Annotated in this window: 68 protein-coding genes, 2 tRNA genes, 1 other RNA gene and 1 other annotated feature; of the genes, 18 read left to right on the top strand and 53 right to left on the bottom strand. The window is 47.1% G+C overall.

The annotated features are described in order from the left end of the window. Nucleotides 1-127 precede the first annotated feature (127 nt). From PMI05_RS08375 to metG, 3 genes are all read right to left on the bottom strand, one after another. Nucleotides 128-1,225 carry a 3D domain-containing protein gene (locus tag PMI05_RS08375; protein ID WP_007719920.1) on the bottom strand — a complete coding sequence of 366 codons (1,098 nt, stop codon included), beginning with the start codon at nt 1,223-1,225 and terminating at the stop codon, nt 128-130. Nucleotides 1,226-1,584: 359 nt separating this feature from the next. Continuing rightward, a complete protein-coding gene (locus PMI05_RS08370) occupies nt 1,585-2,355 on the bottom strand; it encodes a TatD family hydrolase (protein ID WP_007719918.1) in 771 nt (256 codons plus the stop codon). 27 nt (nt 2,356-2,382) lie between these two features. Further along, nucleotides 2,383-4,410, bottom strand: coding sequence for a methionine--tRNA ligase (gene metG / locus PMI05_RS08365; RefSeq protein ID WP_007719916.1), 2,028 nt, complete (start codon nt 4,408-4,410; stop codon nt 2,383-2,385). A gap of 58 nt (nt 4,411-4,468) precedes the next feature. Further along, nucleotides 4,469-4,722: a binding site (T-box leader), on the bottom strand. 444 nt (nt 4,723-5,166) lie between these two features. Here metG and PMI05_RS08355 point away from each other — a divergent pair. After that, on the top strand, nt 5,167-5,415 hold the full coding sequence (locus PMI05_RS08355; RefSeq protein ID WP_007719913.1) for an AbrB/MazE/SpoVT family DNA-binding domain-containing protein: 249 nt from the start codon (nt 5,167-5,169) through the stop codon (nt 5,413-5,415). A 60-nt stretch (nt 5,416-5,475) separates the two neighbouring features. Here the strand turns inward: PMI05_RS08355 and PMI05_RS08350 are convergent, their stop codons facing one another. From PMI05_RS08350 to PMI05_RS08290, 13 genes are all read right to left on the bottom strand, one after another. Then, on the bottom strand, nt 5,476-5,664 hold the full coding sequence (locus PMI05_RS08350; RefSeq protein WP_238543267.1) for a hypothetical protein: 189 nt from the start codon (nt 5,662-5,664) through the stop codon (nt 5,476-5,478). Between the two features lie 128 nt (nt 5,665-5,792). Further along, on the bottom strand, nt 5,793-6,665 hold the full coding sequence (rsmI, locus tag PMI05_RS08345; protein WP_007719909.1) for a 16S rRNA (cytidine(1402)-2'-O)-methyltransferase: 873 nt from the start codon (nt 6,663-6,665) through the stop codon (nt 5,793-5,795). Beyond that, nucleotides 6,662-6,937, bottom strand: coding sequence for a GIY-YIG nuclease family protein (locus PMI05_RS08340; RefSeq protein ID WP_007719905.1), 276 nt, complete (start codon nt 6,935-6,937; stop codon nt 6,662-6,664). Before PMI05_RS08340 ends, rsmI begins: the two co-directional genes overlap by 4 nt. Continuing rightward, nucleotides 6,912-7,679: a tRNA1(Val) (adenine(37)-N6)-methyltransferase gene (locus tag PMI05_RS08335; RefSeq protein ID WP_007719904.1), complete on the bottom strand. Its 768-nt coding sequence runs from the start codon at nt 7,677-7,679 to the stop codon at nt 6,912-6,914. The genes PMI05_RS08340 and PMI05_RS08335 overlap by 26 nt, the downstream gene beginning before the upstream one ends. A 108-nt stretch (nt 7,680-7,787) precedes the next feature. Beyond that, nucleotides 7,788-8,159 (bottom strand): DNA replication initiation control protein YabA, encoded by a 372-nt coding sequence (yabA, locus tag PMI05_RS08330; RefSeq protein WP_007719903.1) that lies wholly within the window; start codon nt 8,157-8,159, stop codon nt 7,788-7,790. A 28-nt stretch (nt 8,160-8,187) separates the two neighbouring features. Continuing rightward, complete coding sequence (locus PMI05_RS08325; RefSeq protein WP_007719901.1) at nt 8,188-9,003, bottom strand: stage 0 sporulation family protein; 816 nt, start codon at nt 9,001-9,003, stop codon at nt 8,188-8,190. A 3-nt stretch (nt 9,004-9,006) separates the two neighbouring features. After that, complete coding sequence (gene holB / locus PMI05_RS08320; protein ID WP_007719900.1) at nt 9,007-9,987, bottom strand: DNA polymerase III subunit delta'; 981 nt, start codon at nt 9,985-9,987, stop codon at nt 9,007-9,009. Nucleotides 9,988-10,003: 16 nt separating this feature from the next. Further along, complete coding sequence (locus tag PMI05_RS08315; protein WP_007719898.1) at nt 10,004-10,450, bottom strand: YaaR family protein; 447 nt, start codon at nt 10,448-10,450, stop codon at nt 10,004-10,006. 92 nt (nt 10,451-10,542) lie between these two features. Further along, nucleotides 10,543-10,872, bottom strand: coding sequence for a cyclic-di-AMP receptor (locus PMI05_RS08310; RefSeq protein ID WP_007719896.1), 330 nt, complete (start codon nt 10,870-10,872; stop codon nt 10,543-10,545). A 138-nt stretch (nt 10,873-11,010) separates the two neighbouring features. Beyond that, entirely contained in the window at nt 11,011-11,652 is a 642-nt protein-coding gene (tmk, locus tag PMI05_RS08305) for a dTMP kinase (RefSeq protein ID WP_007719895.1), read from the bottom strand. 39 nt (nt 11,653-11,691) lie between these two features. Beyond that, entirely contained in the window at nt 11,692-13,164 is a 1,473-nt protein-coding gene (locus PMI05_RS08300) for an aminotransferase class I/II-fold pyridoxal phosphate-dependent enzyme (protein WP_007719894.1), read from the bottom strand. Nucleotides 13,165-13,268: 104 nt separating this feature from the next. Beyond that, nucleotides 13,269-13,451 (bottom strand): sigma factor G inhibitor Gin, encoded by a 183-nt coding sequence (locus PMI05_RS08295; RefSeq protein WP_007719893.1) that lies wholly within the window; start codon nt 13,449-13,451, stop codon nt 13,269-13,271. 60 nt (nt 13,452-13,511) lie between these two features. Further along, nucleotides 13,512-14,501 (bottom strand): hypothetical protein, encoded by a 990-nt coding sequence (locus tag PMI05_RS08290; protein WP_007719890.1) that lies wholly within the window; start codon nt 14,499-14,501, stop codon nt 13,512-13,514. Between the two features lie 207 nt (nt 14,502-14,708). Here PMI05_RS08290 and PMI05_RS08285 point away from each other — a divergent pair, with 207 nt between their 5' ends. Further along, on the top strand, nt 14,709-15,236 hold the full coding sequence (locus PMI05_RS08285; RefSeq protein ID WP_007719889.1) for a hypothetical protein: 528 nt from the start codon (nt 14,709-14,711) through the stop codon (nt 15,234-15,236). A gap of 16 nt (nt 15,237-15,252) precedes the next feature. Here PMI05_RS08285 and PMI05_RS08280 read toward each other — a convergent pair whose 3' ends face one another. The 10 genes from PMI05_RS08280 to PMI05_RS08240 form a co-directional block, all read right to left on the bottom strand. Then, nucleotides 15,253-15,519: a pro-sigmaK processing inhibitor BofA family protein gene (locus PMI05_RS08280; protein WP_007719887.1), complete on the bottom strand. Its 267-nt coding sequence runs from the start codon at nt 15,517-15,519 to the stop codon at nt 15,253-15,255. 12 nt (nt 15,520-15,531) lie between these two features. Next, nucleotides 15,532-15,762, bottom strand: a complete 231-nt coding sequence (locus PMI05_RS08275; RefSeq protein WP_007719879.1) for a DUF2508 family protein — start codon at nt 15,760-15,762, stop codon at nt 15,532-15,534. 15 nt (nt 15,763-15,777) lie between these two features. After that, entirely contained in the window at nt 15,778-16,755 is a 978-nt protein-coding gene (locus PMI05_RS08270) for a CPBP family intramembrane glutamic endopeptidase (protein WP_007719877.1), read from the bottom strand. A 59-nt stretch (nt 16,756-16,814) separates the two neighbouring features. Next, nucleotides 16,815-17,288, bottom strand: coding sequence for an SRPBCC family protein (locus tag PMI05_RS08265; protein ID WP_007719875.1), 474 nt, complete (start codon nt 17,286-17,288; stop codon nt 16,815-16,817). A gap of 152 nt (nt 17,289-17,440) precedes the next feature. Beyond that, on the bottom strand, nt 17,441-18,037 hold the full coding sequence (gene recR, locus PMI05_RS08260; RefSeq protein WP_007719874.1) for a recombination mediator RecR: 597 nt from the start codon (nt 18,035-18,037) through the stop codon (nt 17,441-17,443). 28 nt (nt 18,038-18,065) lie between these two features. Then, nucleotides 18,066-18,377: a YbaB/EbfC family nucleoid-associated protein gene (locus PMI05_RS08255; RefSeq protein ID WP_039960469.1), complete on the bottom strand. Its 312-nt coding sequence runs from the start codon at nt 18,375-18,377 to the stop codon at nt 18,066-18,068. Between the two features lie 45 nt (nt 18,378-18,422). Beyond that, nucleotides 18,423-20,120, bottom strand: a complete 1,698-nt coding sequence (dnaX, locus tag PMI05_RS08250) for a DNA polymerase III subunit gamma/tau (protein ID WP_007719872.1) — start codon at nt 20,118-20,120, stop codon at nt 18,423-18,425. 141 nt (nt 20,121-20,261) lie between these two features. Further along, nucleotides 20,262-21,692 (bottom strand): ATP-binding protein, encoded by a 1,431-nt coding sequence (locus PMI05_RS08245; protein ID WP_007719871.1) that lies wholly within the window; start codon nt 21,690-21,692, stop codon nt 20,262-20,264. Between the two features lie 230 nt (nt 21,693-21,922). After that, an RNA gene (ffs, locus tag PMI05_RS29870) (signal recognition particle sRNA large type) lies at nt 21,923-22,187 on the bottom strand. 55 nt (nt 22,188-22,242) lie between these two features. Beyond that, entirely contained in the window at nt 22,243-24,003 is a 1,761-nt protein-coding gene (locus PMI05_RS08240; protein ID WP_007719870.1) for an HD domain-containing phosphohydrolase, read from the bottom strand. 214 nt (nt 24,004-24,217) lie between these two features. Between PMI05_RS08240 and PMI05_RS08235 the strand changes: the two genes are divergently transcribed. Continuing rightward, on the top strand, nt 24,218-25,108 hold the full coding sequence (locus tag PMI05_RS08235) for a DMT family transporter (RefSeq protein WP_007719869.1): 891 nt from the start codon (nt 24,218-24,220) through the stop codon (nt 25,106-25,108). 123 nt (nt 25,109-25,231) lie between these two features. Here the strand turns inward: PMI05_RS08235 and PMI05_RS08230 are convergent, their stop codons facing one another. Both PMI05_RS08230 and PMI05_RS08225 read right to left on the bottom strand, forming a co-directional pair. Continuing rightward, nucleotides 25,232-25,891 (bottom strand): DedA family protein, encoded by a 660-nt coding sequence (locus PMI05_RS08230; RefSeq protein ID WP_007719867.1) that lies wholly within the window; start codon nt 25,889-25,891, stop codon nt 25,232-25,234. Between the two features lie 12 nt (nt 25,892-25,903). Then, a complete protein-coding gene (locus tag PMI05_RS08225) occupies nt 25,904-26,503 on the bottom strand; it encodes a class I SAM-dependent methyltransferase (protein WP_007719866.1) in 600 nt (199 codons plus the stop codon). Nucleotides 26,504-26,740: 237 nt separating this feature from the next. Between PMI05_RS08225 and PMI05_RS08220 the strand changes: the two genes are divergently transcribed. Continuing rightward, nucleotides 26,741-27,049, top strand: coding sequence for a DUF4870 domain-containing protein (locus PMI05_RS08220; RefSeq protein ID WP_007719864.1), 309 nt, complete (start codon nt 26,741-26,743; stop codon nt 27,047-27,049). A 78-nt stretch (nt 27,050-27,127) separates the two neighbouring features. Here the strand turns inward: PMI05_RS08220 and PMI05_RS08215 are convergent, their stop codons facing one another. The 8 genes from PMI05_RS08215 to PMI05_RS08180 form a co-directional block, all read right to left on the bottom strand. Then, complete coding sequence (locus tag PMI05_RS08215; protein WP_007719863.1) at nt 27,128-27,760, bottom strand: NAD(P)-dependent oxidoreductase; 633 nt, start codon at nt 27,758-27,760, stop codon at nt 27,128-27,130. A 188-nt stretch (nt 27,761-27,948) separates the two neighbouring features. Next, the gene (locus PMI05_RS08210) at nt 27,949-28,338 is read right to left on the bottom strand and encodes a rhodanese-like domain-containing protein (protein WP_007719861.1); all 390 of its coding nucleotides are present in this window, start codon (nt 28,336-28,338) and stop codon (nt 27,949-27,951) included. A gap of 24 nt (nt 28,339-28,362) precedes the next feature. Then, a complete protein-coding gene (locus PMI05_RS08205; protein WP_007719859.1) occupies nt 28,363-28,629 on the bottom strand; it encodes a metal-sensitive transcriptional regulator in 267 nt (88 codons plus the stop codon). Nucleotides 28,630-28,744: 115 nt separating this feature from the next. Next, nucleotides 28,745-29,227 carry a DsrE/DsrF/DrsH-like family protein gene (locus PMI05_RS08200; RefSeq protein ID WP_007719857.1) on the bottom strand — a complete coding sequence of 161 codons (483 nt, stop codon included), beginning with the start codon at nt 29,225-29,227 and terminating at the stop codon, nt 28,745-28,747. Nucleotides 29,228-29,311: 84 nt separating this feature from the next. Then, on the bottom strand, nt 29,312-30,100 hold the full coding sequence (locus PMI05_RS08195) for a sulfite exporter TauE/SafE family protein (protein ID WP_007719855.1): 789 nt from the start codon (nt 30,098-30,100) through the stop codon (nt 29,312-29,314). 340 nt (nt 30,101-30,440) lie between these two features. After that, nucleotides 30,441-30,665, bottom strand: a complete 225-nt coding sequence (locus PMI05_RS08190) for a sulfurtransferase TusA family protein (protein ID WP_007719853.1) — start codon at nt 30,663-30,665, stop codon at nt 30,441-30,443. A 63-nt stretch (nt 30,666-30,728) separates the two neighbouring features. After that, complete coding sequence (locus PMI05_RS08185) at nt 30,729-31,880, bottom strand: MBL fold metallo-hydrolase (protein ID WP_007719851.1); 1,152 nt, start codon at nt 31,878-31,880, stop codon at nt 30,729-30,731. A gap of 13 nt (nt 31,881-31,893) precedes the next feature. Then, entirely contained in the window at nt 31,894-32,475 is a 582-nt protein-coding gene (locus PMI05_RS08180; RefSeq protein WP_007719849.1) for a sulfurtransferase TusA family protein, read from the bottom strand. 175 nt (nt 32,476-32,650) lie between these two features. Here PMI05_RS08180 and PMI05_RS08175 point away from each other — a divergent pair, with 175 nt between their 5' ends. Then, a complete protein-coding gene (locus PMI05_RS08175) occupies nt 32,651-33,079 on the top strand; it encodes a DUF4275 family protein (protein ID WP_007719847.1) in 429 nt (142 codons plus the stop codon). A gap of 81 nt (nt 33,080-33,160) precedes the next feature. Here the strand turns inward: PMI05_RS08175 and PMI05_RS08170 are convergent, their stop codons facing one another. The 3 genes from PMI05_RS08170 to PMI05_RS08160 all read right to left on the bottom strand — a co-directional run bounded on the left by PMI05_RS08170 (nt 33,161) and on the right by PMI05_RS08160 (nt 35,214). Further along, nucleotides 33,161-34,468 (bottom strand): penicillin-binding transpeptidase domain-containing protein, encoded by a 1,308-nt coding sequence (locus tag PMI05_RS08170; RefSeq protein ID WP_007719846.1) that lies wholly within the window; start codon nt 34,466-34,468, stop codon nt 33,161-33,163. Next, nucleotides 34,452-34,982: an RNA polymerase sigma factor gene (locus PMI05_RS08165; protein WP_007719830.1), complete on the bottom strand. Its 531-nt coding sequence runs from the start codon at nt 34,980-34,982 to the stop codon at nt 34,452-34,454. The genes PMI05_RS08170 and PMI05_RS08165 overlap by 17 nt, the downstream gene beginning before the upstream one ends. A 143-nt stretch (nt 34,983-35,125) precedes the next feature. Further along, nucleotides 35,126-35,214, bottom strand: a tRNA-Ser gene (locus PMI05_RS08160). 159 nt (nt 35,215-35,373) lie between these two features. Here PMI05_RS08160 and PMI05_RS08155 point away from each other — a divergent pair. Then, nucleotides 35,374-36,093, top strand: a complete 720-nt coding sequence (locus PMI05_RS08155; RefSeq protein WP_007719828.1) for a pseudouridine synthase — start codon at nt 35,374-35,376, stop codon at nt 36,091-36,093. A gap of 39 nt (nt 36,094-36,132) precedes the next feature. Here PMI05_RS08155 and tadA read toward each other — a convergent pair whose 3' ends face one another. Then, complete coding sequence (tadA, locus tag PMI05_RS08150) at nt 36,133-36,615, bottom strand: tRNA adenosine(34) deaminase TadA (protein WP_007719826.1); 483 nt, start codon at nt 36,613-36,615, stop codon at nt 36,133-36,135. Nucleotides 36,616-36,799: 184 nt separating this feature from the next. On the opposite strand from tadA, the gene PMI05_RS08145 reads away from it, so the two are divergent. The 6 genes from PMI05_RS08145 to nagE all read left to right on the top strand — a co-directional run bounded on the left by PMI05_RS08145 (nt 36,800) and on the right by nagE (nt 42,777). Then, nucleotides 36,800-37,297, top strand: coding sequence for a ribonuclease H-like YkuK family protein (locus PMI05_RS08145; protein WP_007719824.1), 498 nt, complete (start codon nt 36,800-36,802; stop codon nt 37,295-37,297). A 367-nt stretch (nt 37,298-37,664) separates the two neighbouring features. Further along, nucleotides 37,665-38,522: a glucose PTS transporter transcription antiterminator GlcT gene (glcT, locus tag PMI05_RS08140; protein WP_007719820.1), complete on the top strand. Its 858-nt coding sequence runs from the start codon at nt 37,665-37,667 to the stop codon at nt 38,520-38,522. A gap of 129 nt (nt 38,523-38,651) precedes the next feature. Then, nucleotides 38,652-39,149 carry a PTS glucose transporter subunit IIA gene (locus PMI05_RS08135; RefSeq protein ID WP_007719817.1) on the top strand — a complete coding sequence of 166 codons (498 nt, stop codon included), beginning with the start codon at nt 38,652-38,654 and terminating at the stop codon, nt 39,147-39,149. Nucleotides 39,150-39,179: 30 nt separating this feature from the next. After that, the gene (locus tag PMI05_RS08130) at nt 39,180-39,437 is read left to right on the top strand and encodes an HPr family phosphocarrier protein (protein WP_007719815.1); all 258 of its coding nucleotides are present in this window, start codon (nt 39,180-39,182) and stop codon (nt 39,435-39,437) included. Nucleotides 39,438-39,472: 35 nt separating this feature from the next. Then, the gene (gene ptsP / locus PMI05_RS08125; RefSeq protein ID WP_007719813.1) at nt 39,473-41,185 is read left to right on the top strand and encodes a phosphoenolpyruvate--protein phosphotransferase; all 1,713 of its coding nucleotides are present in this window, start codon (nt 39,473-39,475) and stop codon (nt 41,183-41,185) included. Nucleotides 41,186-41,337: 152 nt separating this feature from the next. Next, nucleotides 41,338-42,777: an N-acetylglucosamine-specific PTS transporter subunit IIBC gene (nagE, locus tag PMI05_RS08120; RefSeq protein WP_007719806.1), complete on the top strand. Its 1,440-nt coding sequence runs from the start codon at nt 41,338-41,340 to the stop codon at nt 42,775-42,777. An 18-nt stretch (nt 42,778-42,795) separates the two neighbouring features. Here the strand turns inward: nagE and PMI05_RS08115 are convergent, their stop codons facing one another. Continuing rightward, entirely contained in the window at nt 42,796-43,056 is a 261-nt protein-coding gene (locus tag PMI05_RS08115) for a hypothetical protein (RefSeq protein WP_238543268.1), read from the bottom strand. Between the two features lie 13 nt (nt 43,057-43,069). Next, complete coding sequence (locus tag PMI05_RS08110; protein WP_007719804.1) at nt 43,070-43,282, bottom strand: helix-turn-helix domain-containing protein; 213 nt, start codon at nt 43,280-43,282, stop codon at nt 43,070-43,072. 166 nt (nt 43,283-43,448) lie between these two features. Here PMI05_RS08110 and PMI05_RS08105 point away from each other — a divergent pair, with 166 nt between their 5' ends. Continuing rightward, entirely contained in the window at nt 43,449-43,805 is a 357-nt protein-coding gene (locus PMI05_RS08105) for a helix-turn-helix domain-containing protein (RefSeq protein WP_007719802.1), read from the top strand. 103 nt (nt 43,806-43,908) lie between these two features. Here the strand turns inward: PMI05_RS08105 and PMI05_RS08100 are convergent, their stop codons facing one another. Then, nucleotides 43,909-44,256, bottom strand: coding sequence for a helix-turn-helix domain-containing protein (locus PMI05_RS08100; protein WP_039960453.1), 348 nt, complete (start codon nt 44,254-44,256; stop codon nt 43,909-43,911). A gap of 196 nt (nt 44,257-44,452) precedes the next feature. Here PMI05_RS08100 and PMI05_RS08095 point away from each other — a divergent pair, with 196 nt between their 5' ends. After that, nucleotides 44,453-44,863, top strand: coding sequence for a DoxX family protein (locus PMI05_RS08095; protein WP_007719798.1), 411 nt, complete (start codon nt 44,453-44,455; stop codon nt 44,861-44,863). 67 nt (nt 44,864-44,930) lie between these two features. On the opposite strand, the gene PMI05_RS08090 is transcribed toward PMI05_RS08095, so the two are convergent. Further along, the gene (locus PMI05_RS08090; protein ID WP_007719795.1) at nt 44,931-45,539 is read right to left on the bottom strand and encodes a hypothetical protein; all 609 of its coding nucleotides are present in this window, start codon (nt 45,537-45,539) and stop codon (nt 44,931-44,933) included. 85 nt (nt 45,540-45,624) lie between these two features. Between PMI05_RS08090 and PMI05_RS31025 the strand changes: the two genes are divergently transcribed. Continuing rightward, on the top strand, nt 45,625-45,801 hold the full coding sequence (locus tag PMI05_RS31025; RefSeq protein ID WP_007719793.1) for a hypothetical protein: 177 nt from the start codon (nt 45,625-45,627) through the stop codon (nt 45,799-45,801). A gap of 70 nt (nt 45,802-45,871) precedes the next feature. On the opposite strand, the gene PMI05_RS08085 is transcribed toward PMI05_RS31025, so the two are convergent. Then, entirely contained in the window at nt 45,872-47,053 is a 1,182-nt protein-coding gene (locus PMI05_RS08085) for a NupC/NupG family nucleoside CNT transporter (RefSeq protein WP_039960467.1), read from the bottom strand. Between the two features lie 139 nt (nt 47,054-47,192). Continuing rightward, a complete protein-coding gene (locus tag PMI05_RS08080) occupies nt 47,193-47,600 on the bottom strand; it encodes a RidA family protein (RefSeq protein ID WP_007719787.1) in 408 nt (135 codons plus the stop codon). 102 nt (nt 47,601-47,702) lie between these two features. Between PMI05_RS08080 and PMI05_RS08075 the strand changes: the two genes are divergently transcribed. Next, nucleotides 47,703-48,281, top strand: a complete 579-nt coding sequence (locus PMI05_RS08075) for a hypothetical protein (RefSeq protein ID WP_007719785.1) — start codon at nt 47,703-47,705, stop codon at nt 48,279-48,281. A 52-nt stretch (nt 48,282-48,333) separates the two neighbouring features. On the opposite strand, the gene PMI05_RS08070 is transcribed toward PMI05_RS08075, so the two are convergent. Continuing rightward, nucleotides 48,334-49,551, bottom strand: a complete 1,218-nt coding sequence (locus PMI05_RS08070; RefSeq protein ID WP_007719783.1) for a hypothetical protein — start codon at nt 49,549-49,551, stop codon at nt 48,334-48,336. A gap of 109 nt (nt 49,552-49,660) precedes the next feature. On the opposite strand from PMI05_RS08070, the gene PMI05_RS30875 reads away from it, so the two are divergent. Together PMI05_RS30875 and PMI05_RS08060 are read left to right on the top strand one after the other, a co-directional pair. Beyond that, a complete protein-coding gene (locus PMI05_RS30875; protein WP_007719780.1) occupies nt 49,661-49,969 on the top strand; it encodes a hypothetical protein in 309 nt (102 codons plus the stop codon). 202 nt (nt 49,970-50,171) lie between these two features. After that, a complete protein-coding gene (locus PMI05_RS08060) occupies nt 50,172-50,597 on the top strand; it encodes a hypothetical protein (protein ID WP_007719777.1) in 426 nt (141 codons plus the stop codon). A gap of 40 nt (nt 50,598-50,637) precedes the next feature. Here the strand turns inward: PMI05_RS08060 and PMI05_RS08055 are convergent, their stop codons facing one another. The 6 genes from PMI05_RS08055 to PMI05_RS08030 form a co-directional block, all read right to left on the bottom strand. Continuing rightward, nucleotides 50,638-51,177 (bottom strand): hypothetical protein, encoded by a 540-nt coding sequence (locus tag PMI05_RS08055; protein ID WP_007719775.1) that lies wholly within the window; start codon nt 51,175-51,177, stop codon nt 50,638-50,640. 134 nt (nt 51,178-51,311) lie between these two features. Beyond that, a tRNA-Arg gene (locus tag PMI05_RS08050) sits at nt 51,312-51,388 on the bottom strand. Between the two features lie 73 nt (nt 51,389-51,461). Then, a complete protein-coding gene (locus PMI05_RS08045) occupies nt 51,462-52,490 on the bottom strand; it encodes a histidinol phosphate phosphatase domain-containing protein (protein WP_007719773.1) in 1,029 nt (342 codons plus the stop codon). After that, the gene (locus PMI05_RS08040) at nt 52,484-53,284 is read right to left on the bottom strand and encodes a DeoR/GlpR family DNA-binding transcription regulator (protein ID WP_007719770.1); all 801 of its coding nucleotides are present in this window, start codon (nt 53,282-53,284) and stop codon (nt 52,484-52,486) included. Before PMI05_RS08040 ends, PMI05_RS08045 begins: the two co-directional genes overlap by 7 nt. Beyond that, complete coding sequence (locus tag PMI05_RS08035; protein WP_007719768.1) at nt 53,268-54,287, bottom strand: ABC transporter ATP-binding protein; 1,020 nt, start codon at nt 54,285-54,287, stop codon at nt 53,268-53,270. The genes PMI05_RS08040 and PMI05_RS08035 overlap by 17 nt, the downstream gene beginning before the upstream one ends. After that, nucleotides 54,287-54,578, bottom strand: a 292-nt coding sequence (locus PMI05_RS08030; protein ID WP_007719766.1) for an ABC transporter permease, incomplete at its 5' end; no start/stop codon positions are given. The genes PMI05_RS08035 and PMI05_RS08030, both read right to left, overlap by 1 nt.

Here is a 54,578-nt window from a genome sequence, read left to right as displayed (position 1 = left end):
TCCAAAAAAACCGTACCTCAAGCCAAAAATACATGAAACATTTGGTAAAAAAGGATCGTCTAACTAACAAACAGCTTATCACAATAACCTTGGAGGAAACAGAAGAACAGGAGCAATCGCTCCTGTCCTAAGGCTTCTGTGGTCCAATGATATATACAGTTTTGTTTCGCTTGCGACCGAATTTCCTCGCCTCGGACTCCGTGCCTACGAATACGTCGATTTTGCCACCTTTCATGGCACCACCCGTATCTTCAGCTCGACGATACCCAATACCTTCAATGTACACCCACCATCCATACGGAATGACTTTAGGATCTACAGCGATGGTGTGACCTGTCTTGGCTTTTACCCCTGTCGATGTGCGTCCATATCCCGGAGAGCTTGGGTGTTTGCCACCTCCCGAAGGAGTATAAGCAGTCAGGGTAACCCCGTTCAGTACTTTTTTCGGCCTAAACACTTTTCCACCACGCGAGACCGGACCCGCTGCAGAAGCAACCAGGACCCGATCTGGTTGACCCTTTTTCTGCAACATTGGGATTGCGGTACCCATGGCTACGATATTATCTTTCTTCGGTACAAGTACATCTCTTTTGACCAGATCACGGGAGACTTCTTTTCCATCTTCCATGACTAGCTTATAGTGTGCAATTGCCTTACCTTCTTGCCCGCTCTGTAATACGCGGGTCTTACCTTTTTCCAGCGCTGGATCATTTTTGCGTATTTCTTGAAAGGTGACTCGCTCATCGACTTTTACCATTTTCTCAACAACCCGCTTTACGCTGATCGAGGAGTCCTTGGTAAGTGTAGCGGTCAATGCCGGTTCTACCCGGTCCTTCTCACCTAGCACGATGCCGCCGTCCTTCAACGCACCAGCAACATCACGACTAAGTGTCTCTATCGTTTTTTTCTGCCCGTCAACCTGGATTGGTATGGACCAGGTCGTATATAAAGTAATGAGTGCTCCGTCTGATAGCTTCGTCTCAGGTGTCGGTTGAAGGGAATCCTTTTCCGTTACCGTAATGTTTCGCTCGGTTAAGAACTGCTCAACGGTCTTGGCTTTTGTAGCGACCGTCTTGCTTTCTCCGTCCAACGAAAAAGTGACCTGTTTTGGCTGAGTAGCCTGGGCAGAGAAATAGCCAATCATGGGAACGAGCACAAGAGCAAGGCAGCCAAACATGACTAGCCCACGATTCTTATACCTTTCCCATATCGCGCGTAACTCCATTTCCCACACTCCTTTTCCTAGAAAAGCACAAGGCTCTTCTTGTCTAGCCAGGTAAGGGTCGATGTAATTGCACTAATATTCTGGAAGTGGCCGGTACTTCACAAGGTCGGCTTTGATTGTATTTCACTTTCCCGGCTTTGTCAAATTTACCCTCCCTTTTGGCTGAAGCGATAATGGTACCAGACTAGCAAAATAGGCATGGCGAATGGTAGCAGAAACCTGTCGAGAAGCCATGTCGGATGGACAATAATCGTTCGACACATTGTTCATCGTATGCGTCGACAAAATGGAGTAGAACCCGGTTACCTGACACAAAAAAAACGGGAAATCACGTGATCAATCGTGATTTCCCGTTTTTATTAACCGTTCATGCGAAAAAGACGTCTGGCGTTGTCTGCGGTAATTTGTGCCATTTCCTCATAAGACAAACCATGAATGTTCGCCATTTCCTCACAGACGTAACGCACATATCCACTCTCATTTCGCTTTCCGCGGAAAGGATGCGGAGTGAGATATGGGCAATCTGTCTCTATCAACAACTTGTCAAGAGGTACCTTCGCTGCTACTTCTTTTGGCTGCTTGGCATTTTTGAATGTTAGCGGACCACCGAACGAAATATAAAAATTCATATCGAGTGCCTGCTTCGCTGTTTCCCAGCTGCCAGAGAAGCAGTGCATGATACCGCCAACATCTGCTGCCTTCTCTTCCTTCAGGATCGTCAAAACGTCTTGGTGCGCATCGCGATTGTGGATGATGATCGGCATGTCGAGCTTGCGAGCCAGACGAATCTGCTTGCGGAATACCTCTGCCTGCACATCACGTGGCGACGTATCCCAGTAGTAGTCCAAGCCCATTTCGCCCAAACCCACTACTTTCGGATCACGACTGAGTTCCTCGATCCATTCTAGGTGTTCGTCTGTCATGTCCTTGGCGTCTTGTGGATGCCAGCCGATGACGGCGTAAATAAAGTCATACGCATGAGCCAAATCCATGCAGGTTGGAATTGTTTCAGCGTTGAATCCGATGTTCACAATCGTACTGACGCCATTTTCTTGCGCACGAGAAATGACCTCTGCACGATCCTCATCGAATTCCTTCGCATTTAGATGAGCATGGGTTTCAAATAACAAGATGGGTCCTTCCTTTCCTTGCCCTCGTTACTTCACGATTGCTCCGTTTGGCATACTTGGGTCAACAGTCGCAAGTGTCAACTGATCTCCTGCCGATGCTGCCAAGATCATCCCTTGAGACAGCTCACCGCGAAGCTTCACTGGCTTCAGGTTGGCTACGAGGATCACTTTTTTGCCGACCATATCTTCTGGGGAGTAGTATTTCGCGATACCAGAAACAACCTGGCGCTTCTCGTAGCCGAGATCCAATTGCAGAACCAACAGTTTGTCAGCATTTGGATGCTTGGCACATTCCACTACCTGTGCGACACGCAGCTCTACTTTTCCAAAATCGTCGATGCTGATTTCTTCTTTTGCATCAGCTGGTTTGTCCGTTGCTGCTTCTGTTTGGTTGGTGTTTGTTTCACTCACAGGTGCTTCCCCTTTCAAAGCTGCTTGCTTTTTCTTGTTTTCCTCCGCTTGGCGACGTGCCTCTGCTGTCGATTCGTCGATGAAAGCCAGTTCCGCTTGAACATCCAGACGAGGGAAGAGCAGTTCCTTGCGGCTAACGGTACTTCCAGCAGGCAATCCACCCCATACACTTGCAGATTCCCAGTTGGTTGCTTCTTCATTGCCCAAAATACCCAGTTGGTCCCAAATTTTCGCTGGTGCTTTCGTCATGAACGGTTGGATCAGCACGGAGCTAATGCGGATGCTTTCCACCAAATTGTACATAACGGTTGCCAGACGACCTTTGGTTTCTTCGGATTTTGCCAAATTCCAAGGCATGGTCTCGTCGATGTATTTGTTTGTACGTCCCACCAGTTCCCAGATGTGAGCCAGTGCATTGGAGAAGCGCATTTCTTCAATGTGCTCTTCCACCAGCGCCTTCGTTTTCATCGCGAGGCCGATCAAGCTATCATCCGGCTCTCCTGCATCCTGTGGAGCTGGAACGATACCATCGAAATATTTCTCAATCATCGTAGCGGTACGGCTCAGCAAGTTTCCGATGTCATTAGCCAAGTCATAGTTCAGGCGTTGTACGAACGATTCTGGCGTGAAGATGCCATCCTGACCGAAGTTGATTTCACGAAGCAGGAAGTAGCGAACGCCGTCAGAACCGTAACGGTCGATCAAAACCTTCGGGTCAATGACATTGCCCTTGGATTTTGACATTTTTCCATCCGGCATCAGAAGCCAGCCATGACCAAAAATTTGTTTTGGCAACGGGATATCCAGTGCCATCAACAGGATTGGCCAGTAGATCGTATGGAAGCGCAAAATGTCTTTTCCAACCATATGAACATTGGCAGGCCAGAAGTTACGGTATTTGCTGTCGTCCTCGGACAAATAGCCGAGAGCAGAAATATAGTTCGTCAATGCATCAATCCATACGTAAATAACATGCTCTGGATCGGTTGGCACCTTGATTCCCCAGTCAAATGTACTGCGGGATACGGACAAGTCCTGGAGGCCTGGTTTCAGAAAGTTATTGATCATTTCGTTGCGGCGGCTCTCCGGTTGAATAAATTCAGGGTTTGCTTCAATGTGTGCAAGCAGTCTGTCCTGATACTTGGACATGCGGAAGAAGTAGTTTTTCTCCTTCACTTTTTTCACTTCGCGTCCACAGTCTGGGCAAATATATCCATTATCGGTTTTACATTGAGTCTCTGTCCAAAATGCCTCGTCAGGTACACAGTAGAAGCCCTCGTACTCACCCAAATAAATATCACCTTGGTCAAGCAGGCGCTGGAACACTTTTTGTACAACTTCTTTATGACGAGGCTCTGTGGTACGGATGAAATCGTCATAAGAGATGTCTAGCTTTTCCCACAAGTCCTTTACCCAATCGACAATCGGGTCGATGAATTCGAGCGGTTGTTTGCCATCTTCGGCTGCACGCTCTTGGAGCTTTTGACCATGTTCATCTGTCCCTGTCAGGTAATACACATCATAGCCGCGCAAACGCTTATAACGTGCCATAGCATCACACGCGATTGTGGTGTAGGCGTTACCGATGTGGAGTTTGTTACTTGGATAGTAGATCGGTGTTGTAATGTAATAAGTAGGTTTCATTGCAACTATTCCCCTCCTGTTTACGTTAATGAAAATAAGGAAAAGCCCACCCCAAAAAAATTGGGGCGAGCTCTATCTCGCGGTACCACCCAAACACTCCGCCCCCTCACGGAAAACGGACTTGGTGAGTCAAACATGACTCTACCCGTAACGTGGGCATACGTCACAAACTACTAGGTACGGTCTATGCCGTCACTGTTCATCTGCAAGACTCAGGGTCCATGTTCAGCTTGCTCACTTATACCGGTTCTCAGCTACCCCGGCTCTCTGAAATAAGGAGGATCGGCTTACTCTTCCCATCATGGTCGTTTGCTATCATTTGCTGTATTTATCCTCTATTGTACACGACCAACCTGTTTTGTAAACATCCTCGGCAAGCCCATTTTCCTGAGGAGTTTTATCGCTCGCTTCACACCAACTTTACAAAATACAAGAAGAAAAGAGAAAACTTGGAGTTTTTGTCGAATCGCCATGTTCGGTTTCGACATTCGTCGACTTATTCGACACCCAATTCTTCCAGTAAATTTTATCCATAAAAATTTCCATATCGCTTCCAACACTTTGAGAAACACCGATTTAACAGCATTTTCGATTTGAAAAAACATTTTGCTTTTCAAGGAATTGTCAAAATCATGTTGACACCTTTGGGAATGGCTGGTATGATTATCCCAACAGAAAATGTCGAATATTGACGATAAATGATGAGTGTATAACAATAGCATCGACATATACAGATTTTGAGAGGAGATTTTAACTATGATGAAGTCAACCGGTATCGTTCGCAAAGTAGATGAATTGGGTCGTGTTGTTATTCCAATCGAATTGCGCCGCACTCTGGGTATCGCTGAGAAAGATGCTTTGGAAATCTACGTTGACGGAGAGCGCATCATCCTGAAAAAGTATGAGCCTGCATGTATCTTCTGTGGAAACGCTGACAAAGTATCTCACTTTAAAGGTAAAATTGTGTGCCAAGATTGCCTGACAGAAATGCCTGTTAAACGCTAATATCATTTAATTACATAAAAAAGCCTTTGTGGGACGAGCCTCACAAAGGCTTTTTGTTTGCTATTTTTTCTTCAACAGCGCCCGGAAGAAGAACAGCCTGGGCGCATACAAATCAGAATAGACCACATCTGCCGGCATTTCAAAAGATACATCGCCAGAAAACTGTAGCCCAACCTCCGCCAAAACTTGCTGTAGTCGCGCTAAATTGATCACTGTATTCACAATAAGACGAGAATCACGAATACTCACTGCTGATCCCCCTTCCTTTCCTTCCAAAAACACCGGACGCTCCCCTTACCATCGTATTCACGTACCCGTCGAGATGACGAAAAGAAAAAAGCCGACCGTATCGGCCAGCTTCGCTCACTCATTACCGTCTATTCCCGATGATATTCGTTGTAAACATCTCGTTTGGATACATTTCGATCATCGGCTGCTTGCTTGATGGCTTCCTTTTTCCCCATGCCTTGTGCACAGTAATGATCCACGTGCTCCCCGATACTCAGCGATTGCCACCAGGTATCATCGACTTCCGCTTCCAACGGCCCGGTGTTACCTTCGACAATGACACAAAACTCACCGCGTACCTCGCCGCTTCTGAGCCATTCCAGCAGCTCGTCCAACGTCCCGCGCACAAATTCCTCGTAGCGCTTTGTCAGTTCTCTTGCCAGGACAGCTCGCCGATTCCCCCACGCTTCCCGCATGGCAACAAGCGTCTTTTCCACTCGATGGGGAGCTTCATAAAATATCAGCGTTTCTGGATATCGCTTCAGTCGTTCCAGCTCTTCGCGTCTTTCTTTGTTTTCGCGTCCCATAAATCCGCAAAATATGAAGCGATCAGTAGGAAGACCGGAAGCAATCAAAGCTGTCAATGCCGCATTGGCACCTGGAACGGGGATGACAGAAAATCCCGCCGCGGTCGCATCTCGTACCAGCTCAGCACCCGGGTCGGAAATTGCTGGCAAGCCAGCGTCGCTTACCAAGGCAATTTTCTTGCCCTCGGCAAGCCACTGCAACAGCCCATTTCCACTTGCTTCCTTATTATGCTCGTGATAGCTGACCGTACGTTTTTCGATTTGAAAATGATTCAGTAGCTTTCTCGTCTGGCGCGTATCTTCACACGCGATGACATCGACTTCACGCAACGTATTTAGACACCGCACCGTGATATCATCAAGATTGCCAATCGGTGTAGCCACCAAATAAAGGACTCCTGCTTCTTCTGACGCAAAACTGCGTTGCACATTCATTCGGAGGCCCCTCCAATCAATTCTTCTTTTTTCTTGCGCGTTAATCGTTTGATGCTCTCTTCACGCTTGAGACCCCAGGAACGGTCTGCTCCTTCTTCCCAATAGAGCAACTCCACTGGCCCGCGGCCTCTCGTATACTTGGCACCTTTTCCTTCATTATGAGCAGCCAAGCGACGGATCAGCTCTGTCGTATATCCGGTGTAGAGTGTCCCATCCGCACAGGAGAGGATGTAGACATAGTGACTCTTACTCGAGGGAATCTCGTCTGCCATAATAGATTTCCTGTAGTTCTTCACAGTATTGCTCTCCATTTTCATACACAATCAGCGGTGGCTGAATTCTCAGCTCCGGCTTTCCACCCCTTATTCCCTCGATCAGAACCATATTCGGCTCTGCTTCCCTACGCGGATAAACCAGACGCATCCGTTTCGGCTCGATGCCATATTGGCGCATAAGCGAAACGATGTCAATCAAACGTGTGGATCGATGCACGAGCGCCAGCTTTCCGCCGTTTTTTAGCAACTGGCTCCCCACGCGAATGACATCCTCCAAGGACAACATAATCTCATGACGGGCGATCGCAAAGTGCTCGCTGATGTTTTTCTCCCCACTGGTCGCAGGCATATACGGCGGATTGCACGTGATCAAATCGAAATTCCCGTGCCCAAACAACGACACCGCATCCTTCACATCGCCATGATGCATCGTAATTCGTTCATTCAAACCATTCAATGTCACATTGCGGCTTGCCATGCTGAACAAACGCTCTTGAATTTCGATTCCATCAAAACTGGCTTCTGGCGTACGCGTGGTCATAATGAGCGGTATAGCTCCATTGCCCGTGCACATATCCAATACTTTTCCGCGCTTTGGCACCGATGCGAAACGTGCCAAAAGAACCGCGTCCATTGAGAAGCAAAAAACTTCGTGGCTTTGGATTATTTTCATTTCATGTGTCAATAAATCATCGATGCGCTCTGTTTCGTAAAGCGGCACGTTGGTGACAGGTTCCATCTACGGCTCGTACTCCCTTTTGGTCTTTTCTTATTATTCCTATCCGGAAAAAAGCGACCTGACACGTAGCCCAGGTCGCTTTTTCATGTGGTGCTGGTTACTCACCGCTTATTTTTGAGGGCCGCCGCTCAGGAATGAGAGACAGAACAGGCAATCCCCTTCTTTTCGCAGGCTGCCGAAATGCACATTGCAGATATGAAATCCTTCCGCGTACAAACGGGCGAGATTGTCATATCCTTCTCCAACCACTGCCTTTTTGGCTTTTTCCTTCGCGACAGGGCTTGTTCCCTTTTGTTTTGCTTGGGAGCCGGTCTTTTTCCTGTCTAGTCGGGTGCGAAGGTGCTGGTTTTCAACGAGTAATTGGGCGTTTTCCTCCATCAAAACAACGATGACGTCTTTCAGTTCACCAATTTCTTTATAAAGGTCACCAATACGTTCTTCAATACTCGCCATCTTGACGAAGATTTCCCGTTTGTCCACTAGCTCACCTCTCCCCTACCCCCACGCTTTATTCAAAGGTGGGGAGACCTATCGCAATCTCATCCAATCCGAATTCGGTGACACGTTTGTCGATTGAAAGCTCTACTTGGATAGATTGGTCAAGTACGTTTACGGAAACGACTCGTCCATTCCCCATCGGGGTGGTGACCATTTTGCCAACGTCCGGCATTTCATCCTTCGAGCTCTCATAGTTGTCGTTCTCGTATTTTAAACAGCACATCAACCGGCCACACAGACCAGAGATTTTAGCTGGATTCAACGAAAGATTTTGGTCCTTGGCCATTTTGATCGAGACAGGCTCGAAATCGCCGAGGAACGTCGAACAGCAAAGCAACCTGCCACAAGGCCCTATCCCGCCGAGCATTTTGGCTTCGTCACGCACACCAATCTGGCGAAGCTCAATCCGGGTACGGAATACGGAGGCGAGGTCTTTTACCAGCTCACGGAAATCAACCCTACCGTCAGCGGTAAAATAAAAGATAATCTTGTTGCGGTCAAACGTGTATTCCACATCGACCAGCTTCATATCGAGCTTGTGCTCTTTGATCTTCGTCTGACATACAGCAAAAGCATTCTTGGCGGCTTGCTTGTTTTCATCCACCTGTTTAGCATCTCGCTCGTCTGCCATCCGAATGACCTTTTTCAGCGGCAATACGACATCAGACTCAGCCACTTCTTTTTTGCCAATGACGACCTTGCCAAATTCGACCCCTCGCGCCGTTTCAACGATGACGGTGCAGTCTTGCTCAATCGGCAGTCGGTCAGGGTCGAAGTAATATATTTTGCCCGCTTTCTTAAAGCGGACCCCAACAACCTCGTACAAGGGTTATCCCTCCTGGAATTGAAGAACCAACCGCTCAAGAGCCAACTGTGCGTTGGCATTTCGCTCTATCCGATTTTTCGTCTCCATGACCAAATCTATCCCACGCAAGAGCTCAGCTTTTGTCCATACCAGTGCTTGTCCTTGCAGCACATCCTGTTGGTCGCTGTTAATGAGATGGGCATGCCTGCCTACTTGCAAATACAGGATATCGCGCAGCCAAAGGATGAGCAAATCTAAAAAGAGGGGTAGTTCCTCTTTACTTTTGTCGCTCTTTTGCAACATATCATGGATCGTTAAGAGTGCAGAGGAATTGCGCTGTTTGCACTCCTGCACCAATTGTATCACTAGATTTCTTAGCTGTGCAAACGATTCTGATTGGCTGAGTGTCATGGCTTCTTCCACATTTGTCGTAATGTGGGAAGCAACCTGCGCCATTCCCGCCAAAACGCCCTCTGCACGCAACTTTTCCGCAATCGATTCTGCAGAAAGTGGTGAAAATTGAACGATTTGGCATCGAGATAAAATCGTAGGAAGAATCGCATGGCTATGCTCTGTTAAAAGCAGGGCCAGTACACCAGCGGGCGGTTCCTCCAGAAACTTGAGCAGACTGTTGGCAGCCTGTGTCGTCATTTTATCGACGTGCTCAATGATATATACCTTGTGTGATGACTCGACGGCGCGCATCGCCATTTCTTTTTGCAGCGAACGGATCTGGTCGATTTTAATCGAAGCCCCATCAGGCGTAATAAACAACACATCCGGGTGATTGCCACCCTCTATGCGCCTGCATGTAACACAGGCCCCGCAGGCGTCTGCCTCCCTTTCCGAACAAAAAAGGGACTTCGCCAGATGCAGGGCCATCTGCTTTTTACCTGAACCTTTGGGACCCGCCAGCAAGTAGGCGTGTGCCAGTCGTTCGTTGCGCAAACTATGATACAGCAGTTCTTGTGCTCGTGGCTGCTGAGAAAAACGGGTCCATGTCATGATGGTTTCACACCCACTAAAAATACAAATTGATCAACATGCCGCGGATTTCGCCAATCCTAGCTAACAAATCAATCGTTGGTGCCTGCTCGCTCAAGAGCTCATCTGTCAGTTTGAGCAGCTCTGCATCCACCTCTTTGACGATTTTGTACAGCCTGCTGCGACCACGTCGATTCATTCCTCGTCTATCGTCTAAGGCAATACCGAACTTCACTGCCTCTTCCATGAACTGCTTGACGAGATTTTTATAAGCATAGAAGTCACGAACGGCGCGGGAACGAGCCAGAATCTGTCCCTGCCTGTCTATGTCTGTCAGTAGCCGGGTAAGCTTCTCCTGAGACATACGTTCGTCTTCTCCTTGAATCATCGTGCCAAAATTCAGCTTTTCCAGTTGAGGATTCTTGCGTGAATCCGTCGTTTTAATCAAGTCCAGTTTAGGCCGTAACCCATCACTGATTTTCATATCGCCACCTCCGTCGCCCGATACAATACAGGGTTTATCCCCGTGAGATCAAGTATATACGAAAGTTACGAAAAAAGAGAGAAGGAACCACGTTAAAATGAGTGGAACTCTCCGACATCCAATACGAATACTGCGGCACCACCCACCTGTACTTCCAGCGGATATGGCATGAACGAGTCTACAGCATTACTGAGTGGAGAGACGGGAGTGACCATTTGTTTGCGGGATTTGCAATTATGCGCAATGATGTCGATTACTTCCGGCACGCTTTCGTCAGACGTACCGATCAAAAAAGTTGTGTTACCGGCGCGTAAAAAGCTACCCGTACTAGCCAGCTTCGTAGCACGAAAACCTTTTTTCACCAGTTGTTGAGACAGACGACCACTATCTTTATCTTGGACGACCGCAACTACCATTTTCATCGGCTATCACCCTTTCTCCCATGATCAATTCCCAATTTGACTTGACTTCTTCATTGTATGAAAAACACGTAGGCTTGGTACGTTATTTTGCTTAAACATATTATACAGCATGTACATCATCCTGCGGTACAGGGAACCTTATAATCTGTCTAGCAGTGCCTGTAGGGCAGATTGATATACATGTTCCATCGGCTGCTCGGCATCAATGACGACAAAGCGCTCTGGGTCGCGTTCCATGACCAACTGATACCCTTCCCGAACAAGCTCATGGAAACGCATCCCTTCCAGATCGAGACGATTCACTTCACGTCCACGGGAGGCATTAATCCTCGCCAATCCAGTTTCGGGCTGTACATCAAAGAACAAGGTCAATTCCGGCATGCAGTCACCGACAGCAAATTGGTTAATCTGGTAGACAGCATCAATGCCTAATCCCCGCGCATGTCCTTGATAGGCGAGACTACTGTCGATAAAACGGTCGCATAGTACCAGCTTGCCCTCTGCCAAAGCAGGTAACACCTTTTCCGCCAAATGCTGACCACGTGCTGCCGCATACAAGAGAGCCTCAGTTCTTTCATCCATCTGCGTGTGGGCAGGATTTAAAATAATTTCCCGAATTTTTTCGGCGATATCAATTCCACCGGGCTCACGAGTCAAAAGCACATCGACCCCCCGCGCTTTCAGTTCTTCGTACAGCTTGGCGATGACGGTGGATTTCCCAGCCCCTTCTCCGCCTTCTATCGTAATAAATCGGCCTTTTTTTCCTGTTGCCACTTCCATACTCCTTCCACCTCTGTTGTAGCAGGCCAGTTGCTTAAATTATCGTAAAACCTGTATCGTTTGTAGCTGGTCGTCCTGTACGCCGTGGAATCGCGTTTGTCCTTTCGCCAATTCCTTCAGCATCGCCAAACTTTCTTCATCGATCCGCTCGCCTGGCACCAGCACCGGAATCCCTGGCGGATATGGAATCACCATCTCTGCCACAATGCGCCCCAGAGCCTGCTCCAAAAGAATTGACTCCCTCGGGCAATCAACGGCTTCATGCATCGGCAATGCCTGCTCACGCAAATAATGGGAAGATACGACTCCCGTCAAAAGAATGCGCTCCTCTCCCGGTTCTACTTGTGGCGCCATCGATTCAAGCAATCTCCACAAAGCATCAAGGTCACGGGAGGATGTTCCTGTCGAGGCTGCGAGAAGTACATGAGAGTCATCCGCCAGCTCCGAGAAAATTCCGTGCTTTTCCATCCGTTTCTGCAACTCAAATCCACTGAATTGGGCCGTTCGCAAATGGAAAAACAGCTTCAACGGGTCAAGCGTAGTGTATACGCTGTTCGTGGACAGTCGCGGCCAATCCAGCCACTCCAGTCGATCGAGTCGCTCCCGAAACTTGTCCAAAAGCGGCAACAACCTGTTCCACTCTTCTGTCGCCGCAAGCGCCAGATGACGTCTGGCTACATCAAGTGAAGCCATCAGCACATACGATGGGCTGGAAGACTGAAGCATGGCAAGATGACGGAACAACCGTTCACGATCAATCCGCTCTCCCTGAATATGCAGCATCGAGGACATCGTCATCGCCGTGCCCATTTTGTGTGTCGATTGGACCGAAGCATCCGCACCTTCCTGCATGGCAGAACGCGGAAAGGCAGGATGGAACCCGTAGTGGGCACCGTGAGCTTCGTCTATCAAAAGCGGTACGTCAAACCGATGGACAGTAGCCGCCATTTTCGCCAAGTCGATACCCATTCCATAGTAGGTCGGATTCGTCAAAAAAACTGCCTTGGCATCGGGGTGTGCAAGCAGCGCACGCTCTACATCTTCGCGCCTTACACCCGCAGCGACTCCTGTTGCCAAATCGACGGCAGGTACTAAAAAGATCGGGGTTGCTCTCGCCATCATAATGCCGTTGAATACAGACTTATGGCAATTGCGTTGTACGAGAATCTTATCGCCCGGTCTGCATACCGTCATGATGAGGGCGATATTTCCTACTGTACTCCCTCCGATCAAAAACTTGGTCTGTTCCGCATGGAAGGCTTGCGCCGCCAAAGCCTGCGCTTCTGCAATGACACCTTGTGGCTGATGCAAGTCATCTGTCCCACTAATTTCCGTTACGTCCAGCTCCAAGATGTCTTGAAAGCGATTTTTGGCATGGTTGTCAAAGCTTTGGCCCATTTTATGTCCTGGCACATGAAACGGATGCGGCCGATGCTTGGCGTGCCGTTCAAGCTGTTCATAAAGGGGCGCACGCTTTTGTCGCTCCCGAAATTCAACATCTCTCTCCAACACGCGCGACTCACGTCCTTTATTTTTATTCCCCTATTTTAGCATGATTTGGACACGCATGAGTCCAGCAAAAAAAAGACACCGGAATGCACCGATGCCTTCTTTCTTCACGCATCTTTTCGCAACCAAATGCGTCTCATCTGATGAATAAAAAATGGATACTTTTCATCCTGTACATCGGTATTGACCATTTCCTGTTCGCACCGCTGACAGATAAACTGCTCACAAATGGCGATTCCGTCATTCTGCTCTTGTTCACAGACGATACATCGCTGAGCAACTTTTTCCATAGTGAAAACGCCTGCCCTTTTCCTCAATATACCAACCATTATACCCTATTATAGTCAGCATCATTCCCAAACGTTCGTGTTTTCGCCGATAGCTCGGTAGGCTTGGAAATAGGACTGGGCTTCCTGCACAGGGAAACATGCTGCCGCATCAATGACGTAGGACTGCCTCATCGCGTTAACCAGCTCGGGTAATGGCAGTTCAGCAATGGTCGTACCCGCGGCATTTCCGATCACGAGCAAATCCGCATCCTTTACAGCATCCTGCCACGAATCGTATATCGTCCAACCCGTCATCCTTTTGTTCGGAATTGGCTTGTTCTCCCCCGTGTACACCGCAACGTCCTTTTCAGCGGACCAGTCAGAAGACATATGCTCCCATAGCGAACCCTCTCCCCAAAGTACGATCCGCTGTATATTCGCTTTTTGTAGAACGAGCCTGCATTCTTTTTCGAGCCATCCAACTATGAGGGAAGAGTCTTGGCGGGAAGGGTAGAGCCAGCCCTGACCGACTCGTTTATCCATACCGAGCGCGCGGCTAACTTGCAGCAAAGAAATTCCCCTCTCATCGCATCTGGCACCAAGTTCGAGGTAAAACTGCTCCTTCCACGCCAAATAGCGCGGTAATTGCCGAAGCGCTTCATCCACTTCACGCATCCCGCATACCATTGTCACGAGTGAGCAGCGAGCGAGCTGCTTACAGAGGAACCGCATCCATCTCCCATTGGGTTCCCCTCCTAGCAAAGCACGCTCGTGGGTAAATAACGCCATGCGAATGACCTCATGCTCTCCGTTGTGCTTGTATTGGGTATGTAAAGTATTCGCCAAGTCGTATGGCACGTCGCTTCCGTAGACAAGTGTGAGCCATGGCCCCGCTCCCAGCTGTTGCATCCTTTCCTGCAAAAGCATTCCATCACTCTCTTTTGTCAGCAGAAATCCATCAGCGACTTCATCTGAGAAGTCTGTTTGGTAAACAGTCAGCTCAATCCCACACGCTCCAAGCTCATTGCCGCATCTGGCTACGACCTCCTCTGAATTGACCCATAGCCTCACGCTTTCCTTCCCTCCTCATCACGCCCTACCGAATAAATTTCCATATCATTCCTTTTATCCTACCCATAACAAAAAGCCGTCAGTCCAGTCATGCTAGACAAACGGCTTGTATCATCGTTGTATAAGCTTTCTCAAGATTTGCGACTGTGCGATAATGGAAACGCAGACTTTCATTCATCCAGACGCTGTAAAAGGAAGTGACTTCTCATGAAGGAAACCGTCGCCCATACGATCTATAGCTACAAGCTGCTCTATCGTTTTCGCTGGCGATTTGTCGGCTACTTTTTTCAACTGTTGTTAATAGGCTTGTCCCTTATTTCGCACTCATTCATGCTACAAGTTCCCGCTTATACCCTGATTGTGACGTTAGCGATTCTACCCGTGATACCAATCTGTCATTTAGTCTTATTTCGACTGTATGCCCTTCTACGCGGCCATAGGCCAAAGACAACTGCTGATATGCTCGTCTCTCCGTGGTGGGGTGCTGGCTATCCACTTCCCATCCCGCTATCTGTCTATCGGGGCGGTGAGCTCACGGTAATCGTGGGAAGTATGGCGATAGCAGCCGGGGCTTATGTGTGGCTTTCGGAAGGATACGCGCTCACCTTGATCACCGGAACGCTGATCGTTGCGCTGCCACGCCTCCTCGCCTTCCTTGCTTCCTTTCGTCAGCCAAGTCGTAGCCGGGTGAAATACGAGGATCGCGGCGTTGCTTTTTTGCTTACAGATGGATAACCGAATCGATACGCCTTTACATAACCCATAGCTTGATGACAATCAACGCAGCCAATCCAGGCAAACGGAGAAGTCCGACGAGCAGAGCCGTCACCGGGTTGATCGGGATGTGGAAGTTAGCCAACTCTCCCACCAGATTGGTGAAAAACAGCAATAGTGCGCCAATCACGACTTGCATGATCCCAAATCCAATCCACCTGATCGGGCCCGTGACAGATTTGCTGGCGGCAATCACCAGCAAAATTCCAACTACAATCAGTGCTATAACCCACCCTGTAGTCATCGGCTTTTCCTCCTATGCCTTTTGGCGATTCCTCTCGCGCTTTGCTTGCGCGAGTAAATACATATACCGCTTTTCGGTCACATGCAAATAATAAATGACATCATCCAAGCCGCCATCCGGTTCACTGATCTCCGCAAGATGGCGGGCATGCTGCCAGTCCATTCGGGCCTGATTGACTGCTACATCCAAGCTCGCTTCATTCCATTCCACCACGAACCGCGCTTTTTTTCTCCACCTACTCACCTGCAAGCTTCCCCCTCAGTGAAAGTAGTAAAGTACTCCTGTCATGTTGTTCACTGCATGCAACAAAACTGCTCCCCAGATCGATTGGTACCGATGTCGAACGAATCCGAGTAAAAGTCCAATGACAAAAAGCGGAGCGAACAGAGCGAGATCCATATGCAGGAGCCCAAACCAGAGACTGCTCAGCAAGATACCCATAATGGGCCCGATTCTTTGAACCAGATAAGTCTGAATCACTCCGCGAAACAAAATCTCCTCCGCAATCGGAACCAATATGCCAATGACCAGAAGCGAGGTGAGCGCCGCCAAAATATCCGTTTCTTTCGCCTGCACAATCTCTTTTTCGATCTGCTGCTCTCGCTCTGATGACAGAGACAGTCCAAACCAGTCCGCAATCGGGTTAGTCACCACCGCATCCAGCACCAGTGCAATCAAAAGAAACAGAGCAGCGAGCATCAACAGCATCCGGCCTAGTCGTACAGGTCGGCAAACGCCGATTTCCCCCAGTCTTCCACGAAACCACAACGGAATCAAAATCAACAGGAACAGTTGGAAAATAGCTGATTCCAATATCCCTCCGATCGTACCGGTGGAAAAGAAGGTACCTTCCAGTAAAAACCCATACAACAGCAGTACGCCCGTTTGAAACACATGCAGCCAAGCTACAATATGCAGTACATCATTCCCTGAAAGCTCGTCATATTGCCATAGCCATGACGTCTTCAACTGTCTTTCTCTTAGCAAGCTCACAATGAAACCAACGGTCGCAATGAAGCTAAATACCGCCACTGCAAATGCAAGTAATCCTAGCCATACCTCCGGTTGCCCGACAGTGGTAGCTACCCACTTCCCGTCTTCACCCTTGTGAAAACGAATCATGGATAACTCCGCAGCAAACATGAGCCAATACCCAATAAACAGCATGATCGCCCATGGAGTGGACTTTTGTCGCCGTATCCCACTCGCAAGCGACAGTCCTGGTCCTGTCAGCATCTCCTCACGCTCCTATTTCACTGTATGTCTCGTCCATTCAAAAAAGTCCGGCATTTCTATCAGGATTGCAAAGCTTTTATTTGTGCTTCTGCTATTTGCTTGAGATATTCATTGCGCGTCCGCAAAAACCGCGTCATATACGCCTCCAAGAACAACCAATCCGCGAGCTTCCCCAAAATACCCAGCGGAGATGTATAGTCAAAAATATCGATCACCCTCGTCTGATTGTCCGTTATCGGAATGAACTCATGCGTGTGATGAAACCGTTTGAATGCGCCAGAAACCATCTCATCTACGAAATAGCGCGGCTCCTCCATCTCTGTGATTTTCACCGTCAAATTCTGTTTGATACCGAAGTGAATGGCTTCCCAGGTAACAGTCTCCCCCAGGTTTATCAGTCCGCTCGTTACTCCTCCAATCGCTCTCTCCTTCGTGCTGGCGGTCGATTCCATATGCAAATCAATGCTTCTGGCAGCATCGAAGCAGACCTGTCGCGGAGCATCTATCAAAAACTCCATACGAATAACCGGCATACTGCATCCTCCTCTCGAAACGAAAAAAAGACAGGCAGACCCCGTCTTCTTTTCTATCTATATCGTACTCTAGGATGGTATTTAAAAAGTCGTCCTTTCAGCACCGAGAAAGTGGCGAGAACCTGAAGAAGGAGGAGCGGAGTGTAGGGGACCTACAGGTCGCGTCTGCCTTCCAATGCTTTGGTCAGCGTCACTTCATCGGCGTACTCCAAATCTCCACCGACTGGCAAGCCGTGCGCGATACGCGTCACGCGAATACCAAAAGGTTTAATCAGCCGGGAAATGTACATCGCTGTTGCTTCCCCTTCGATATTCGGATTGGTCGCCAAAATGACTTCCTTCACCTGCTCGTCACCGAGGCGCTTCAACAGGTCAGGAATGCGAATATCCTCTGGACCGATCCCATCCATAGGAGAAATCGCCCCGTGCAAAACATGATAATACCCTTCAAACTCTCTTGTCTTCTCCATTGCTACCACGTCTCGCGGCTCTTGCACTACACAGATGATCGAGCCGTCGCGACGTTTGTCCCGACAAATATGACATGGATCGAGATCGGTAATATTGTTGCAGACCGAGCAGTAATGAAGCTGACGCTTGGCATTGACCAATGCTTTTGCCAGATCAAGCACGTCGTCCTCTTTCATATTGATTACAAAAAAGGCAAGCCGCCCAGCTGTTTTGGGACCGATGCCGGGCAATTTCATAAAACCATCAATGAGCTTTGAGACCGGTTCTGGATAAAACATCGCCTACTCCTCTTTTCCTGCCCAATTTTTAGAACAGGCCTGGGATGTTCATGCCTCCGGTATATTTACCCATTTCCTTGCCTACCATTTCATCTGCTTTGCGGAGTGCATCGTTCACAGCGGTGAGCACCAGGTCTTGCAGCATTTCTACATCTTCAGGGTCTACTACTTCTGGCTTGATTACGATGTCTTTGATTTGCTTATGTCCATCGACTTTCACCGTGATAGCACCGCCACCAGCAGAGCCTTCCACGATTTTCTCTTTCAAGCCTTCTTGCGCTTTTTGCATTTCTTCCTGCATTTTTTTCACTTGCTTCATCATTTGTTGCATTTGCTGCATGTTTTTCATTGAGGTATCCTCCCTAAATGGTTATGAGTGTATGATTTAGTCTTTGACTTCAACAAGACCTTCTCCGACGAGCTTGATGGCTTCCGCTAAAAACGGGTCCTCTTCGGGCTCATCAGAAGCGTCTTTTTGACCAACCTGCTGGTCTACACTTTGCCACTCTTCCTCCATGACAGACAAGAGCTGCAGGGGCTTGCCCAGCACCGTAGACATAACGCGCTCGATCACGCTCCGAAGCTCTGCCTCCATCGTCTTATCGCAATGGATGGCACTGTTGAAGGTTACGACAACAGCTTCATTGCCGGCAGCTACTGGTTGACCATTGACTAGCCAAGCCTGGTACTGAATCTTGATCTTTTTCAGTTCGGTCAAAATTTGACTCCACTGCCCGCGCACCTGTCTCGTCAAATTCTCATCCATGGCCTTCGCGACTTCCCTGACTCTATTCATCGGAGTTCGTGAACCACCAGAAGCCGCAACTATGCGCCTTGGCTCGTTCTTGCGTGTTTCTTCGGCCTTTTGCTGGCCGGGAATGCTCACCTGACCTTGCATCACTTGAACCAAACGCTCTTCCAAAACGCGGATACGATTGGACATCGCGGTCAGTTCCTCGCTGTTAACGGGTGAGGCTCCCATAGATTCCGTCGCATTCGCATTCGGTTGGCACATTTTGGCAAGGGTCAGTTCAACCAGCACCCTTGCATAAGTCGACCATTTTAATTGCGACAAAGCCTGATTGCAGGTCTCAATCGCTGCGTAAAGCACCGGAAATGAGTACAGCTTTGCAACCTCTGCAAACTGATCATCAATCATGGTCCGCTCGACAATCTCTTCTAGCTGCGGCGCTGTCTTCAATAACAGCATATCGCGGTAATAGTAAAGGAAATCGTGCAGAAACTGCTCCGGGTCCTTCCCTTGCACCATGACTGTATCAAATTGCTCCATGACCTGTGCAACATCGTTTTCGGCAATATGTCGCGCAAGCACAGAAAAGTAAGATTGGGCAACTGTGCCCGTAATCTGCATAATATCACTAGCACGAACCTCGTCCTTGCTATAGCTAATCGCTTGGTCCAACAAGCTAAGAGCATCACGGGCTCCACCTTCAGCCATCTTCGCTACGAGCTGCAGGGCCTGCTCCTCCACCTGCACCCCTTGTGATTGGCAAATCTTTTGCAAAAGATCGACCATCACTCTCAGTGGAATTCGGTGAAAATCAAAGCGCTGGCAACGAGAGATAATCGTCGCTGGCAGCTTGTGTGGCTCTGTCGTCGCCAAAATAAAAATGACGTGGGACGGCGGCTCTTCGAGGGTTTTTAACAAAGCGTTAAATGCCTCTGTCGTCAGCATATGCACCTCATCGATGATGTACACTTTATACCTGACGTCGCTCGGGGCAAATTTCACTTTGTCGCGAATGTCGCGGATCTCTTCAACACCACGGTTGGATGCCGCGTCGATTTCCAGCACATCCGTTACAGAACCGTTAGAGATGGCTCTACACGTATCGCATTGATTGCATGGTTCGCCATCTATTGGCTGCTCGCAGTTCACTGCTTTCGCCATAATTTTGGCTGCACTTGTTTTTCCCGTACCTCGGGGACCGTTGAATAAATAGGCATGGGACAGCCTATTTTCGCGTAAAGCATTACGCAAGGTTGTCGTAACATGCTCTTGTCCGACTACGTCTTGAAAAGTCTGCGGTCGGTATACGCGGTATAGCGCGGTATAAGCCATGTTCGTGTGACACTCCCCATCTGCACAGTCCTCTTCTATATCCTATTCAGTATACACGATTGCCACCGTTCGTACAAAGTGAACGGACATGTCTCACAGAAAAACGCCCCGTTCACAATTGTGGCGGGACGCATTCTACTCCTAATACGGCAGCATGATATGGAAGGTTGTCCCAAACCCTTTGGAGGAGACACGGATTTGACCGCCAATATCGTGAATGATTTTTTGGCAGACAGACAATCCGAGTCCTGTCCCTTCCTCTTTTGTCGTAAAAAACGGATCAAAAATCTTATCAATAATGTAAAGCGGGATGCCCGGACCTGAATCGTGAATATCGATACTCACTTTGTCGCCATCCTGATCGAAATGATGGGAAATCCGAAGCGACCCTTGCTCTCCCATTGCTTCTATTCCATTTTTGCAAATATTAATGAATACTTGCTTCAATAACTCGTTATCCCCTACGACCATCGGAAGCTTACCGCGAGAAGCAAACTGGACATCAATTCCGTACAGATTCGCCTGTGACTCGACGATCGGCAAAATTTCCTCAAAAACGGTATTTAAGTCGACCATGGAATATTGAATATTACGCGGCTTGCTCAATAATAGGAATTCACTGACTAAAGAATTGATGCGGTTGATTTCGGTGAGCATGATTTCGGTGTACGTTTTCTCCCTCTCCATGCCGCTGTCACCGAATGACTTGAGGAACATTTGCAGAAATCCTTTGATCGAGGTAAGTGGATTGCGTATCTCGTGTGCTGTCCCAGCAGCAATTTGCCCGATCATCGCCAAGCGTTCATTCCGCTCGAGCTTTTGGGCGAAGGATCGCAGGTTTGTTATGTCTTTGAAAAGAATAAATGCCCCTACTATTTTCCCTGACTCGTCTTGGAGTGTATTTGCGTCGACAATCAGCTCATAGCGTTGGTTGTCATTGGTCCAGGAAGTCGCGACATTTTGCAGCTTTACGCCTTCCAACAGTTCTTTTTTAATGAACCGATGCGGTTCGGGGATGCCGCTAAATACTTGATCGACGTGTTTATTGATGACGTCCAGTCTCTCCATACCCAACAGCTTGCACGCCGTCTGACTAGCTTCGATAATGATTGATTTCTCGTCGAGGATAAACAAGCCCATGCTTGTATCATAGGTCAGTTTGGTCAGCAATCGTTGCGACAAGAGCTGGTCGCTTTCTTTTACGAGTTGGGGAAAATGGATCATGTACAGAAGTTCTTCTGCTTGTTGTGCCATGATCATGACAGATGTGTTCCTGCATCTCCCCTGTTTATCACACCATTCCAGTTCGACCTCGCCTTTGGTTCCCACTTCTTCTTTTCGCAAATATTCCTCATACAAGTGCTCCATGGAACCTCGATGGGGAAGAAGAGAGCTGATAGGCGTATTGACAAGTTGATCGCGTGAATATCCGGTTACACGAAGCAGTTGTTCGTTGACCTCCACGATACTACCCGCTTGATTCACCAATAAAACGGCAGTAGGCAGTTGATGCATGAACCGCTGCAATCGACCGGACGAGCCCACGAGATGTAACGAAGAAAGTGCACTCATAGCTTGTCCCTCCTGGCCTATGACGTATTTTGAAAGGAAAGAAACGAAATCCTTTCCGCCTATTATGAAAATTCGTGAAAACGCTCATAAAACCTTCATTCTATCCACCTGAAAAGCATGGAAATGTTTCGCTAGTTATCGTCAAATTCCAACAAAAAATAATTGGATCGCAAAATAAAAATAGCATGCTTCCCTTCGGAAACATGCTATCTGTACATGCGTGATAAGTACCGTGCACCTATCTTCGATAATTCTTATCCGAGCGTTACTTATGGTAGCAGCTCAGAGCAGGCTACCCTGCGGCACACGCGATGATCCACTTATGGCTGCTTCCTTCCGGACCTGACCAGGTTCATGGGTTCGCGTTGCACAGGACCCGCTCCTCAACACCGCCGCCATAAGGCAGCCTCACATAAGAAAACCTAGGATAGGAATTCAACCCTGCTATTGCGGATTGCAGGTTACAGGGCACCGCAACCTCCCCGTCTAGCACGGTAGAATTAGAATACCAAAGTTAGTAGCCGATAGCAAGGAGTAAACCTATCCAGCGCTAGGAAATCTCTCTATCCTTACTAACTCTTCCCTTACAATCAGCCGATTGTGTAATCTGAATAGCTCCATCCTCAAAAGCCTTCTTAAAAATCGAAACAATGGAGGGGTCGAACTGTGTTTCTTGGCATTGCAGAATTTCCTCGTACGCCTCTATTGCGGACATGGCTTTGCGATAGGAACGTGTAGAAGTCATGGCATCAAACGTATCTGCAACGGCAAGAATACGCCCAATCAGCGGGATTTCTTCCCCTTTGAGCTGATCAGGGTACCCTTTTCCATCCCATCGCTCATGATGATGCCTTACCCCTGGACTTAAATGTGACAGGTTTTCTATTTGCTCTACAATTTCTCCACTGATGATGGAATGAGTTTTCATGCATTCATACTCGTCAGGCGATAGCTTTCCTGTTTTTAAAAGGACGTGATCAGGAATGGCTACTTTTCCGATATCATGCATTAGGCCAGCATAACGTAAATCATCTCGTGAAACTACAAGCTGTTCCTGCTGCTGTAAATAATCGTAAATGATAAGGGCATAGTGCGTAACTCGTTCTGTATGTCCTGCTGTATAAGGGTCCTTCATCTCTACCGCTAAATAAAAGCTGCGAACGATTTGATCCAGGCTCTGTTGCGAATACTCCCGCTCTCGGGTAATTAACGCATGCATCTGTTCTGCCATAGTGTTGAACTTATTCTCCAGTAGCGTTATTTCTTTCATACCATGTATCGGGACGCGTATGGAAAAATCACCTTTCAACAAGGAGTCAGTGGCGGATACCAAGCTATAGATCGGCTCACCAATCCATTTTGATAAACGATGAGCCACATAACAGGCAAATAAAACAACGATAAAAAGGGTGAAACAAAAGATGAGGTTCAATCGTTGTAATCGTTCATTAATCCCCTCTCTCGGCAACCACTCAAAATAAGCACCACCGCTTTTTTCAGACACTTGACGGTATACGTAAATGTCCTTGCCTTCGATAAGCAAGGAAAAGAGTCCTTTTTCATTGGATTGTTCCCACTGCCTGCGTACCATTTCATAATGAGGAAGCGTCGAAACATGATTTCCAATCATAGCTTTATCGGTGTGAATCATAATGGTTCGGGAGGGGGAAAGGACCATCATGCCATACTCTTTTGGAACGACATAGGTACGGATCCAGTCAGTCAGTTTATCCAGATTGATTTCCACCAATAAAAGTCCCGTAGCTTTTGGATTCGAACTCTCCAGGCGCTTCTCGAGAAAAAATGATCTTGGGTGCTTCTCTTGCTCCCTTTTGGTAAGAAAATCTACCCTGTTTTCTCCGGCTCCCCATTGCTCTCGTTCCATAAATTGATTATCCGCACTCCAACTCTTATCTTCGTGTAGAGAGAAAACTCTTCCATCCTCACCGAGAAAAACAATATTTCCTACTACATTTTGGTTGCGGGAGAAACGCTCGAATAGATTTTGGACTTGTTCCTCCGATGTCCATTCACGCCTGAAGCCATTCTTTTTCCCTTCGACAAAAGATGGTTCCTCTGTGATACGCATGGCCAGTCTATTCGCCAATTCATCGGTATCCTTTTGGATAGACTGAAAAAGGGACAAAAGCCGTTCATCGACGAGCCCTATATTCGCATCCATGTTCGTCTTGTATAGTTCAAACACTGCCACTTTGGCTTGATCATAAAAAAGGAAGCAAACAAGCATAGTCGGCCCTAGAATTAACAATAAAAACGTGGAAAATAATCGATCCCTCCACTTCAGGTACACAAGCCTCCCCCTTTTATCTAAGCTGTTCCCCAAAACTATTGCTACACCATTTATAGTGGGTACGATTATATAGTGTCACTTCACTATTTCCCGCTGGGATCAAACGTAAACCTTTGTTCGAACCAAAAATGGAATCTTCTTCATCCATAGACAAACGGACGCTGTCGTAATATCCTAGCTAAGAATTATTATCGTATGTGAGGAGATGCATCAGATGAGATACATCCTCCTGGTTTTTCTCGGAGCATGTAGTTACGGCATACTATCAACCATCGTAAAGCTTGCCTACAAGCAAGGCTATTCGCCCGCAGAGGTAATTGGTGGGCAAATGTTTTTGGGCTTTGTGCTGACCTGGATACCCGCTCTTTTCTTCCTGCGGACCAAGCCTCCCCTTCGCCAGTTGCTATTATTGGTCGCCGTAGGTCTGACAGTCGGTTCCACGGGAATTATGTACTACAATGCCCTGCAATATATCCCAGCCTCGATTGCCATCGTTCTTTTGTTTCAGTTCACATGGATGGGCGTACTGGTTGAAGCTGTGATGACTCGGCGAACGCCTGGAAAGGAGACGATTTTTTCCCTCCTATTGCTGCTGACAGGGACCCTTCTTGCAGGAGGAATTTTTGAGAGTGGCGGATTGGCCCAATTTCATATTCTCGGTGTTGTCTTCGGTCTTCTCTCAGCCGTTTCTTTTACGTTGTTTATTTTGTTCAGCGGGAAAATCGCCATTGCTATTAATCCGTGGATTCGAAGTTCCAGCATGGCTACTGGCTCTTTTCTGTTGGCCATCCTGATTTACCCACCCGTTTTTCTATTTAACGGAGCATTGCTGGACGGGTTGTTTCCATACGTATTTTTGCTCGCCTTCTTCGGTATTTTGATCCCGACGGTTTTTTTCAATTATGGAATGCCCCATATAGGAGCGGGGATGGGCGCTATATTAGGAGCAGCTGAGCTACCTATGGCTGTGCTCTCCTCCTATATCATTCTGAATGAATCTGTCTCTATGCTCCAAGTGAGCGGTGTCGTGATCATTTTACTCGGAATCATCTTGCCGGAATGGCTGCGCCAGCGAAACATTCGAAGAAACAAGGCTACCTCATAATCGTTGTCCAAAGCCCATCCATTGTGCCTCTACCGCACATACGGACGGGTTTTTTTATGATAAAAAGCAAAAAACCTCTGCTCCGCGCAGAGGGTTGTCGACTTCGTCATTATTACATTCGGATTACTCTTGTCGATCACGATCGATTATCAGAGGCTGTGGTGCAGCTGCGATGCTTTTTTGTTTTCTCCAAACAGTAAATCCATAATAAGCAGCAGCAATGAGAACCAGTGCACCTAAGGCAGAGAAAATCACGGTTCGATTATTCAATAAAGCCACATAGGAAGTAAGCATCTCCACCTTATTTCCCATGAAATGACCGAGCAAAAACAAGATCAGCGTCCATACAAAGCCGGTTGTATACGAAAACAGGGCGTACCGTGGAAACGTCATTTTCCCGATCCCGACCAAGTAAGGAACCACATGCCTGACGACAGGAAAGAAATAGCTGATACACAGGGCGTAGCTTCCGTAACGATCGAGAAGCGACTGCGCTTGATCTACGTACTTGTTCATTCCTTTTTTTCGACTAATCCAGTTCAGTGCAGGTGCACCTAGCCATCTCCCGAGCACATATCCCAATGACAGTCCAGACACAACACCCAAATAGGTCGCGATAAATGCAGGAATAACATGCAGAAGTCCCATCGAGGTCAGCACTCCTGCAGACAGTACGATCACCTCATCAGGAATCGGCATACCAACAATCCCTAGCCATAACATAAAGAAAAGAGCAAAATAGCCAAACTGACCCACAGACTCGGACAGCATATCGACAATCATTTAGAAATCCTCCTAGCCGACACCCTTGCCATCATCCTTCCGGCAAATGTAGACAAAGGCAGGTGGCAGATTCAATGGAACCATCTTCACTGATACTTGCTCAAATACAGAGGAAAGCTGCTTTTTCATTTGCAGCGAATATTGAAAGGCGACAAATACTCCGCCTGGTTTTAGCGCATGATATACCTGATCCATAATTTGATCACGCAGCTCTTGTGGGAAGTTGGCAAATGGCAGTCCCGACAAAATACAGTCGGCTTTACCCAATCCCGCTTCCGAAAGAACCCGATTCAAATCTACCGCATCTTCGTGGAATCGTACATCGGGAAATAGTGGTTCCAACCTTTTACGCATCTTGGTCTCCTTTTCAAAGGATACCAGTACGGCTTCCGGGTTTTTCTTTTGCTCGATCCACTTCGTAAAAATCCCCGTTCCTGCTCCTAATTCCACAATTGTATGTGCTTGCTCCCAGTCGATGGGCGCAACCATTTGTTTACAAAGCGAACGGGAGCTAGGTGTAATACTGCCTACCTGGCCAGGTGACCGCAAAAAATTATAGAAGAACATCATCCGATCCTTCATGCTGGATGGATGATGACAATCGATCATCATGTCTATATGCTCCCTTCTCAATTCTTGCCTATCCATTATCATATCCAAAAAACATTACGAATTATCTACCAAAAACGAAAGATTTTCTTACTACTATAACAGTAAACGAATGGAAATAAAAATTCCTCCGTCTATAGTCGGAGTAAATAATCACGCTCATGATGGTTTTTCGAGCTGTTTCCTTACGTTACAATGACAGTAGATCAAGTTTTACATCTAATCAAGGAGGACTTATTTATGGATTATAAAGGTGTAAAAGTCATAACGCACGCTAGCACATTTTTTGCACCGATCCTTGTACCCATTCTTGTCTGGCTGCTCGTACAAAATCGTGACGCCAAAAACATGGCGCTGCAAGCTTTGTTCTTCCACATCATTATGACGGTACTCCTCGCTATTTCCTGCTTCTTCACTTTCTTGTTGATTGGGATTCCGTTCCTGATTGTGTTTGGACTGATGGCGATCTACTACCCGATTAAAGGTATCATCTATTCCTTAAATGGACGCCCGTTTTCCTACCCATTCGTCGGTGGGATTGGCAGATAATCTATATACACAACAAAGACCAGCTATCCTTTAATAGGAAGCTGGTCTTTTTGTTAAGGAGCCTAATTCCAATCGAGATTAGGAGCCTACTGTGAAGCGTTCATTGCGATGCTTCGGATTTTCGATTTCATCGAGCAACGCCACTGCGTAGTCGGCATAGCTCACATAGCTCTGTCCGCTAGCGTTCACTAGCAAATGGTCTTTTCCGAGTTGGTACGCGCCTGTTTTCTCCCCTGCTGGATCAAAAAAGGCAGATGGACTGATATAAGTCCATTGAATGCCGTTTGACTCTTCCAATACACGCAAGTACTCTCCATGTTTTTGCGCAGTTGCCAAGTAAGCCTTAGGGAAATCAGGAGTTTCTACGAGACGTAGTGTTTTGGCTTCGTCTACAAACAGACTGCCTGCACCACCTACAACGAGCAAACGTGTAGTAGGAGCACCTTTCAACGCTTCAATCAAAGCCTTCCCCGACTCTACATGCAGATGTTCCTGACCTGCTGGTGCACCAAAAGCGTTCACGACTACGTCAAAGCCGTTCAAATCTGCTGCTGTCAGGTCAAACACATCTTTCTGAATGACAGCTACGTCGGCTTGCTCGATTTTGGATGCATCACGCACAATCGCTGTCACTTGATGACCACGATCCAACGCCTCTTTCATAATCACCTTACCTGCTTTACCGCTTGCTGCTACAATTGCAATCTTCATGATGATATTCCCTCCGTTTTGTATGTTGTAGATGTAACCGAATTAGTTACAACCCTCTCGAAAATAATAGGCGTTACTGCATTGCCCTGTTGTAATCATTTTAGTTACAACGAAACAAAATGTCAACCCTGTTTTTTCATCGCATAAAAAAAGCACCCGGGTTTCACACATACACCAGGTGCTAGCTGTTACTTCTTTTTCTTCGGACCATTCCAGGTAATGAACCCGCCTTGCAGATGGGCCATCTGAGGAATGCCGTGTTTCTTTAAAATTTTTGCTGCTTGCTTACTACGCATCCCGCTCCGGCAGTATAGCAATATATCGTTCTTGCTGGAAATTTCTTTTGCACGATGGTCGAGCTGAGACAAAGGGATGTTCACCGCTGATGGAATATGACCGGCTTTATATTCGTGCGGTTCACGTACGTCGATGAGCAGCACCCTGCTTTTTTGGTTGACCCGTTCCTTGAACTGATCTGACTTGAGATTTTCCAATCCTTTCACAGGAACGAAGCGAGAGATGACATACCAAATAATTACCGCATAAGCGATCAGCAAAAGAATCGTAGTGAAACTCATAGGAAGCTCCTCTCCAAAATCGGTTTAACGGCTCTTGACCAAAAGCTCTACGGCTTCTTTCACCAGCTTGCTCGTGTCTCCACCAGCAACCTGCTCTTCTAACAAACAGCGTTGCAGATTTTCCGCTACAATCTGGGCAATCGCCTTGTCTGAAGCGTTGCGAACAGCGGAGAGCTGCGCTACTACGTCTTTACAGTTTTTCTGCTCGTCCATCATTTTCAGCACACCGCCAACCTGTCCCTGGATTCGGCGTAAACGTCTTTTGATATCGTCACTGTAGTTGTAATCCATATGAATTCCTCCTGTTTCACGACAAGGCATACGTATCAATCTTGGAACTACCTTACATACAGGTATCTTATGCGAAATACAGGCAATGTCAAGCGAAGCGCCTACGCAAGCTGTTTTAAATAAACAGGTTTACTTTTGCCTGTGTCGCATCCCCCAAATAAGCAGCTACACCTGCATACTCCATTCCGTCGAGCAATTCCTCCTGTTTGAGACCGAGCAAGTCCATCGTCATCGTACAAGCGACCAGCTTCACTCCCTGCTCCTGAGCCAGCTCGATTAGTTGTGGAAGCGTCAGGGCATTGTGTTTTTTCATGACATGCTTGATCATTTCTGGTCCCATGCCCATCATGTTCATTTTAGACAGTCCGAGCTTCTTGGCGCCTCTTGGCATCATCCAACCGAATGCTTTTTCAAGCCATCCCTTTTCTACCTTCACGATCTCGTCCTTGCGCATGGTATTCAGTCCCCAGAAGGTGAAGAAAATCGTGACATCATGATCATAAGCCGCCGCTCCGTTCGCAATAATAAAGGCTGCAATCGCTTTATCCAAGTCACCACTGAACAACACAATCGTCGTTTTTTCTTTTTGTTTTTCCATGTAAGAACACCCCTTTGAAATACTTATACTTGTATAGGTATAAAAATAAGCGAAAGAAGCTTTTGCAACGAAAAGCATCTTTCCTTATAGAATGTCACTCCAAATCTTGATAGCTGTTCCACTAATCAGCACAATCAGGCCATAACGCAAATATTTCACATCGCTCTTGGCGCTGACCATACTGCCCACCGGCGCCCCCAAAACACTTCCGATGACCGTATACAATACGGGCAAGAGCGGAATTTGCCCACCCGACAGCTTCCCGATCACACCACCTATTGCGGAGATGAATACAATGGCCAAAGAGGAGGCAATCGTCACGCGCGTAGGTATTTTCAACACGGTCAGCATGATGGGAATGAGGATAAACGCTCCCCCTGCACCGACAATCCCGGATACGATGCCTACAGCAAACGCAGCACCAGCAGCAATGAAACGGTTATATGTGACTTCCCCTGCTGCCGCTTCTGTTCCCCTATTTTTCACGAGCATCAAAATCACGGCGATGATCGCCAGTATCCCGTATACCAAATTGATACTTTCATTCGACAAGTATTGGGAGAGAGCCGCACCAATCAGGCTTCCCGTCAAGATGCTTACCCCCATATCTCTGACGAGTCCTTTATGAATCAGGGGCGAGTTTTTCCCGTTTCTTTTGCGGAAAGCCAGTACGCCAGACAGCGACGCGAAAAATACTTGAAACATCGATATCACCGAAACTTCCTGGGCGGAAAACTGCGCCACACCTAGTGCCGGTGGTATAAACAGAAGCATCGGATAGCTGATGATCGCTCCGCCAATCCCGAGCAATCCGGAAAAAAAGGAGCCGACAAAACCGAGAGAGATCATGAGCAGAAGCAGTAAAACGTCCATATATCCTCCTCGCATTCCTACCTAACACATCGGAATGCTCAACCCTCTTTTCAAATGAACGATCTTCAAGTAAAATTAATCCCAAGTAAATAACTGTGAATAAGGTGATTTAAATGATCCGCTTTTTCAAATCCATTTTTCAGCACCGGTGCCCCACCTGCCAAGAACCTTTGCGCTCACACAAAAATGCCTTGTTCAGTGAAAAACAATGCCCTAATGGCCACTACAAAGAAGAAATCTATACGCACCTTGGCGTACGTATCGTTTATGAAAATCAGGAGTAAGCGAGCACTACACGAACCGTTAGCGGCTTCATCCAATAGTGCTCGCTTCTGTCTCCCTACAGCTTTTTCACTAAAAATTTGTACACACCGTTCTCAACCTCATGGGAAACCAGCTCATTCCCTGTTTGCTTGACCCATGCGGTGAAATCGTTCAGAGAGCCTTTATCCGTCGAGAGTACCTCCATGGTTTGACCGGATTGCATTCCGTCCATTGCTTTTTTGGCTTTGACGATTGGCATCGGGCAAGCCAGACCTTTTGTATCTACCACAATATCCGCCATGTTTTCATTCCTCCTGTTATATAAATGCGTGATCAAAAGACGATTTTTTGAACTACCTCTCCGTTATTTATCGTGAATGGCGCAGCGATTTGGCCCTACTTCCATCTCTTGTTGTTCCTCTTCGCTCGGTTTTAATTTCCCCATGTTCACTTGACGAATTTCTTGATACGCATTCGGCTGCGGCGGCAAATGATGCGTAACGATATGCCGGAATTCACTTTCATCCGCAATCGTTAGCCCTGGATTGTTGCGATACAGGTCACCCAAACGGGCAGATACGACACCCTTTGGACCAAGCTCCATGTATCTGCCAAAATGAGCAGGCAACACGACTAAATGCTCGGGAAGCTCTTTATATCGATTATACAAGGTGTTGTGCAGGTCTCCCACCCAATCTTCTGCTTTCCCAGCCAAATCCGGGCGTCCGATCGAAGCGACGAACAGACTGTCTCCCGTGAGAAAATACGTATCATCGACAATCAGTGACGTACTCCCGATGGTATGTCCGGGGGAATAGATCGGCAGGATCGCGATTTTGGTTGCACCCACCTGAATTTCCTGCCCTTCCTCTAGCTTACGATAGGAATACGTAACTTCTTCCGCATCTTTTTCTGGAAGCCAATACGATGCATCGAGCCGATCTGCCAGCTTCTTTCCACCGGAAATATGGTCCGCATGCAGATGGGTATCGATGGTATGTTTGATCGTCCATTGATGCTTTGCTGCAAATGCTTCGTACACATCCGTCATCCGTAATGTATCGACGACAGCCGTCTCCCCTCCTGATACGATCATGTAAGACAAGCAGCCTTTTCCAATGCGGACAAACTGATAAATCGCACCGCCATCACGGAGATCACCCACCTTCACTGGCTCCAGATGCTCACTCCACGCCTTCATTCCTCCTTGCAGGAAAGAAACATCGGTAAAGCCCGCTTCTGCTAGCATCTCTGCGACAAAAATGGACGAGCCCTCTTTAGCACAGACGACCAAAACCTTCTGTTTCACAGGGATTTTATCAAGAACAGCCTCCACCCCATCCAGCAAATCAAAGTAAGGGATGTTCATGCTCACTACTCGATGCCCTTCGATTTGCCAAGCCTCGTAATCGCTCGTATTGCGAACGTCGAGAATAAACAATTCCTCCTGCGCAAAGAGAATCTGCGTTAGCTCATGTGCTGTCATTGCCTTCACTCTTGTTTGTTGTTCCATCATCTATCTCTCCCCCTTACTGTTTTTCTGCCGGGCCATTCCAGCCAGACATACCCGGTAGCACATTGGTGATTTTGGTAAAACCTTTTTCGGCCAGCAACTGGCAAGCCATGTCGCTGCGTTTGCCGGATCGGCAGATGATATAGATGTCGTCATCGGGCTGTAACTCATCCAAGCGCTGCTCTAATACTCCCAGGGGTATTGAAATGGCTATAGAAATGCGGTGAAAAGCGTATTCTGCCGGTTCCCGCACATCAATGAGCGTCAGCTTCTCGTTGGCTTCCAGCTTTTTTTGTAGTTCTTCATTAGAAATGGTCCGCAGGAAGCTCGTCTCCTCCTTCACCTCATGGGTACTCGCTTTTCGCAGGAAATGCTTCCAGACTTCCCCCTCCTGAATCGTGCCCAAAAATTCATGGCCCGTATTGTTTGCCCAGCTCTTCAGGTCAGCCACTGACCCTTTATCCGTCGCCTGTACCTCCATCACTTGACCCGGTAACATCTCTTCCATCGCTTTTTTTGTGCGTACGACAGGCATTGGACATGCCAAGCCTTTGCAATCTAACGTTTTATCAGCAGAAAAATTCGATTGTACGGACATGTTGTCTACCTCCTACGTTTTGAATGAAAATGTGATCGATCAATTTTATACATATACCCCTATGGGTATTATAATAGGTGCCCAGTATTTCTTTGTCAATAGGCGAGACGTGACCGACCCACTCTTTCATACGTATTTTCTTAGAGATGAACTTGTACCAACATGGAGGCGCCCAATGAAACTAGCTGATCGGATGAAGGAGAAGAACACGAAGACAACGGAGCTATCTATTTGGGGACCGTACTTACGGGAAGAATGGGAGAAGCATTTTGCGGGCCATCTGACCGAAGAAAATAAAGAGAGGATTTTTCTCAAAAATAAAGACGGCTACCAGGGGTATCTGTGGCATTTATTCAGCAATAAGCTGAGGGATTGTCTTGAACGCGAGGAAGCGGATGAAGCCTTTCAGCGAGTTGCCCATGAGTCGTACTATGTGTTTTACCAGCTTTCCAACGAAGTGTTGATCTTGGAAAATGCTGCGGCGTTTTCTGTCGCGGACTTGGAAAAGGAATACGATGTGTACGTCGTGGATAAGGATTTTACGTGGACGTATGTGAAGACCCATGAAACCAAGTGGTGTGGGCCTTATTTTTGTAGGAAGTAGGATGGGGAAAACAAAAAGAGGAAGCATACAGATACCTATAGGGGTATACCGCTATGCTTCCTTTTTTGATTGATGGGTTGATTATCGTTGCTGGAGATACTGCAAACTGTTTTCCATGATTTCTTTGAAAGGGGGAGCAACAATTTCTTTCCCCCATAATCCTAACCAGAGGTCTGTATTCGGGTTATCGACAGCTATGTAAACCAATAGCTTTGGATCATCGCTTGGTGCAAATCCGATAAACGAATACGTATATTTTCCTTCGATGAAGTTTCCTTGCTGGTCGCGTTTCCCCACTATTCCTGTGCGCCCAGCGACTGTATGTTCTTTTATGGAAAAGGCTGTATCTAAGCCAGGCTTGTTTTTTACTACCACTTCTAAAACTTCTCGAACCTGTTTGGCTGTTTCTTCTGATATGACTCGACGCCCTTTGTCAATGTGATTCCTTTCCTCCCTCGTGACATGGGGTTTCATCAATTCACCCCCGTTGGCGATGGCCCCGACAGCAGCTACTTGTTGAATTGCAGAGGCAGAGCCCCCAAGTCCATAAGCTGCCATTGCCTTATCATAGGGAGTATCCATGTTTGGTATCTTTCCAGGCTGTTCATTTATTTGTTCGGTTCCCGTTTTCGCTCCAAAACCGAACCGTTCAAAATATTGCTGCAACGAGTCCTCTGGTATCTGTTCACTGAGCTTGGCAAAAGCGATTTGCGAAGAACGTTGGATACCTTCTAAATACGTAATCTGTCCCCAGCCATAACCAACATTATGGTCTTTTATAAACTTGCCGGGGGTAATCTCGTAGGTTCCGGACTTATAAGTTTCGTTGTCATCATACTTCCCCTCTTCAATAGCAGCCGCCAACGTCACGATCGGAAATGCGGCCACAGGATCTGGTATCGCCCTGACTATGTGTGGAACCTGGTCAGTTGGTCTTTTCAGATTCCCCATCCCAAGAATTTCCCCAGTATTTGGATCGGTAACGATTACTGTCATATTCTCGGGCTGATAGGCTTTACCGGTCTTATGTATCGCTTCTTCTATATACTCCTGAATTTGTGAATCGAGGGTCAGAACCATATCTGTTTGGGATGTCGTTCCCGCGGCTTGTGCCTTTTGATCCTCCTCTATATTCATCTGTTGTGCACTTGGCACGGATGGGGTTACCTCCGAAGGCATCCACTGATAAGCGATAAACAATAAAGCAAATGAAGCAACTACGCCCCCGATGAACTTGGCATACTTTTTTCGCCTTTTCATTTGTACGAGCAGCTCCCTTTCTCGACGGATATGACTCGCGATTTCACATCGTTTGTCCTCGTCCATCTGAAGCGACGGAAATGCTTGCAGCACTGTGTTTATCTCTTTTTCTTCAAAAGATGGCGTCATGTAGATTGACCTCCCTGCCGCTATTGCCCATTTGTTTTTGCAATTCCTTGATAGCTCGATGGAGCGTCGTGCTGACTTTTGCTTCACTCCAGCCCAAGATTTCTGCCGTCTCTGCTGTAGATACTCCCTCTATCAATCGCAGGATTAGAACCTCTCGATACGTGCTTTTCAAGTGATTCATCGCTTCATAAACTTCCTGCAATTGTTCCTTTAACACCAATGCCTTCTCAGGTGTACGCTCTTTGGAAGTGAGGAGTCGGAGGACGTTTTCGGGAAACCAGTCCATCATTTTTTGCTTACGCCTATAATCGATCGCTGCATGGCGCGCGATGGTCAGAAGCCATGTCTTGGGCTGTGCCCTTCCTTCGTAACTTGATAAGGCTCTTAGCGCCTTCGTAAAAACTTCCTGGACTAAATCCTCTACATCTCTACGTCCGGTAAAATACGCGAGGTAATTGTAAATATCATGGCCGTATTGCTGGAACCATCGCTCTATTCGGTCATCGGAATCCATTCGTACGCTCCTTTATGAAGTTTGTATCTTATTAGACGCAAAATTAAAATTTGCTTACAGTTTTTGTGATATAAAAAAATGAAGCATATCTCTGCCGCACTGGCAAAAATATGCTTCATTCTCTTTGATCCGAAAAATCTAAGCGGAGAGAGTGGGATTCGAACCCACGCACGCCTCACGACGCCTAACGCATTTCGAGTGCGTCCCCTTATGACCACTTGGGTATCTCTCCATATTTAGTTTGTCAGAAACATTATCTACTATAGCAAAATATAGTCAAAAATGCAAGACTCATTCCTCTGCATTCCCCTTGATTTGCGCGGCTCATTAGGCCAAACTAATAACAGCACACACGATTGGTATCCGATCAGAAGAAAAGCGAGGAACATATATGAAACGTGAACGTTTGGACAAGGTGCTGGCCAATATGGCAATCGGCACACGCAAGGAAGTGAAAGCATTAGTGAAACAGCGACTGATCGTCGTGGACGGCGTTGTCGCAACAGACCCTGGGATGCATGTCATTGCCGAGGAACAGGAAATTCTTGTGGATGGAGAACCACTTAACTTTAAGCGCTGGGTATACGTTTTGCTGAACAAGCCGCCTGGAGTGGTTTCTGCTACAGAGGACAATGTTCATGAAACCGTAGTGGACTTGCTCCCGTACGAGTGGGCTATCAAGGTGCATCCGGTAGGCCGACTGGATATTGATACAGAGGGTCTCTTGCTCTTGACCAATGATGGTCAGCTCTCCCATAGCCTCTTGTCCCCGAAAAAGAAAGTGGACAAGGAGTATTTTGCACACATCGATGGCCGGGTCACTGAGCACCACGTACAGGAGTTCGCCAAAGGCGTGGAATTAGAGGACTTTACTACACTGCCAGCCAAGCTGGAGATTCTCTCTTCGGGAGAAACATCAGAGATTCGTGTCACTATCATGGAAGGAAAGTTCCATCAGGTAAAGCGGATGTTTGCTGCTTTCGACCTGCAGGTCACCTATCTGCAACGGATTCGTATGGGCCCGCTTCACCTTGACCCGTCCCTTGCCCCTGGTGAGTATCGCGAACTGACTGAAGAAGAGCTGCACATGCTGCAAAACGTAAACAAATAAAAACCGCCTGCATGCAGACGGTTTGTCCAGACAGCCCGGTCATTCCTGTACCGGCTGTCTTTTTTTTCGCAATCCACGAAAGAAGTCCTTGAGCATCTGCCCGCATTCCTCTGTAAGCACACCCTCTATGACTGGCACCTGATGATTGAAGCGCGGTTCCGCGAGCAGGTTCATTAATGTCCCAGCACAGCCCGCCTTCGGATCGCGAGCGCCATACACGACCTGTTCGATGCGGCTTTGAACGATTGCACCCGCACACATTGGACACGGCTCCAACGTCACGTACAGCGTACATCCGATCAAGCGCCATCCACCCAAGCGTTCACTTGCCTCCCGTATCGCGATCAATTCCGCGTGCAAGGTAGGGTCTTTTTGTGTTTCACGCAAGTTGTAGCCGCGACCTACGATTTCCCCGTCGCGCACGATGACCGCACCGATCGGAACCTCGCCAATCGCAGCGGCTTTCCGGGCCTCTTCCATGGCTTGTTTCATATAATAATCATGTTCATTTGTTTGTATCACGTTTCCCTAAAGCTCCTTCAAAAACAGTCTTTCGTCCCGAACAAACGGACCATTTTACCCAAAAAAGTTGATTCAAGAAGTTTTTGTCCCTACCCGTTCACATACTATCTGAGAGATTACATACATTAATGATGTAAGGAAGAAGTATGCAAATCTCTGTTAGCCTCTTTCTGGAGGGATGTGAGTGGGCTTAACCTCTGCAAATACGTTATTTGATCGCTTTCACAGTCCGACTAGAGGTCTACTGGCAAAAGAAGAAGTGTTTTCCCACATCGAACATACCATCTCATCAATAGATGGTCCATTTGAAATTATTGTGGGGGCCGACTCTCAATTAAAAAGCCGCGGGACTTTTTTTGCCCTTGTTATCACAGTGATTCGTCCCGGCCATGGGGGTACCTTCTTCTATCACAAATTTCAGGAACGCCGGTATTCATCCTTGCAACAGCGTATATTTCAGGAAGCGATGTACGCAGTCGGACTTGCCACAGAAGTACGCCAATATTTGCGGGACCACCACTTAGATACTCCCATCCGCCTGCATTTTGATATCGGTACGAATGGCCCTACCCGTAAGTTTATCCAGTCTTTGTTGAGCTTAGCAGAAACCAATCACTTTCGTGCCGAAATCAAACCGAACTCCTTCTGTGCATCTACGATTGCCGACAAGTACACCAAGTAACAAAACAGGCGGATTGCTATGAGGCGTCCGCTTGGCTTTGTTTTGCTCTTATCCTGATGGTTCAAACAATTCGGGACAGGCTCTTGCATCTCCTGCCCACCGTGTTTCTTCACGTAAACAGGGTGATTGACAATGTACGAGACGTGAGCTATTATAAGCTTTAATTGAAGCGTTTTCACAAGGCGTGTTACTGGTAATGCAGGCATGAGCCGAGAAGATCTTTTTCTTGTTAAAAAGGTTTTTTCGGCTCTTTTTTCTGATTAACGTCATGGTTCATCGGCGTTTTTCATTAAATTGGATGTGACCGCTTGCGGTAAGCAAATACGGTCATGGACCGTTTTTGTCTATCAAAAGGTGGTGGAATGGATTGTCCCGTGAAAAGGAAAAAACGTACGCAATTACGCGTGTGTTGAACCATAACGTCGTACTCGTGGAAGAACCCGGATCCGGCCAAGAAATTGTCCTGTTCGGAAAAGGAATCGGATTTGGCGCAAAACCCGGGATTACCATCCCCGCCCAAGACTTGCGTGTGGAAAAGCGCTTCAGGCTCGAAAATGAAAATCATCAGAAGCAGTATCAGAACATCTTGAGCCAAGTAGATCCTGCTGTAGTAGGAATTGCGGAAGAAATCATCGCTCTCATTGCGATAGAGATTACGCCAGAATTAAACGAACACGTCCACGTTGCCTTGCCTGACCATATCCAGTTTGCGATCTATCGGCTCAATAACGGCATGGAGATCGTGAATCCGTTCTTGTTCGAAATCCAGACGCTGTACACGAAGGAGTACGCGCTGGCGAATCGGGCAGCGGATATGATCAAAAACGCATTCGACCTGGACATTCCAGATAGTGAAATCGGATTTCTGGCCTTGCACATTCACTCCGCGATCAGCTACGTCCCAGTAAAAAAGGCTGTCCAATTCACCAACATCATCACGGATTTGGTAAGCCTGATTGAAGAGCGAACAGCCATTACGATTGAACGCAGTACCATTGATTACGTTCGCCTCATTACCCATCTGCGCTTTGCCGTTGAGCGCATCCGTCAACAAAAATTCATCAAGAACCCGCTTCTGGACCGAGTCAAAACCACTATGCCAGAAGCCTATCAATTGGCAACAGAGCTGGCTCAATACATCTCCACCCGTCTCGAGATTGCTGTACCAGAAGACGAGGTTGGTTACATGGCTCTGCACCTTTATCGCTTATTACAACAAAATTAAATCATAATCCTGCGTGTTACTAGCTCGACTAGGCATGAGCGGTGAGATCATACGGACATAGTAAGTATGTCGTCGTATGAATTCAACCGTCTCATGCCTTTTTTGGTTCAGACGCAAAAGGAGGATACTATGCTACGCAGTCTTTTTTCCCGGAAAAAACAACAACAAGAGGTAACCTTTCTTGCACCATTAACAGGTACCGTACTCCCTCTGTCCGAAGTTCCTGATCCTGTATTTGCAGGTAAAGTCGTCGGTGATGGTGTAGCGATTTTGCCAAGTGCAGACACGCTCGTCTCCCCTGTCGATGGAAAGGTAACGCATCTTTTCCCTACTCACCATGCTATCGGGCTGTCGACTGAAAGTGGTCTTGAGATATTGATGCATATCGGAATTGATACTGTGAAATTAAACGGGAAAGGCTTTACCCCGTTTGTCTCGGTTGGCGATCAAGTGAAAGCTGGCGACAAGCTCATCCAATTCGACAAGAGTGTACTGGAAGATGCGGGTTGTCCGATCGTAACACCGATCGTTATTACAAACGGTGATCGGGTTGCTGAACAAAATGTGGTGGCGAAAGCAACTGTGCAAGCAGGCCAAGAGCCACTTATGACTGTCGTCTTAAAATAAAGCGAAGCGCATGGTTGAGGGAGGTACAACATGGTTCAATTTGAAGTAACCGTCAATGTAGAGGGTGGGCTCCACGCGAGACCAGCAGCTCTACTCGTGAATTGTTCATCGCAATCTCAGTCAAAGATTACGCTGAGCAAAGGGACAAAACACGCAGATGGCAAAAGCATTCTCGGCATCATGACGTTGGGTGTCTCCCAAGGCGACACCCTGACCGTTCAGATCGACGGAGCGGATGAACAAAACGTAGCCACTGCGATTCAGCAGCTATTGGAACAATCCTCGTAAACCATACCGTGTACGGACAGGAAGGTGAAGGATGTATGTTAAAAGGAATCCCGGTATCCGCTGGCATTTCGATTGCCCCTGTTTTACGCCTCACACACGAGACAGCCATCACGCAGGCAGAGTCCACCACTCCAGTGGATACGACTCAGGAGTTAGGACTACTTAACAAGAGCGTAGAGCAAGCACGCGAACAACTGGAAAAGCTAAGAGAACAGACAGAGGAACAATTAGGCTCGGAAAAGGCGGCCATCCTCTCTGCTCATATTGCCTTTTTGGATGACCCGGCATTTGTCGGGGAGATGAGTGCGCTCATCGAAAATCAACAACTGGTGGCATCTGCCGCCGTCTCGCAAGTAGCCGATCAGTTCATCGCTCTCTTTGAGAGTATGGACGATGCCTACATGAAGGAGCGCGCGGATGATATTCGTGATGTGAGCCGTCGTCTGATTCGAAATATTTCGGGCGGTGACACCTTCATCTCCTACCCGGAAGAGCCTTTTATTCTGGTTGCTTGGGACGTCACCCCATCCGAAACGCTTCAACTTCCGCTCCAGCATGTCCGAGGAATTGTCACGGCAAAAGGCGGCGCTACCTCTCATGCAGCCATATTGGCACGCTCTCTCGGAATTCCCGCTGTCATGGGTGCAGGCGATACCTTAATGGAAAAAGTAGACTCCGGAAGTTTGCTGATCATCGACGGAACCTCTGGACAGCTGATTGTTTCGCCTGATGCGGATACACTCGCTGCCTATCAGGAAAAAGCCGCGCAGGAAGAAAAGGAACGCCAATTGTACGAAGCCATTAAAGAACTGCCTGCCGAAACAACCGATGGCCACCGCGTTCACCTGATGGCAAACATGGCTGTGCCAGAAGAATCTGATGCACTGATTGCATCTGGTGTAGAAGGAATCGGGTTGTTCCGCTCCGAGTTTTTGTTCATGGATCGCAGCACCCTTCCCGATGAGGGCGAACAATTTGCTGCATACAAGCACGTAGCCGCTGCTTTTGGCGACAAGCCGGTCATCATTCGCACCTTGGATGTTGGCGGCGATAAGCATTTGCCGGCACTCGCGCTTCCACAGGAGGAAAACCCGTTCCTTGGTTTCCGCGCCATGCGGATTTCATTAGCCAGACCGGAATTGTTCCTGGTGCAATTACGCGCTCTCTTGCGTGCTAGCGCATTTGGTCGCCTGCTGATCATGTTCCCGATGATTTCCCATCTGGAGCAGCTGCGTGAAGCCAAACGACTGCTGGAGCAAGCGAAAGCAGAGCTTCGAGCAGAAGGGATCGCTTTTGACGAGAACATCGCAGTAGGCATGATGATGGAAATTCCGGGTGCCTGCCTGCAAGCAGATGCGTTTGCGAAAGAGGTAGACTTTTTCAGCATCGGCACGAATGATCTCGTTCAATATACCTTGGCTGTAGACCGGATGAATGCCAATATCGCCGATCTGTACAGCTACTACCATCCGGCCGTATTACGATTGATTTCCCAAGTCATCGAGGCTTCCCATAGGGCGGGCATTTGGACTGGGCTGTGTGGGGAAATGGCGGGAGATCCGTTAGCGACCAAGCTCTTGCTCGGATTGGGACTCGATGAGTTCAGCGGTGCCGCTTCCGTCATGCCAAAAGTCAAAGAACGTATCCGTTCCACCAGCGTAGAGGAAGCCAAACAACTGGCTGAGCACGTTCTTACACTCTCTACTGTAGACGAGGTCGTTCAATATCTGAAAGACAAAGCCTTATAAAAGGTTTTGTCGCCCGAGTAGTGAAAGCGCTTCCAATATATCGATCAGAATGGTCTCTCTCCGGCTTATTCCTTGTGCCCTCATCATTTTGCCATTCATCCGGAGAGCGGCTTCCCTGATAAATTCATTCCATTCCAAGGAGGTTTTATCCTATGCTCGCTTTTCTGCAAAAGATTGGAAGAGCCCTCATGCTCCCGGTCGCAACGTTGCCAGCCGCAGCGATTTTGCAAAGCTTTGGTCTTCTCAAATTCGAGAAGGACCTCAATCTCGGCGCCTTTGGTGCATTCATGGACACGTACATCGCTCCGCTTTTGGCTGCTGGCGGTGCAGCCATTTTTGACAACCTGGCATTAATCTTTGCTGTCGGTGTTGCCATTGGCTTGGCTGGAGATGCTGTTGCTGCTTTGGCCGCTGTCATTGCCTACGTCGTATTGACGAAAGTACTTGCAGCTGTTCCTGCTGCCATGCCTTTCATCGCGGACGATTTAAAACTGAACATGGGTGTCATCGGTGGTATTATGGCGGGTGGTATTGCAGCGTTTTTCTACAACCGCTACCATTCGATCAAGCTGCCAGAATGGCTAGGCTTCTTTGGTGGAAAACGCTTCGTCCCGATCATCACTTCTCTTTCCATGGTTGTCGTCGGCTTGATTTTCGGGATCATTTGGGGGCCGATCCAGATCGCCCTTGACTCATTGGGCTCTTGGATCGTAGGTCTCGGCGCAACAGGTTCTTTCTTGTTCGGATTCTTCAACCGATTGCTCGTTCCATTTGGTCTGCACCACGTACTCAATGCGATTGCCTGGTTCCAAATCGGTGACTTTACCGATGCGACAGGAAAAGTGGTACACGGCGACTTGCATCGTTTCTTTGCGGGAGACCCATCAGCAGGAATGTTTATGACTGGTTTCTATCCGATCATGATGTTCGCACTTCCTGGAGCGGCTTTCGCTATTATTCACTCAGCGCGCCCTGAAAAACGCAAAGTAGTTGCTTCTATGTTTATTGGTGCAGCTCTCGCTTCGTTCCTGACCGGGATTACCGAGGTAGTTGAATTTGCGTTCATGTTCGCTGCTCCACTCCTGTATTTTGTTCACGCGATATTGACAGGTGTGTCCGGGTATATCGTGACCTCTCTGGGTATCAAGCACGGCTTTGGATTCTCAGCGGGTCTGATCGACTACGGCATCAACTACCACCTCTCTACGAATGCTTGGATGATCATCCCGATTGGTCTGGCATTCGCCGTGGTCTACTACGCCCTGTTCCGTTTCCTAATCGTAAAGCTGAACCTCAAGACTCCAGGGCGTGAGGATGACGAAGATATGACAGCTACAGCTAAAGGAAGGAACAATTCGATGCAGGATAAAGCGATCCAAGTGCTCACTCACATTGGTGGAAAAGAAAACATCGTTAGCGTAGACGCTTGCATCACCCGTTTGCGTCTCGTCTTGAAGGACGACAAGAAGGTCAATGACAAAGCTTTGAAGGACCTCGGTGCAGCAGGTGTTATGCGACTGGGTCAAGGAAGCGTGCAAGTTGTCTTCGGAACCCATTCGGAGCTGCTAAAAGAAGAGATCAGCAAGCTGTAAAATACAAAGAATGCCCGGTCACGGCGAAGTCCGTACCGGGCTTTTTTCTGTTTCCTGAATGGGTAACGGACGCGACCCGGCATCATTCCCATCATGTGTCGTACTATATGGGCATCGCGCGTTATTTTCCAACTCCTTTTCAAACATGACCAAGCGCTCGAGAAATCCCTCGCAAGCCGGCAGACTCTGTGGCGCCATCATTTCAATTTCGTAAGCGAAGGTCTTTCTCCATATTTCCAGCTGCCTTCTATTTGCCTCCCAAGCGTTCAAGCCCCCCACCCCTTTTGCTAAATCAGCAAACCAACCTAATAAAAAAATCAAGCATGCTACATCTTAGTTTTTTAGCCAACACTGGCAGATGATTAGCCTTGAAATCATATTCTCCCTTCTCGTACTTCAAGTATGTCGAAGCATTTCGAAACCCGAGTGCTTCCGCCATTTCTTGCAAGGTCAGCTTGCACTCATTACGTCGTTGCGCGATAAACGGGAGGTTGAGTCGTTCCACCAGTTATCTCCTCCTGATTTGCAAAAATGGCAAATATTTATAGTTACATCATATCCTTTCAATTTTAGCAAAGTCAATACAGATTTTGTCATATTAGCAATCTTGTTTTTTCCGTTTTGGAAAATTGTTAGAATGGAATTGCCAAAACGATAAAGGTGGTCTCACGATGTCCATAATTGGTCAACGCATAAAATGGCTGCGCGAGCAAAAACAATGGTCACAACTTCAATTAGCTGAAAAGCTGGGCATACATAATACGGTACTTTCGCGAATCGAGTCAGGCGAAAAGAAAGGCGTCGATTTTCATCTGATTTCCAAAGTCGCAGATTTATTTGAAGTATCCACCGATTTTCTCCACGGGCGCACGGAGGAACCATCTTGGAAACGCGGTTCTGTCCGGGAAACACCGGCGACCTTTTTAGATGTCGATGGCCTGACAGAGGACGAACTGATTGAGGTCAAGCGCCATATTGAATTTTTAAAGTGGAAGGCTTTGCAAGAAAAGAACGAAGACCCTTCTTGAAGATTTGAAGATTAACGAATAACAGAAAAACCCCTGTCTCCAGGGGTCTTCATCGTGGCAAGCGTCAGGCATACTCTCCTGATGCTTTTTTATATAGGCTGTGTTATTCTTCGCTGTCGTTAGCCATTTCGTCTGCATTCAACTCGATCCAGCTCTGCGACCAAGACTCAATTCCTTTGAGCACTGGAGTCAGAGCTTTTCCCATCTCCGTTAAGGAATACTCTACGCGGACAGGAGCAGAATCAGTAAACACCTGCCGATGCACGAGTCCTTCCTTCTCCAAATCCTTCAAACGCTCAGATAGTAGCCTTCCGCTTACTGGCAGGGCCCCTTCCAATCCACAGAATCGCTGTGGTCCCGACAACAACTGGTATAAGATTAGACCTGTCCATCGCTTCCCCAACAACTGCATACCTTTTTCGAACTTGGGACAGAGGGTAGACTGTTTCATAGGTATCACCTCATTCTCCCTCCAGTATACCGCTCTTTGTTCAATCCATCAAAACCAATGATGCGAATCCATTTGAAAATTGCACTTGCCAACTGTTGGGATTTTATTGAATCACTTGACTTAGGAAATTATTATTGTATACTTACTAACGAAAAGTAACTTTGTTACGCATTTAAATTTTCGGAGGGATTCATACATGTCTAATCGTTTTGAATGGAGCGCACTTATTCTACGTGTGATTGCTGGTCTTACTTTTGCCATTCACGGAGTAGCTAAATTTCAAATGGGGCTGGAGAATGTCGCTGGTTTCTTCGGGACCATGGGACTCCCTGCATTCATTGCTTATCTCGTTGCCTTCTTGGAGGTAGTAGGTGGTATTGCCTTGATTCTCGGTCTGGGTACTCGCGTGTTCGCAGGTGCGTTGTCTGTTGTCATGCTTGGTGCGATCTTTAAAGCCAAGCTCGCTGCCGGCTTCCTAGGCGGTGAAGGTGGAGCTGGTTATGAGTTGGATCTGGCCTTGCTAGCGATGTTGGTTTCTCTTGGTATCAGCGGCAGCTCCAAGTTCGCACTCGACGCTATCCTGTTTGGGAAAAGATCGGTTGAGTAATGCGATTGTTAACGTATAAAAGCCAGTCTGAAGGTCATTTTCGAGCCTTCTGACTGGCTTTTTCTCTTTATTCTTTCTGCGGCGATTCCTCGATCATTTTTTTATTGATGATCCTTATTTTGTCTGCTGGTGATTGCTCGTCCTTTGCACTAATAAATAAGGAGTTATCTCCCGCTTCAAAAAACATGACAAAATCCTCATCGGCCATGCTCTTCTCTTCACTGACAGGCGCGCCCAGATTTTTACGGATTGTGTCTAGATTCGTTTCATTTAGATGAAGACCAGCTAAATCAATTCCATACACGCGATCCTGCCCATCAAAATAAATGAGTGCACTCTCTAGCTTCTCAAAGGCTTCATAGCGCCCGCCATCCCAATAATCTTGTTTCGTTACCTTGCCGTATAGCGCAGAAACCTCATCCCGCTTCATCCCGATGTGGATATCGAAGCCACTGATTTCGTTTTTGGATAGCTGCTTTAAAAATTGATCGTCCAGAATAATTTGGCGCACGGTAGCGGTTTGCTTCTCTTGCTTTTGGTCGTCACCGCTATTTCCCGCCTCTTGCTTCTGCTCAGATACAGGCGGTTGTTTAGAATCTGTTGATACACTCGTGTTAGGTGAACAGCCTCCCACAATCAAACCTGCCACTACAGTCATACACACCCATTTTCTCATCCGACTTCATCTCCTCTTAAATGGTCTCATCGCAACTTCGTCACTGGTAAGACATATCTTTTAGTAAAAGTGAGGTGTTGTATGAATGCCACTCTGGTTACTCGTCGTACTTATTTTCGGAGGTCTCTTGCTGATTGGAGCTATCATCGATTGGATTGCCAAGCGCCGGAAGCAGAGAGTCCTCATAGAGCGTAACAACCGTGATTCCCATTCCTTTGATGAAGGATACGATCCGAGAAATAAAGACGAATATCTCAATTGATAGACGCTGCTCCCCATCATTTGGTTACGAAACCGTACCTAACAAAAAAAGACCCCGGAAAGGGTCCCCTTCACACCACAATGCTGATGATAATTCCTGACAAAATGCTGACGAGTGTTGCCCCATACAACAGCTTCAGTCCAAACCGGGCGACGACATTTCCTTGCCTTTCATTCAAGCCTTTTACCGCGCCAACAATTGTCCCGATGGAGCCAAAGTTTGCAAACGAGATCAAAAACACCGACACGATGGCGACCGTTCTTTCGCTTAACTGACCTTGAATTTTCGTAAAGTCGAGGATGGCGACAAACTCGTTCGCCACTATTTTAGTGGCCATGATACTTCCCGCTTGTACAGCTTCGTGCCAAGGAACCCCCATAAGAAAAGCGAGGGGCGCAAAGACATACCCTAACAACGCTTGGAACGAGATACCGAATACCGCACTGAATAACCCGTTCACCATCGCAATGATTGCAATAAATCCGAGCAACATCGCGGCCACGACTACGGCTACTTTAAATCCATCCAGAATGTACTCCCCGAGCATTTCAAAGAAGGCCTGTCTCTCTTCTTTTTCTTGATCGAGCAAATCATCTTCCGGCTTCACTTCATACGGCGTAATAATGGAAGCAATGATAAAACCACCAAATAAGTTAAGTACCAACGCAGCTACTACATACTCCGGTTTGAGCATGGTCATGAAGGAACCCACGATCGACATAGACACGGTAGACATCGCAGAGGCGCACAATGTGTACAGCCTGTTTTCGGGTATAGCACCGAGCTGTTTTTTCACGGTAATAAACACTTCGGACTGCCCGACGATCGCTGAGGCAATCGCATTATACGACTCCAATTTTCCCATACCATTCACTTTGCTCAACACAAGCCCTACATAATGAATAAATAAAGGGAGGATCCTCGTGTATTGCAGAATGCCTATCAGTGCGGATACGAACACAATGGGCAGCAACACTTGTAAGAAAAATGGCGACGCACCCGGATTCGCAATGCCACCGAAAACAAAATTGATCCCCTCGTAAGCATACTCCAGGAGTACGGAAAAACTGTTGGCAATGCCTGATATTAAAATGAGTCCAATATTCGTTCGCAACAGCAGCAAGCCAAACACGATCTGAATCAGAATCATGATGAGGATAGGACGATATCGAATACGTTTTTTATTACTACTTGCCAGCCAAGCAAGCAAAAATACCGTGATCAAACCTATACCTGCGATGATATAATTCATGCAACCAACTCCAATAGCAAAAGATTTAGAGCCGACACGTACATTGCCGATCCGCTTATCTCGCTCCATAATCTTCCCAAAAGAGCACAAAAAAACCCTCCTGAACGATGAATAATCGAACAGAAGGGGGATGAGACAACTATATATCTGCCACAGCGATAGCCTCAATCTCAATCAACAGCTCGTCCCTAATGAGCTTGCTCACTTCAACGGCAGAGCTCGCTGGCGGAGTTTCTGTATTCACGTACTGATCTCGAATCTCACGGACAATGTGCATCTTGGAGATGTCGGTCACAAAAAAAGTCAATTTCACCACATGATCAAAGCTGACTCCTGACGCTTCTAACGCGAATTGGATATTTTCGAAAACTTGCTTCGTCTGTGCCGCTAAATCTCCTGTGCCGACCACTTGGCCTTCCTTGTTGAGAGCCACCTGACCCGATACATAAATCGTCCGTGCGTTCCGAACCTCCACCGTATGGGTGTAGCCAAACGTAGGTGGCATTGTTTCAGGGTTAATGAATTTGATTCGCTTATCATTTTGCATCCGATATGCTCCCTCCGATTCACATTTGCTGGTAAACTATTCTATTATACACAAAAAATTCTGACCATTCTTCAAGTTCTCAAAGAAAGAGAGGAACGCCTCATGATTATTACATGTGATGCTTACTGCAACATGGGCTATATATATTTGCAGCAACCCGATAAGGAAATGATAGATTATCAAAAGGAGAAGGATAACAAGATTAGCCGTTATGTCGATCCTTCCTTGTTGCACATCCCGTTAGTTGTTGATTTCAAAAGGGGAAAGCTGTTGGATGACATGCGTTTTTCCACGAAAACGTACGAAAAGGCGGTTGGCGATGAGATCGATGAGGAGTACCAGAATGATCTCGATGAGCAAGGCTACATGACAGGGATTGAACTGAATTTATCCAAAGACAAGCTGGTTCACTTGTTAGAAAATAAAGCGTTTGTGGTTTATCGCACTGAGTGGAAAGGTCTCCCCTCTCACCTGGTTACATTGGATATGGATCACAAAGTCTTTGATTCGAACAATGTGATTTACCCTCTGAATGAGAAGCAGGATGCGTTCGTGATCATTGAAATTACGGGAGAGTATCAAATTGGGTTAGTGAAGGCCTTACTAACAAGAAGAAATGATTTATATCCCGTCGAGTACTTGTTAGCTCCGCAGTTTATTTTAAGTGAGTATACGTTATAGATATTGAATGAATAACCCGTCTCCAGCTAAACTGAGGACGGGTTTTTGCTTATCAATGGTTGTTTTTAAATTGATCAAACAGCCCGCTTCCAGAGCTTTTCGGCTGTTCTTTTTTGTTTGCGGCTTCAAATTGCTGAAACAGTCCGCCGTCATACTTCTTTTTTTCTTCTACTCTTATTTCTTTCTTTTTGGGTAGGGGCTGTTGAATCGGTGTTCTTTCAGGCTTTACAGGCTTTACAGGCTCTACATTCTTTTTCTTTCTCGTACTTTTCGTATTTTTCGTAATGATCTTGTTAGGAGGTTGTTTCTTCTTCTTTCTTTTTCTATTCATAAACCAATAAGATAAAGGAAAAATGCCGAACATAATCGCACCGGCTGTAATCAAATACAGCTTCCAGATCGATTGCCTTTTCTCTTCTTCTTGTTTTTCTTTCCGCATCTTTTGGACAACCTGTTCAAAATCGCGAACCTTATATCCTTCTTCAACAGACGACAGGTTCTTTACAAACCCAACCGAACGGCTTCCATAATAGATAAAATGTCGCGGGGCATTGTTCACTGTCATCTGATATATGTATCCTGTCGGGACCCCTGAATCTTGGATTTTTTCTTCGATCTCGTTCAAAAGATCAGGAGAAGTCGGATCAATCATCTGGTCATATTCCAAAACTTCATAGTTCTTAAGTTCTTTTTTTCCTACTAACTGAACATTTTCTTCATTGTTAAACAGAAAATACCTCGGAATTCTATTGATATTCTTCCGGTAGACTTTGTTTTTCGGGAAATTATGCAAGGCCATTTGGTTGCTATGCATTTCCAGTGTCTGCTCTGACAGCAGTACCTCTTCCGCTTCTATAATGGGGAGGTTTTTCTCTAAGGCTTCATATTTAGGGAGCCATTGAATGAGACCATCTGGGTCTAAAAACAAGTAAATATCCTGATATTGAAAGGATGCCACATAGATTTGATCCGTTGGCAGGCTATTAAGATAAAACTCTTTTTCAAATGGCGTTGGATCGAAATTGTATGGAATATTGAATACTGTTGCCCCACCTAACTCAGTCTCATCTACCTCTTCTAACTGCCCGTTATTATGTACGGTAAAGTATAGAGAACCATTATAAGTTGGGTCACCCCATATGGTCGTATGATAAAATTGATTCGGTTGTAAATGGTATGGTCCAATACCACCATCGATTTGTATTAAGAGTTCGTTCCGCTGGATTCTTTCCTCTTCCGCAGCGGCTTCTTCGCTCGTCTCCTCTTCCACGTTTTCTTCATCATCATCGTCGTCATCGTCATGCTTTTTGATTTTAACCGGCTTGGATGATTTGAAACCGCTTGAAGGCTTTGCGCTTTTTATCGAGGAGCTTGAACTTTTGCTGGTTGAGCTTGAGCTTTTTCCTGAAGAGTACGAGCTTTTGCTGGATGAGGAGGAGCCTGTACTAGATGACCCTGAACTTCTGCCAGACGAATATGAGCCTGTACTAGATGACCCTGAACTTCTGCCGGACGAATATGAGCTGGTACTCGATGATCCTGAACTTTTGCCGGACGAATATGAGCTGGTACTAGACGAACCTGAGCTTCTGCCTGAACTACTGGAGCTAGATGAACTTGAGCCTCTAGATGACGCAGGCTCTACAGGAAGGATTACTAGACTAATCATTACAGCGCTAAGAAAATAGGCAAGCAATTTCCGTATGAAATATGACCCCTCTATGAACCAACCAATGGTTCTCTATATAACAGTTAAATACTACCACTCCGCATCACGGTAATGCTACAAAATTCCTACCCTTCCTTCTTCATCCTCTTTTGACTTTTTACGATTACATCTATCCTGTATAATTTTTGGAAAATAGGCAATTAGAAAGAGAGGATTCGCTAGTGACAACGGTATACGATAAAGCGAAATATCATTACGAAAACTTTGAGGAAGATCTTCCACAAAAGCAGGCATACGTACATACAGGCTTCTTCATTGGCTGGTTGATTGAAAATGATATGGTTAGCGAAGATTTTCAAAAGAGTTTCGAAAACCTCATCGCTGATTTTAAGCAAAGAAAGATTACTGGCCCTGAAGTTTATGAGAAGACGGGTGGAGTATTTGCAAAAGACATGCTGACTGAAGGTGGAAACCAGTTCGCGATGTTTTACTTCGATTTCGATACGGGAGAGTATCGCTATCATTATCTAGAAGCGTTTGATTGTGAGCCAAGTGTGTATCACGTGGAAGATACTTGGGAGAATTACGATCATATCAAAGATTGGATCGACAACGAGTATGAGTACTGGTGCGAGAAAAATGAATAAGACCGCATGATTACGCGGTCCTTACAGTTAAGTCGCTATCTTATTTCTTCAGGATAAAATCAGACATGACTGCCTTTTCCCATTGAATTCCTTTTGGACTCACATTGGTGTAAAGCGTTATGGAGTCCGCATCTTCAACTACGGCTTTCAAATGAAAGCTCATGTCCTTGGGCTGCAAATATTCATCATACAGCTGTTGGTAGTTGGGATCGTTCTTTTCTTTTGCCGCTTTGATGTAGTCCACGGTGTCAGGGTCTTTCTCAATGTTTTTGTATTTCATTTGATACCCGAACGTCGCTTCTACTTTTCCGTTCACTGTTTTCTCTTCATAATCTGATACGGTAAACTCGACGAGCTCATAGTAGGGGGAAAAAGCTTTTTTGCTCTCTTCTTCCATATAGCTTGCGATTTGGTTATAGCTTGTAGAGTTGTCGACCGATTGTTTCGGTTCTGTGCCAGTGTTCGTTACTTCTTTTGCAGGTGGCGCGGCTGTCTGATTTTGTACGACCGCATCTGAGCTGCAACCACTGAAGAAAATAGCGAAGACCATGCCCATGATTACTTTTTTCAAAGGAAACACCCCTTATCTCGTTCATTTTTTGCTACAAGTAATACGTTCAAGACATGTTCTTTGTCTCCGTATTTTCCAAATAAACGATGAGGGGCGTATGCATAAAAAAGAAAAACCTTGATACATCAAGGCTTTTCCTTCAATGGCGTCCCCGAGAGGATTCGAACCTCCGACCTACAGTTTAGGAAACCGTTGCTCTATCCTGCTGAGCTACGGGGACAAGTATGATCACCTACTTTCTTATTATATGTGTATATCCATTTTTCGGCAAATCCTATCCGTTTCAGTTCATGTCAGCAGCTCTCGTCTGGACTAGCTGATGCATAACGGATTGGCTTCATGATCCGTTGACGACCGGAAAAAGTGGCAATCTCCGTTACCCCTATTGAATGGAGGATCTCCAGATTCGCCGCCACGTATCTCCCAATATCGTCGGGAAAGTGCGCGTCGGACGAGAGTGTCAGTGGAACACCATGCGCCACCAAAACGTCGAGGAAAGTGGGACTGGGGCACATTTCCTGAACGGGATAGCGGTAGTACAGGCCCGCATTGATTTCGGTCGCTGTATCCGTTTCTTTCAAAGCAGTTGCGATTCGGTGGTAATAGGGAACTAGCTCCGATTCCTCTGGGCGGTAGGAGAACACTTTCAGATTGTCCAGATGGGCAACAAAATCAAACAAGTTGCTCCTAATCATGGATTCAACTGTGTGGAAAAAGTCCGCGTATAGCTGTTTCAGGTCATGCTGCTCAAACAGATGGCGAGTCTCGGGATTGTCAAAGCCCCATCCTTGCAAAAAATGAACGGAACCGATCACATAATCCCACGAAGCACCTGCCAACAAGCTTTCCAATTCTGCTTCCCCGCCGATAAAGTAATCAGCTTCGATCCCCAGCCGTAACTCCACACCGCTTGCCGACCAACGCTGCTTTGCTGCCTCAATGGCGACACAAAAGTCGCTGAAGCTCTCGGTGCATACTTGATCAAGCCATGTGCGCTGCAAGCGACCCAAATCGGTGTCACCCAGCTCCATATACCGTTCAAAGTAGGTACGGGCTTCACGAAAGCGGTATAAATGATCGACAATCCCCACTTCCTTCAAGCCTTTGTTTAACGCTTCACGTAAATACAGATCGATCCATGACGGGTCATATGCCCCAAGAGACATCCGGTTATTTAATCGCGCAAGACTGCCCAGCAGCCAGGCACGGGTATGTCGAGGTTCAGATAGCGGATAAAAGTGGTCGAGGGCAGCATTGGTACGGTCGAGCCAACGCAATGAAAAAGGCCCTTCTTCCAGATGAAGATGATAGTCGATCAGCATATGAAGTCTCTCCTTCCCGGATGTTCGCTTATCCAGGTAGTTTGCATGCCAGAAGAAAGCCATTCATCCGGCATCGGCTGGTCACAAACAACCGCGCTGACATCCTTCCAGCCGCAAATACGAAAAAATTGCGTTTGGCCGATCTTCGATGTGTCTCCCAATACATAGACTTGCTCCGCCCGCTGTATCATCATGGTCGAGCACAGCGTTTCTTCCATGTCATAATCGGTGAAGCCATCAGCCGTCATTCCTCCACAGGAAATAAAAGCTTTATCAAAATGAAAACGAGAGAGCAGCTCGCAAGTAAACGCCCCAGCAACCGATTTTTGGGCCGGATGGGTCAGCCCCCCCAGCATAATGACCTGACCGTTGAATTGATTGGCTTCCAATAGCTCGTTTAGTAAAGAAGCGGCGGGGAGCGAATTCGTGACAATCGTTAATTGGTTGAGGCCCTTTATAGCACGTGCCAATTCCAGTGTTGTCGTCCCGACATCGAGCACGATGGTATCCCCGTCAGACAAAAGTTCTGCCGCTATTTGCCCGATTTTCGTTTTTGCCGTCTGTTGGATCGCCTGTTTCTTTTCAAAGTGCGGCTCACGCTTCGCCAAATGATAAGGGATTGCTCCTCCGTACACTCGCTTTAACAAACGTTGCTGTTCCAACTGGTCCAGATCACGTCGTATTGTCTCCGGTGTTACTGCCAGGTTTTTTGCCAGACTCATCACCTGAATTTTACCGTGGCGGTTCAATTCTTCGAGAATCACTTGCTGTCGTTCTTCAGGCAATAGTGTCATAAAGCGGAATCACATCCTTGGGACCTATATACAATGTTTTTGTTGTGCCTATCTGCTCCTGCTCGAAGGACAGGTGAAGAGTGTCCACTAGTACAGGAACATCACCAATGTTCAGCTCGTAACGGGAGATATTGCCGAGCATGGTTACTTGAGCGATATTTCCGGTTAAACAGATGTCCTCCGCAGTCAAAGGCTGTTCGCGAAACGTCTCAGGACGGATTGCGAAACGTTCAACTGCCGGATGAGAAAAATGAGGCGCGATTTGCTTAAGCTGCTCGGCAGTCAGCACGTTGTAATTGCCAATGAAGCGAGCAACAAATTCAGAACGGGGTTGCGTATAAATCTCTTGAGGGCTGCCGTGCTGAACGATTCGTCCACCATTCATGATATAGATGCGGTCACTGACAGCCATGGCTTCTTCCTGATCGTGAGTAACCAGCACAGTCGTCATGTTTAACTCACGTTGAATTGTGCGTAGCTGCTTTTGCAAATTTTTACGAATCTGGGCATCAAGCGCACTAAGCGGCTCATCCAGCAGAAGCACTTTTGGCCGGGTGACCAGAGAACGAGCGAGTGCCACACGCTGCTGCTGGCCGCCAGACAATTCACGTGGGTAAGCCTGCTCCTTTCCCACCAATCCCACCAGCTCAATCATTTCCTGGACACGTAGCCGAATCTCCGTTTTCGAGATTTTGTTCATTTCCAGGCCAAAGGCAATGTTTTGACTGACCGTAAGATTGGGAAAAAGCGCATACGATTGAAACACCATGCCGATCTGCCTGTTTTTTGGCGACACGTCCGTCACATCTTTGCCGTCAATGTAGATCATGCCCGTATCAGGAGCCGTCAAACCACTGAGGATGCGTAGCAGCGTACTTTTGCCACACCCGCTAGGGCCAAGCAAGGTAACCAGCTCGCCTTTTTCAATCGCAAGATCGAGTTGCTGCAACACGTGTTGACCGTGAAAGGTTTTGGACAAGTGTTCGATTTGGACGTAACTCATCAGGGGACCTCCTTGCGTGCGAAGCTTCGGCGCGTGAATTTTACAACCAGACCAGTGATAATAGCCATCAGGACAAAATAAGTGACCGTAATCGCGCTGGCGACGTGTCCACTTGACGATAGCTTGGCGTATAGATACATCTGCAGGGTTTCGTATCTTCCTCCCACCAGGATGTTAATCAATACGAATTCACCAAACAAAATGGAGAACGACAAGAGCGAGGACACGAAAATTCCAGACATGATATTCGGAACGATAATCCGTACGAACGCCTGCCAGTGGCTCCCACCC

Origin of the sequence: Brevibacillus sp. BC25 (genome assembly GCF_000282075.1) — a bacterium.
In the GTDB taxonomy this organism is placed as follows: Bacteria; Bacillota; Bacilli; order Brevibacillales; family Brevibacillaceae; genus Brevibacillus.
Note: the sequence above shows the minus strand (reverse complement) of the source record. Positions and strands in the feature narration are given on the sequence as shown.

What these genes read in the sequence shown, in the direction of transcription:
- nagE (WP_007719806.1), top strand. Translation starts at nt 41,338, where the DNA reads ATGCTCGCTTTTCTGCAAAAGATTGGAAGAGCCCTCATGCTCCCGGTC.
- dnaX (WP_007719872.1), bottom strand. Translation starts at nt 20,120, where the DNA reads ATGGCTTATACCGCGCTATACCGCGTATACCGACCGCAGACTTTTCAA.
- PMI05_RS08280 (WP_007719887.1), bottom strand. Translation starts at nt 15,519, where the DNA reads ATGACTACAGGGTGGGTTATAGCACTGATTGTAGTTGGAATTTTGCTG.
- PMI05_RS08190 (WP_007719853.1), bottom strand. Translation starts at nt 30,665, where the DNA reads ATGGCGGATATTGTGGTAGATACAAAAGGTCTGGCTTGCCCGATGCCA.
- PMI05_RS08355 (WP_007719913.1), top strand. Translation starts at nt 5,167, where the DNA reads ATGATGAAGTCAACCGGTATCGTTCGCAAAGTAGATGAATTGGGTCGT.
- PMI05_RS08265 (WP_007719875.1), bottom strand. Translation starts at nt 17,288, where the DNA reads ATGCCGGTTATTCGTATGGAGTTTTTGATAGATGCTCCGCGACAGGTC.
- ptsP (WP_007719813.1), top strand. Translation starts at nt 39,473, where the DNA reads ATGTTAAAAGGAATCCCGGTATCCGCTGGCATTTCGATTGCCCCTGTT.
- PMI05_RS08215 (WP_007719863.1), bottom strand. Translation starts at nt 27,760, where the DNA reads ATGAAGATTGCAATTGTAGCAGCAAGCGGTAAAGCAGGTAAGGTGATT.
- PMI05_RS08185 (WP_007719851.1), bottom strand. Translation starts at nt 31,880, where the DNA reads ATGATGGAACAACAAACAAGAGTGAAGGCAATGACAGCACATGAGCTA.
- PMI05_RS08135 (WP_007719817.1), top strand. Translation starts at nt 38,652, where the DNA reads ATGCTACGCAGTCTTTTTTCCCGGAAAAAACAACAACAAGAGGTAACC.
- PMI05_RS08335 (WP_007719904.1), bottom strand. Translation starts at nt 7,679, where the DNA reads ATGGAACCTGTCACCAACGTGCCGCTTTACGAAACAGAGCGCATCGAT.
- PMI05_RS08155 (WP_007719828.1), top strand. Translation starts at nt 35,374, where the DNA reads ATGAAACGTGAACGTTTGGACAAGGTGCTGGCCAATATGGCAATCGGC.
- metG (WP_007719916.1), bottom strand. Translation starts at nt 4,410, where the DNA reads ATGAAACCTACTTATTACATTACAACACCGATCTACTATCCAAGTAAC.
- PMI05_RS08105 (WP_007719802.1), top strand. Translation starts at nt 43,449, where the DNA reads ATGTCCATAATTGGTCAACGCATAAAATGGCTGCGCGAGCAAAAACAA.
- PMI05_RS08255 (WP_039960469.1), bottom strand. Translation starts at nt 18,377, where the DNA reads ATGCAGCAAATGCAACAAATGATGAAGCAAGTGAAAAAAATGCAGGAA.
- PMI05_RS08035 (WP_007719768.1), bottom strand. Translation starts at nt 54,287, where the DNA reads ATGAGTTACGTCCAAATCGAACACTTGTCCAAAACCTTTCACGGTCAA.
- PMI05_RS08085 (WP_039960467.1), bottom strand. Translation starts at nt 47,053, where the DNA reads ATGAATTATATCATCGCAGGTATAGGTTTGATCACGGTATTTTTGCTT.
- PMI05_RS08175 (WP_007719847.1), top strand. Translation starts at nt 32,651, where the DNA reads ATGAAACTAGCTGATCGGATGAAGGAGAAGAACACGAAGACAACGGAG.
- PMI05_RS08340 (WP_007719905.1), bottom strand. Translation starts at nt 6,937, where the DNA reads ATGGCAGACGAGATTCCCTCGAGTAAGAGTCACTATGTCTACATCCTC.
- rsmI (WP_007719909.1), bottom strand. Translation starts at nt 6,665, where the DNA reads ATGAATGTGCAACGCAGTTTTGCGTCAGAAGAAGCAGGAGTCCTTTAT.
- PMI05_RS31025 (WP_007719793.1), top strand. Translation starts at nt 45,625, where the DNA reads ATGCCACTCTGGTTACTCGTCGTACTTATTTTCGGAGGTCTCTTGCTG.
- PMI05_RS08165 (WP_007719830.1), bottom strand. Translation starts at nt 34,982, where the DNA reads ATGGATTCCGATGACCGAATAGAGCGATGGTTCCAGCAATACGGCCAT.
- PMI05_RS08170 (WP_007719846.1), bottom strand. Translation starts at nt 34,468, where the DNA reads ATGACGCCATCTTTTGAAGAAAAAGAGATAAACACAGTGCTGCAAGCA.
- PMI05_RS08225 (WP_007719866.1), bottom strand. Translation starts at nt 26,503, where the DNA reads ATGATGATCGATTGTCATCATCCATCCAGCATGAAGGATCGGATGATG.
- PMI05_RS08375 (WP_007719920.1), bottom strand. Translation starts at nt 1,225, where the DNA reads ATGGAGTTACGCGCGATATGGGAAAGGTATAAGAATCGTGGGCTAGTC.
- recR (WP_007719874.1), bottom strand. Translation starts at nt 18,037, where the DNA reads ATGTTTTATCCAGAACCGGTCTCAAAGCTCATTGATGGTTTTATGAAA.
- PMI05_RS08245 (WP_007719871.1), bottom strand. Translation starts at nt 21,692, where the DNA reads ATGAGTGCACTTTCTTCGTTACATCTCGTGGGCTCGTCCGGTCGATTG.
- PMI05_RS08045 (WP_007719773.1), bottom strand. Translation starts at nt 52,490, where the DNA reads ATGCTGATCGACTATCATCTTCATCTGGAAGAAGGGCCTTTTTCATTG.
- PMI05_RS08220 (WP_007719864.1), top strand. Translation starts at nt 26,741, where the DNA reads ATGGATTATAAAGGTGTAAAAGTCATAACGCACGCTAGCACATTTTTT.
- PMI05_RS08200 (WP_007719857.1), bottom strand. Translation starts at nt 29,227, where the DNA reads ATGGAAAAACAAAAAGAAAAAACGACGATTGTGTTGTTCAGTGGTGAC.
- PMI05_RS08295 (WP_007719893.1), bottom strand. Translation starts at nt 13,451, where the DNA reads ATGGAAAAAGTTGCTCAGCGATGTATCGTCTGTGAACAAGAGCAGAAT.
- PMI05_RS08195 (WP_007719855.1), bottom strand. Translation starts at nt 30,100, where the DNA reads ATGGACGTTTTACTGCTTCTGCTCATGATCTCTCTCGGTTTTGTCGGC.
- PMI05_RS08285 (WP_007719889.1), top strand. Translation starts at nt 14,709, where the DNA reads ATGAAGGAAACCGTCGCCCATACGATCTATAGCTACAAGCTGCTCTAT.
- tmk (WP_007719895.1), bottom strand. Translation starts at nt 11,652, where the DNA reads ATGGAAGTGGCAACAGGAAAAAAAGGCCGATTTATTACGATAGAAGGC.
- PMI05_RS08230 (WP_007719867.1), bottom strand. Translation starts at nt 25,891, where the DNA reads ATGATTGTCGATATGCTGTCCGAGTCTGTGGGTCAGTTTGGCTATTTT.
- PMI05_RS08080 (WP_007719787.1), bottom strand. Translation starts at nt 47,600, where the DNA reads ATGCAAAATGATAAGCGAATCAAATTCATTAACCCTGAAACAATGCCA.
- PMI05_RS08235 (WP_007719869.1), top strand. Translation starts at nt 24,218, where the DNA reads ATGAGATACATCCTCCTGGTTTTTCTCGGAGCATGTAGTTACGGCATA.
- holB (WP_007719900.1), bottom strand. Translation starts at nt 9,987, where the DNA reads ATGACATGGACCCGTTTTTCTCAGCAGCCACGAGCACAAGAACTGCTG.
- PMI05_RS08075 (WP_007719785.1), top strand. Translation starts at nt 47,703, where the DNA reads ATGATTATTACATGTGATGCTTACTGCAACATGGGCTATATATATTTG.
- PMI05_RS08315 (WP_007719898.1), bottom strand. Translation starts at nt 10,450, where the DNA reads ATGAAAATCAGTGATGGGTTACGGCCTAAACTGGACTTGATTAAAACG.
- PMI05_RS08310 (WP_007719896.1), bottom strand. Translation starts at nt 10,872, where the DNA reads ATGAAAATGGTAGTTGCGGTCGTCCAAGATAAAGATAGTGGTCGTCTG.
- PMI05_RS08180 (WP_007719849.1), bottom strand. Translation starts at nt 32,475, where the DNA reads ATGTCCGTACAATCGAATTTTTCTGCTGATAAAACGTTAGATTGCAAA.
- PMI05_RS08100 (WP_039960453.1), bottom strand. Translation starts at nt 44,256, where the DNA reads ATGAAACAGTCTACCCTCTGTCCCAAGTTCGAAAAAGGTATGCAGTTG.
- PMI05_RS08210 (WP_007719861.1), bottom strand. Translation starts at nt 28,338, where the DNA reads ATGAGTTTCACTACGATTCTTTTGCTGATCGCTTATGCGGTAATTATT.
- PMI05_RS08095 (WP_007719798.1), top strand. Translation starts at nt 44,453, where the DNA reads ATGTCTAATCGTTTTGAATGGAGCGCACTTATTCTACGTGTGATTGCT.
- PMI05_RS08270 (WP_007719877.1), bottom strand. Translation starts at nt 16,755, where the DNA reads ATGCTGACAGGACCAGGACTGTCGCTTGCGAGTGGGATACGGCGACAA.
- PMI05_RS08090 (WP_007719795.1), bottom strand. Translation starts at nt 45,539, where the DNA reads ATGAGAAAATGGGTGTGTATGACTGTAGTGGCAGGTTTGATTGTGGGA.
- PMI05_RS08205 (WP_007719859.1), bottom strand. Translation starts at nt 28,629, where the DNA reads ATGGATTACAACTACAGTGACGATATCAAAAGACGTTTACGCCGAATC.
- PMI05_RS08040 (WP_007719770.1), bottom strand. Translation starts at nt 53,284, where the DNA reads ATGACACTATTGCCTGAAGAACGACAGCAAGTGATTCTCGAAGAATTG.
- PMI05_RS08130 (WP_007719815.1), top strand. Translation starts at nt 39,180, where the DNA reads ATGGTTCAATTTGAAGTAACCGTCAATGTAGAGGGTGGGCTCCACGCG.